The following is a 48,308-nucleotide window of genomic DNA, read 5'->3' as shown; positions in this document are numbered from 1 at the left end:
CGCCACATATTTGTCGTTTTCACTGGCCTGCGGGTCGCTGAGAATGGCGGCCACCTGTTTCTGGTGCGACGGGCGCAGCAGGAAAGCGGCATCGCGGAATGCGTGCTGAGCCAGCAGGGTCAGGGCTTTCGGGTCCACCTTCAGGACGCTTTCGCCCCCGAACTCACTGACAGAGACATGGTCTTTGGTTAACAGATAGTATTCGGTATCGTCTTTTGCTACAGGAAAAGGATTCTGATAGTAGAAGGGTTTAGTTGACATTGTTCTCTCACTCGCTAAATCCGTTGTATTGCATTCCAGCACTCCGCGCTACATCTGCATCTGCGCGGCAACCACAAAGTCACCGGTCAAGTGTACACATTTTTTTAACAAAAACTGAGATTAATACGACTTTTTGTCTGCGCAGTTACCCTGCCCGGCAGAAACTGCTTTAATAGCGGGAAGTTATTCTACCTCAATTGATTAGCACACTCGTTTTCCGTCACTTCGTGGCCTTACAGGGCACAAGTTGTGTGTCGGCGGGGTTATCTGATGCTGTGGTAATCTATTTTTATTACAGGGCCTGATTATGCAAAAACTCATCAATTCAGTGCAAAACTATGCATGGGGAAGTAAAACCGCATTAACCGAATTGTATGGTATCGCCAACCCGGAACAGCAACCGATGGCAGAGTTATGGATGGGAGCGCACCCTAAAAGCAGTTCATTTATTGAAACGCGTCAGGGTGAAAAACTGGCACTGCGCGATGTAATTGCCCAACAACCCGATACTCTCCTGGGCAAAGCTGTCTCACAACGTTTTGGTGAGCTGCCATATTTGTTCAAAGTACTGTGCGCCGCCCAGCCACTTTCGATTCAGGTACACCCGAATAAGCAGGCTTCTGAAGCCGGTTTCGCCCGTGAGAACACGGCAGGTATACCGCTGAGTGCACCGGAACGTAACTACAAAGATCCTAATCACAAACCGGAACTGGTGTTTGCACTGACGCCATTTCTTGCCATGAATGCCTTCCGTGAATTCAGCGACAGCGCAGCACTACTTGCGCCTCTGGCAGATGCACACCCGGCAATCGCGGCATTTTTGTCCAGCCCTGATGCCAGCCATATGCAAACACTGTTTGCCGCACTGTTAAGTATGCCGCAGCAGGAAAAACAGCATGCCCTCGCCCGCCTGAATGCCGTCCTTGAAGGGAAAAGCGGGCAACCCTGGGATACAATTCGCAAAATTGCCACCATCTACCCGGACGACAGTGGGTTATTTTCACCACTCCTGCTCAATGTGGTGGAACTGGCACCGGGCGAAGCAATGTTCTTGTTCGCCGAAACACCTCATGCCTACCTCGACGGTGTGGCTCTGGAGGTTATGGCGAACTCAGACAACGTACTGCGCGCCGGGCTGACACCTAAATACATTGATATTCCGGAGCTGGTAGCCAATGTCAAATTTGCACCCCGTGCAGCCAATTCACTGCTAACCCAGCCCGTTCATGAAGCAGACTCACTGGTATTCCCTATTCCGGTGGATGATTTTGCGTTTTCACTGCATAGCCTGGCAATGCAACCCCAGGTTTTAGATCAAAACAGCGCTGCGATTGTCTTTTGTGTGGAAGGCGAAGCCCGCCTGCAATCGGGTGATGAATCTCTGGTACTGAAACCAGGCGAATCCGCGTTTATTCCCGCCAATGAGCCGAATGTTGAGGTTACTGGCAGCGGGCGACTGGCGCGCGTATATAACAAACTTAACTAAGGTACTGATTTTTTACCTCAGGATTGATAAGCTTCGTAAATTGCTTATCTGGCCGGGCGCTCTGCCCGGCTAACTGCTAATAGGGATGGTTTAATGAAAAAATCGATGGTTGCAGCGGGTGTTATCGTCGCGCTGGGTGTGGTGTGGACAGGTGCATCCTGGTACACAGGAAAAATGATTGAAAGCCATATGGACGATGCCATCGCCCAGGTGAATGCACAACTCAAAAAAGTCGCGCCCCTTGCCGCGCTCACTGTCACCCCACGTGATTACCAACGTGGCGTTTTCTCAAGCCATGTTCAACTTGTCATTAAACCGCAGGCAGGTGAAAAATCTTCTCTTCTGCCTGAAGGGAAGGAAATCGTGCTGGACGAAACTGTGCGCCACGGGCCGTTCCCGGGAAGCATTGTGCCGTCTATGGCTTCGGTAAGCACCACTCTGGCCAATAACGACACCACCAAATCACTGTTTGCATTAACACAAGGCAAGTCTCCACTGGTCGTTGATACTCGCATCGGTTACAGCGGCGATACCGATTCAGGTATCACACTTGAAGCACTCAATTATGATAAAGCGCCGTACAAAGTTGCTTTTGCGGGTGGGAAATTTGATGTCAGTGTTGATAACCAGGGCGATAAAGTCTCCAGCAGTGGTGATTTGGGCAGTCTGAAGATTGACAGTGTCAATGAGTTTGACCAGAAAGTCGGCCTGGCTATCAGTGGTATCAGTGCCAGTGGTGAAACACACATCAGTTCGTTTGCTGAGCGCGTTGGTACGCAATCCCTGGAGGCTAAAGGTCTTACCCTGAGTGTGGAAGGCAAAGAAATGGCGCAACTGGGTGGGTTGAATATTGCCGCCAAATCTGAACCCGCGGCCGATGGTAAACACCTGGGTGGCCAGATTGATTACGCGCTGAATGACCTGAAAGTGCAAAACCAGAACCTGGGTAGCGGGCAACTTTCTGTTGCTGTCAGCAATCTGGACGGTGCTGCACTGCACCAGTTCCGCGAGCAGTATAATCAGCAGGTAGAAGCGTTAATGGCTCAGCCTGATGTAGCTGAGAACTCCGAGCTTTATCAGCAAAAACTGGTTGAAGTTCTGGCGTCTGGCCTGCCTGAATTGCTTAAAGGGGAACCCGCTATTCATATTTCACCATTGAGCTGGAAGAATGCCAAAGGTGAAAGCCGCTTTACGCTGAACCTTAACTTCAATGACCCGGCGAAAAGTGCCGAACCAAAAACACTCGACCAGGCAGCAGACCGCTACATCAAGCATCTGGACAGCAACCTGGTTATCCCGCTGGATATGGCAACTGAACTGATGACCCAGGTGGCTCGTATTGAAGGGTATCAGGATGACGCGGCAGCCAGGCTTGCAGAGCAACAGATCAAAGGTCTGGCTGCTATGGGGCAAATGTTCCGTATCACGACAGTAAAAGACAACAACATCACCACCAGCCTGGATTATGCAAATGGTGAAGTGACGTTGAACGGGCAAAAAATGCCACTGAGCGATTTTGTTGGCATGTTTGGCCTTGGTGGCGACATTATGCCGCCAGTGCCAGAAGACAACGCGGCACCCGCAACACCTGCCGCTCCTGCTCAGCCAGAAGCAGCCCCAGCGCAATAAGGCGGTTTTTTCTCTGTTTGCCAGCCTCAAGTCTGCGCATGAACGAGAGAATGTCACCGAATAAAAACCAGGGAAAATCAATTCATTGACTTTCCCCTGATAACTAAAAAGAAGGAAAACCACGTTTTTCCTTCTTTTTTATCAATCAGTAGCCGCTTTGTCTTTACCATTACCTTAAACCCGCTCCAGGAATGTACTCTGTACCAACACGCGCCATACGTAAGGAATGAGTATGCCTCACTACACCACACCCACACACCGGGTTATTCGCCCCTGGCGAAGTGAAGATATCCCCCGGTTATGGTCACTCACCTGGCATACCATCCACCGGGTTAATTGCCGGGATTACACCCCCGCGCAACTTGACGCCTGGGCACCAGCAGAGCCGGATCCGCACTGGTGGGAGAAACTTATTTTTGACCACAACCCATGGGTGGTGGAGGACACAAAAACGCAAACGCTCCTTGCCTGGGGGGATGTACAACCCTCGGGGTTGATTCACTGCTTCTTTTGCGACTACCGCTACCAACGCCAGGGTATTGGTCGTTTATTGCTGAACCACTTGTTACTGGTGGCGCAACAACAGTCGTTAGCACGAGTGTTTGTTGAAGCCAGTGAAACCGCCCGGCCTTTTTTTCTTGCCCAGGGGTTCCAGGTGGTGCATCCAATTCAGGCCGAATTACGCGGCCAGCAGTTCGCCATCTGGCTGATGGAAAAGTTTCTTTAATTGGTTATTCCCTGCCCGGCCAGCATGCGCAACACACAAGGTGACTTGCGCATACTGCCGGGTCTGGCTTTATAATGTTCTGCACTTTACCTGAAATGAGTGCGACCATGATTGATACCACCCTTCCGTTAACTGATCTGCACCGCCATCTTGACGGCAATATCCGCGCGAACACGATCCTGAGCCTTGGGCGTGAATTCAATATTGCCCTGCCAGCCCAAACACTCGATGCGCTGATCCCTCATGTGCAGGTCACATCAACTGAACCAGACCTGGTCAGTTTTCTGGCAAAGCTGGACTGGGGAGTCAAAGTTCTCGGGTCTCTGGAAGCATGCCGTCGCGTAGCCTGGGAAAATATGGAAGATGCCGCCCTCCAGGGGCTGGATTACGCAGAATTACGCTTTTCGCCGGGTTATATGGCGATGGCGCATAATCTCCCCATCGCGGGTGTTGTTGAAGCCGTTATCGATGGCGTACGCCAGGGGAGCAAAGACTTCGGGGTTGTTGCCAGGCTTACCGGTATTCTGAGCCGGACATTTGGTGAAGAGGCCTGCCAGAAAGAACTGGACGGGTTACTGGCTCATCGGGATGGCATTACTGCTCTGGATTTGGCTGGCGATGAACTGGGTTTCCCTGGAAGCCGTTTTCGTGAACACTTCCGTAAAGCCCGGGACGTGGGCTGGCGCATCACTGTCCATGCAGGGGAAGCGGCCGGGCCGGAGAGTATTTGGCAGGCTATTCAGGAACTGGGGGCTGAACGGATTGGCCACGGTGTTAAGGCTGTTGAAGACCCGGCATTAATGGATTACCTGGCAAAACACCGTATTGGTATTGAGTCCTGTATTACGTCGAATATCCAGACCAGTACCGTCAGCGCCATTGGCGTTCATCCGCTAAAAACATTCCTGAACCACGGCGTGCTGGCAACCATTAACTCAGATGACCCTGCGGTACAGGGGGTTGATATTCGCCACGAATATGAACATGCAGCGCCTGCAGCAGGTCTGTCTGTGGAACAAATTCGCCAGGCTCAGGTAAATGGGCTGGAAATTGCGTTCCTGTCACAAGAAGAAAAACAGGCGCTGCGCCTGAAAGCCAGCACCCGTTAACGCCTGTTACCCCGTTACCTGGGTGACGGGGTTTTCTTCAGCCTTCTCGCATAACGTTGTGCCAGCACAGCGCACACCATAAGCTGGATTTGGTGGAAGATCATTAGTGGCAGCACCATAATCCCGACAGTGCTCACCGGGAATAAAACATTTGCCATCGGGATACCATTCGCCAGGCTTTTCTTCGAACCACAGAAGACAATAGTAATTTCATCTTCAGTGTTAAAACCCAGTAAACGGGCCGCCCAGGTATTGATAACCAGCACGATAGTCAGCAACACAATTGAACAGGCCACTACCCACAACAGTGCCTCTGCATCAATTTGCTGCCAAATACCGCCTACCACCGCTTCACTGAATGCCACGTAGACAACCAACAGAATTGATGACCGGTCAGTAAGATTAATAAGCTTCTTATGCTTATCAACCCAGTGGCCAATAAGTGGGCGAGATAAATGCCCCACAACAAATGGCACCATCAACTGCATGATGATTTTACCAATCGCGTGCAGGGTATCTGTCGCCCCTTCCTGGGTGTTCATCAGCATGCCCACTAATACCGGCGAAAGGAAAATCCCCAGAATACTGGATGCCGATGCACTACATACCGCCGCGGCTACATTCCCACCCGCTACGGACGTGAAGGCAATAGCAGACTGCACTGTGGCTGGTAACGCACACAGGTACAGAAACCCCATGTAAAGCGGTTGGTTAAGAATACCGGGCTCCAGTACAGACATACCCAGCCCGAGAATAGGAAACAGTACGAAAGTGCTGAGAAAGACCACCAGATGTAAGCGCCAGTGCCCTGCTCCGGCAAGAATCGCAGCCCGGGATAACTTGGCTCCGTGCATAAAAAATAGTAACGCGATGGCTGCAGTAGTCAGGTACTCAAAACCTGTTTTTACATAGCCTTCACAAGGTAATACCGATGCGACAACCACCACACAGATCATCACCAGCAAAAATTTGTCAATTTTAAGGCGCTGGAACCAATCCATTCTTTTTCCTTGCAGATAAATAAGCCAGGTACATACCTGGCTGAATCTGATGACAAACCTCATGCCCGCACAGGACAAGAGGATATCACCTAATAAAAAACCAGGAAAATCAATTCATTGATTTTCGCCCGCTAACTAAAAAGAAGGAAAAACCACGCTTTTCCCTTCTTTTTCACCAATCTGAGCCAGGTACATGCCTGGCTACAACCAACAAACTCCACGTTAAAAGCCGATAACAGGTTAACGCTTGTCAAAAACGGGAAGGTGCTGAATATAAATTTTACCCATAAACAGAGTAAAGGCTTGCCGGAGCAAATCAGCAAGCCCCCTGTTGACACACTAACAGACGACTAAACCAGGCAAAGAGCCGTGCGGTGACGGGCGGATTCAATCCCCATCTCAATAAGCTCCATCACTTTGATAGCCTGACTTGCCGGTACCGGATTTTCACCTTTACCATTGAGTGCATCACGCACTGCAGCATAATAAGCAGGGTAGTTCCCGGGTACAGTCAGAACCGGTGTTTCATCTATGGTATCGCCATGAGCAACCGTCAGGACGCCATCACGCATGTCATACCCCCAGTCGTCCTGAGGAGGCCGTTGCCCTGCTTTTAAACGGTCTTCCTGCGGGTCTACACCATATTTCACATAACTACCGCGCGTACCGTGCACAATGTAGCGTGCCGTTTCTGCGGCGGCCAGCATGGTGCTGTGCAATACGACTTTATGTTGCGGCCAGGTAAGTACTGCATGGAAATAGTCAGTGGTTTGTGCTCCCGGGCGCAGTTGAGCAAGATCAACCTGAATGCTGACAGGCATGCCAAACAGCGCCAGCATCTGATCAAGCAAATGCGGCCCCAGATCATACCAGATCCCGGTACCTGCACCGGCCTGTTCACGCCAGCGGTTGCGCACCTGTGGGCGGAAGCGATCCATATGGGATTCAACATACACAACTTCACCCAACGAGCCTTCAGCCAGTAATGATTTAAGCGTCAGGAAATCGCTGTCCCAGCGGCGGTTATGAAAGACGGAGAGCAACAACCCGGTATGTTTTGCCAGTGCATCCAGCTCACGGGCTTCCGATAATGTCACTGTGAAAGGTTTGTCCACCACAACATGTTTGCCAGCCAAAAGCGCCGCTTTTGCCAACGGGAAATGGGTATCATTCGGCGTGGGGATAATTACCAGATCAATATCATCAGCGTTGATAACTGCTTCCGGAGTATCAGCCACAGTTACACCAGGCCAGTCCGCATGAACTTTACTGGCATCGCTGCTGGAGATTACCGCCAGTTCCATACCCGGTGTGCCTGCAACCAGCGGCGCGTGGAACGTTTTTGTCGCATAACCATAGCCTAAAATACCCACCCGAATAATGTCTTTCATTACACTCGTTCCTTAGTTCTTAATAACTGGTATGACGGCTCAGCCGAAAGCCAGGACAACAGCGGGTGAAGCTCCCCACCGTTCCCATAAGCATTGAGTGCAGCCATAGTTAACACAGCTTGCCATCAGATTAAACCATTGGCGCTGATTTGCGCGGATTACCCGCATTTTTTACCGCCAGGCAAAACAGAAACCACCATTATTCTGCTCAACCGGCACACGCCATGGCATCATGTAACGGTAGTTCACCGCCCCAATGTTAAACCGGTAAAGAATGCTCTGAATTTCCGCTAAATTCCCAGGCAGGCACCTTGTGGCAGTTGAAGCAGCCATGCCAGACTGGCCTGCTTCAGCATGCCTGCGGCAAAAACATGCCAGGCTCGCTCAGCACTGCACGGAAGTACGTTCTGTAACGTGTTGAATCTGGTATTCCCAGGTAAAATCCTTATAATTCCGCGCTGATTCGTATTCTTACAAGCTGTTTCTCTGGCTGGCCTGACACGGGGTAATTAATGAATAACGCAACAGCGTTACGAATTGGCGGGTGGTTACTGATACCACTGGCCTGGCTTTTGATGACACTATTGAGCACATCACTGGGTATTGTGATGTATATAATGGCACTCAGTATACCAGAGACACACCTTGCTCTGGCGGCGCAACTCCCACAAACAGTGGTGATGTGGTACCTCTCACTGGCCTTTACCGTAGCTATGTGGCTTTACAGTTTGTGGCTGGTTATCGCGTTTTTTAAACGCCGGAGCAAAGTACCGCGGCATTATATTTTATGGTTACTGGTTTGTGTTCTGCTGGCGGTAAAAGCCTTTGCATTTTCCCCAGTAACCGATGCAGTTGCCGTTCGCCAGTTATTATTACCGTTGCTGGCGGCAGCCATATTTGCGCCTTACTTCAGGAAATCGCAGCGGGTTAAACATACTTTTGTTAATAACTGATTGCAGAGCAGTACCTTACATTTATCACGCCCGGGTGCGCCGGGTGACCAATGGTGTTAGTTTCAGACCTGATTATGACTGATTATTTGTTGCTCTTTATTGGCACAGTGCTGGTTAATAACTATGTGCTGGTAAAATTTCTTGGCCTGTGCCCTTTCATGGGGGTGTCCAAAAAACTGGAGTCCGCCATTGGCATGGGGCTGGCGACAACATTCGTCATGACACTGGCGTCAATCAGTTCGTGGTTAATCGACAATTTAATCCTCATCCCTCTGGATTTAACCTGGCTACGCACCATGAGTTTTATTCTGGTGATTGCCGTTGTGGTTCAGTTCACTGAAATGGTGGTAAGAAAAACCAGCCCGGCTTTGTACCGGTTGCTGGGTATTTTTTTGCCACTTATTACCACTAACTGCGCGGTGCTGGCTGTGCCGTTACTGAGCGTGAACCTGAAGCAAAACTTTTTCCAGGCTGCTCTGTATGGGTTTTCTGCGGCGGTGGGTTTCTCCCTGGTTTTGGTATTATTCGCCGCCGTGCGTGAGCGCCTGGCGGTTGCTGATGTTCCCGCCCCTTTTCGTGGCAATGCCATTGCCTTGATTACGGCTGGGTTAATGTCCCTTGCCTTTATGGGCTTTAGCGGACTGGTGAAGTTTTGATGAGTATGATTTGGATAGCCATCATCCCGCTTGCGTTGCTCGGCCTGTTCTTTGGGCTGATTCTTGGCTACGCCTCGCGCCGCTTTAAAGTGGAAGATGATCCTATTGTCGATAGGATCGATGAAATATTGCCACAAAGCCAGTGCGGCCAGTGTGGCTACCCGGGTTGCCGCCCTTATGCTGAAGCGGTTGGTAAAAATGGTGAACACATAAACCGTTGTGCGCCAGGCGGCGAAGCTGTCATGCTAAAAATTGCTGGTTTGATGGGGGTTGACCCGCAACCAACCGAAGGCGGTGACGCCGCAGAGCCTGAACGGGTGCTGGCTGTTATCGATGAAGATAACTGCATTGGCTGCACCAAGTGCATTCAGGCCTGCCCGGTTGATGCGATTGTGGGAGCCACTCGTGCAATGCACACCGTAATCAGTGACCAGTGTACTGGCTGTAATTTATGTGTCGCCCCTTGCCCGACACAATGCATTACTCTGGTGCCTGTAAACCCGACTCCGTCAACCTGGAAATGGGATCTGCAAACTATCCCCGTGAAGATTATCCCTGTGGAAAACCATGCTTAAGTTTTTTTCAGCGTTTAAAAAAGACAGAATCTGGGACTTTCATGGCGGGATCCACCCTCCAGAGATGAAGCACCAGTCCAGTGGCACCCCTTTGCGGCAGGTACCGCTGGCCACGGATTATATTATCCCCGTCAGGCAACATATTGGCGATGAAGGTGAACTGTGCGTAAAACCCGGCGACTTTGTGTTGCGTGGGCAACCACTGACGCGTGGCTGGGGGAAAATGTTACCAGTACACGCTCCCACCTCCGGGACGATTACCGCAATCGCGCCTCATATTACTGCACACCCTTCCGGTTTGATGGAGCCTTGTGTTTTTCTCGCAGCAGACGGTAAAGACGAATGGTTCCCACGCGAGGGCTGGAGTGATTACCAGCAGCGTGATAAAGCGAGCCTGATAGAGCGAATTCAACAGTTTGGCATTGCCGGTTTGGGCGGCGCAGGTTTTCCTACTGGCGTGAAATTACGTGGTGGGGCTGACCGCATTGAGACGCTGATAATTAATGCGGCTGAATGTGAACCTTATATCACGGCAGATGACCGCTTAATGCAGGAGTGCGCAGCACAAATACTCGAAGGGATAAAAATCCTCGACCATATCCTTAATCCACGCCAGATTTTGATTGGTATTGAGGACAATAAACCTCAGGCAATTTCCATGCTCAAAGCGGTTTTGTGTAATGAACACAAGACGCAATTGCGGGTTATTCCCACAAAATACCCTTCCGGTGGAGCCAAACAGTTAACTCAGATCCTGACAGGCAAGCAGGTTCCACATGGTGGGCGTTCTGCCGATATCGGCGTATTAATGCAAAATGTCGGTACTGCTTATGCCATTAAGCGGGCAATTATTGATGGTGAACCACTCACAGAGCGTGTTGTGACTCTGACCGGGGAAGCGGTTGGCAAACCCGGTAACGTTTGGGCACGAATCGGTACTCCGGTACGCCATTTGCTTAATTTTGCAGACTTCCGCAGTAATGCGCAGCCCATGGTAATTATGGGCGGGCCATTAATGGGGTTTACACTGCCCTCACTCGATGTTCCTGCAGTTAAAATCACTAACTGCCTGCTGGCGCCTTCTGTGCAGGAAATGGAACCAGCACAAGAAGAGCAGCACTGTATTCGTTGCAGCGCCTGCGCCGAAGCATGCCCGGCGGACCTGTTACCCCAGCAGTTATACTGGTTCAGCTTAGGGCAGCAACATGATAAAGCCACGGCTCACCACCTGAATGATTGCATTGAATGCGGTGCCTGTGCCTGGGTATGCCCCAGCCAGATCCCGCTGGTGCAATATTTCCGTCAGGAAAAAGCAGAGATCAAGGCCATTGCCGACGAAACCCGCCGTGCGGCAGAGGCAAAAACCCGTTTTGAGGCGCGTCAGGCTCGCCTTGAGCGCGAAAAACAGGCGCGACAGGCTCGCCACCAACAGGCAGCGGTACAACCAGGCACAACACAAGACAAATCGGCAATTGAAGCTGCTTTGGCGCGAGTCAAAGAAAAACATACTGCCGCGACCAACACCGTTGTGATTCAGGCTGGCGCCCAGCCAGATAACCAGGCCGCAATTGCGGCCCGTGCTGCACGTAAAGCCGAAGCTCGCGCACGCCAACAAGAGAAAGCCGCATTACAAGTCACTGAGCAAGCCGTCACCAGCAGTAATACATACTCAGAAGACCCACGTAAAGCGGCGGTTGCGGCTGCACTGGCACGCGCGAAAGCACGCAAAGCACAGGCGGCGGGGAATACGGCACCGGAAGCAAGCGCCACGCCGGAGCCAGTCAGTGAACCAACTGCGGTGGACCCGCGTAAAGCTGCTGTAGAAGCAGCAATAGCCCGTGCCAAAGCACGCAAAACGCAGGCGGCTGGAGATACAGCGCCGGAAACCACTGCTACTCCGGAGCCAGTCAGTGAACCGGCCGCGGTGGACCCGCGCAAAGCCGCGGTAGAGGCAGCAATAGCCCGAGCCAAAGCACGCAAAGCGCAGGCGGCGGGAGATACAGCGCCGGAAACCACTGCTACTCCGGAGCCAGTCAGTGAACCGGCCGCGGTGGACCCGCGTAAAGCCGCTGTAGAAGCAGCAATAGCCCGTGCCAAAGCAAAACGTGCAGCGCAGTCTGCTGTCAGTGAGGAATAAATGGTTTTTCGTATTGCCAGTTCACCCTATACCCATAACCAACGCCAAACCAGCCGCATTATGCTGCTGGTTACTCTGGCGGCGGTTCCTGCCATTATTGTCCAGACTCTGTGGTTCGGGCCGGGGAGCCTAGTTCAGGTCATCCTCGGGTGCCTGGCGGCACTTGCCGGTGAAAGCGCCATACTCAAGTTGCGCAATAAATCGATGTCCGTACTGGGCGATAACTCGGCACTGCTCACAGGTTTGTTGCTTGGAGTCAGTATCCCTCCTTTGGCCCCCTGGTGGATGGTGATTGTTGGTACCTTATTTGCCGTTATTTTTGCCAAGCAACTGTATGGCGGGCTGGGCCATAATCCCTTTAACCCTGCGATGACCGGTTATGTAGTGTTACTTATTGCGTTTCCGGTATCCATGACATCCTGGTTACCTCCCGAGTCACTGGCAGCAACAGTGCCCGGTGTCAGTGACGTCCTGCATACCATTTTCACCGGTCATACACTGGCAGGTGACACCGTTACCCAGTTAAAAATGGGTATTGACGGCATCAGCCAGGCGACCCCTCTCGACACGTTTAAAACCGGTCTGCGTGCCGGGCATTCCGTTGCTGAGCTTAAACAGGCACCAGTTTATGGCGGCATACTTGCCGGTATTGGCTGGCAATGGGTTAACGTGGCATGGCTGGCAGGTGGTCTCTTCCTGTTAATGAAAGGGACAATACGCTGGCATATTCCGGTGAGTTTCCTGCTGACTTTATTGGTTTGCTCAACATTGGGCTGGTGGCTACTTCCCGAAACCTGTGCATCACCGGCGATTCACCTGTTTTCCGGGGCAACCATGATGGGCGCATTCTTTATCTTTACTGACCCGGTAACTGCATCCACCACACCAAAAGGCAGGCTGATTTTCGGTGCGCTGGCGGGGTTACTGGTTTGGCTGATTCGTTCATTTGGCGGCTACCCTGACGCTGTAGCTTTCGCAACTTTGCTGGCAAATATCACTGTACCACTGATTGATTACTTTACGCGCCCGCAAACTTATGGGCACCGCTAAGGAGACTCGTGATGCTGAACACAATGCGTAAACACGGTGTCACCCTGGCGCTGTTCGCGGCGGGTTTTACCGGCCTGGTTGCCGTAGTGAATACACTGACGCAACCAGTTATTGCTCATCAGGCTGTGTTGCAACAAAAGAAATTGTTCGACCAGGTTATCGCACCGGACAGCTATGATAATGCTATCCAGCAAGATTGCGTGGTTGCGAACAATACACCACTGGGTTCTGGTGCTCACGATATCTATATTGCCCGTAACCAGGGCAAACCGGTTGCTGTGGTTATGCAAACTACAGCACCTGATGGTTATGGCGGGGCTATTCAGTTGCTGGTTGCTACCGATTTCTCTGGCACCGTGTTAGGTACCCGGGTCACTGAGCAGCACGAGACACCGGGCCTTGGCGACAAAATTGATGTGCGGGTATCAAACTGGATACTGGGTTTTGCCGGTAAACAGGTAACCGGCCCCAACGATGCGGCGTGGGCCGTGAAAAAAGACGGTGGGCAATTTGACCAGTTCACTGGTGCGACCATTACTCCACGAGCAGTGGTTAACGCCGTTAAGCGTGCCGCATTGTTTGCCAAAACTCTGCCACCTGAACTGGCAACATTCCCCTCTTGTGGAGCATCTTCATGAGTGATGTAAAAACAATTTTTATCCAGGGGTTATGGAAAAATAACTCGGCTCTGGTGCAATTACTTGGCTTGTGCCCTCTGCTCGCTGTCACGTCCACTGCCACCAACGCGTTGGGGCTTGGTCTGGCAACCACACTGGTACTGGTGCTGACGAACACGGCTGTTTCATTACTGCGCCGCTTTGTACCCAGTGAAATCCGCATTCCGATTTACGTGCTGATCATTGCTTCCGTGGTAACCTCCGTTCAACTGTTAATCAATGCTTTTGCTTTCGGGCTTTACCAGTCTTTGGGGATCTTTATTCCGCTAATTGTCACAAACTGCATTGTCATTGGGCGCGCTGAAGCCTTTGCCTCCAGAAATCCGCCAGGCCTTGCAGCCATTGATGGTCTTGCCATTGGCATGGGAGCAACGTGCGCCATGTTTGTTTTGGGGGCAATGCGTGAAATTTTAGGCAACGGGACATTATTTGATGGTGCAGATATGCTGCTGGGAAGCTGGGCTAAGATTCTGCGTATCCAAATCTACCATACAGACACTCCCTTTTTACTCGCCATGTTGCCGCCAGGCGCCTTTTTTGGTCTGGGGTTAATGCTTGCCGCTAAATATGTGATTGATGAGCGTAGTAAACGCAGAGCTGCAACTCACGCCCGGGAAAACAATGTTCAGGGAGCAGAAAAAGCCTGATGAACAAAGAAAAGCGCATCAATATATTATCGCGCCTCAGAGAGAGTAACCCCCATCCAACAACGGAGTTACACTTCTCATCGCCTTTTGAGTTACTTATTTCTGTTCTGCTTTCCGCACAGGCAACTGATGTCAGCGTCAATAAGGCTACCGCTAAGCTATACCCGGTAGCCAACACACCAGCGTCCATTCTCGCGCTGGGGGTGGAAGGCGTGAAGTCATATATCAAGACAATCGGCCTGTTTAACAGTAAAGCTGAAAATGTGATTAAGACCTGCCGCATTTTGCTCGAAAAACATGGTGGCGAAGTACCTGAAGACCGGGCTGCACTGGAAGCATTACCTGGTGTTGGCAGGAAAACTGCGAATGTAGTGCTTAACACCGCTTTTGGCTGGCCTACCATCGCTGTGGATACACATATCTTCCGGGTGTGTAACCGAACGGGTTTTGCCCCGGGCAAGAATGTTGAGCAGGTAGAGGAAAAACTACTAAAAGTCGTCCCTGCCGAATTTAAAGTTGACTGCCACCACTGGTTAATATTGCACGGGCGTTACACCTGTGTAGCACGTAAACCCCGCTGTGGCTCCTGCCTGATTGAAGATCTTTGTGAGTACAAAGAGAAGACCGAAATCTGACCTGACAACATTGATATTCGTTTGCGCTACGCGCTGGCGCAAACGTTTACCTCCGTCACTAAAAAAACCTCATTCAGCAATATAAATGCTTTTCTTTGAAGATTTTAGCTACATAAAACATGCCATAAAGCAGCTCATGTGGTTAATTGTTTTTTTAAAATCCAAAATTTCTATAGATTTTTCATGTGCAGATTTACACAAGGATAAATGTTAAAATTTATCACACAAACTCTTCCCAACTTATGGTTTAATAAGGAAAAATCACCAGCATCAATCAATACAACCATCTAATATGCAAAATACAGTCATATCAACTGGATATAACCAAAAACTACAACACATAAATCTCTATATAATAAAAAACTCAGATTAGCGAAAGAAAAACCTCATATTTTTTAATCAGGCAAAATTTAAATCTGCATAACAATTCATCTACCCAGGCAATACTCCGCCTAAGGTAAATGTAAAAGAATATGACAAATAACTTGCCAGATGCTTCAGATTAGGGAAAAGTACCTGCCGTTTTCCCCTCCCATAACAAAATCAGAGTCGTCTTAAACGCCATCTGGTTGAATAACGCCCTGTTAGTACGGGATGTAAAATAAGAGGTATATGTGTCGACCGCAAACAATAAACCAGCAGAAAGCATTAGTCTGAATGCTTTCAAACAACCGAAATCGTTTTATCTCATATTCTCAATTGAATTATGGGAACGCTTTGGTTACTACGGCCTGCAAGGAATCATGGCTGTTTACCTGGTTAAACAACTGGGTATGTCTGAAGCGGATTCAATTACGCTCTTCTCTTCCTTCAGTGCACTTGTCTATGGGCTGGTTGCTATTGGCGGTTGGTTAGGCGATAAAGTACTGGGTACCAAACGCGTTATTATGCTGGGTGCGCTCGTTCTGGTCGTTGGCTATGCGTTAGTTGCCTGGTCCGGGCACAATGCCGCCATCGTCTACGCAGGTATGGCAACTATCGCTGTCGGTAATGGTTTGTTTAAAGCTAACCCGTCTGCTTTGCTGTCTACCTGTTACCCGAAAGATGACCCGCGTCTTGATGGCGCATTTACGATGTACTACATGTCCATCAACATTGGTTCATTCTTTTCCATGCTTGCCACTCCATGGCTGGCAGCAAAGTTCGGCTGGAGCATCGCATTTTCACTGAGTGTTGTGGGTATGCTGATTACCGTAGTGAACTTTGCGTTCTGTAAAAAATGGGTAAAAGATTTCGGTTCCAAACCGGATTTCGCACCGGTTGACCTGCGTAAACTGTTTGCCACCCTGGTCGGTGTTCTGGTTCTGGTTGCCCTTGCTACCTGGTTGCTGCATAACCAGCAAATCGCGCGTATTGCATTGGGCGTCATCGCTCTGGGTATCATCGCCATCTTTGCCAAAGAAGCCTCTGCCCTGCAAGGCGCGGCGCGCCGTAAAATGATTGTTGCCTTTCTGCTGATGCTGGAAGCCGTGGTCTTCTTTGTGCTTTACAGCCAGATGCCAACTTCGCTGAACTTTTTTGCTATCCGTAACGTTGAGCACAGTATTTTAGGTATCGCTTTCGAGCCAGAGCAATACCAGGCACTGAACCCGTTCTGGATTATGATTGGCAGCCCAATTCTTGCAGCGATTTACAACAAAATGGGCGACCGCCTGCCAATGCCAGTTAAGTTTGCGATTGGTATGGTTCTGTGCTCCGGCGCATTCCTTATCCTGCCGTTGGGTGCCAGCTTCGCGACCGATGCAGGCATCGTGTCTGTAAACTGGTTAATCGCCAGCTATGCACTGCAAAGTATTGGTGAACTGATGATCTCCGGCCTGGGCCTTGCAATGGTGGCACAATTAGTTCCACAGCGCCTGATGGGTTTCATCATGGGAAGCTGGTTCCTGACCACAGCTGGCGCGGCCATTATTGCCGGTAAAGTCGCCAACCTGATGGCTGTACCAGAGAATGTTACAAACCCGGTAGAATCTCTGCAGGTTTACGGTCATGTCTTCCTGCAAATTGGGATTACCACCGGCATCATTGCCCTGTTGATGCTGCTGACTGCGCCTAAATTAAACCGCATGACGCAGGATGACGATAAAAAAGCCAGCGCACCGCAAACCGCGACTGCCTGATTTTTCTGGGGAAACAGCGTTATCGCCACTGTACTCAGGTACAGTGGCGAGTAGCCACTCATCGGACCTTGTGATTACCGCGTTTATCTGCTCTCTTTCTGCTTTTCTTTCTCTGCCTTGCCAACTACCATCCTTCTAAGCGATTTCTAACTACCAGGCGCTTACACAAGGAGTCTTACCAATGAAATTGTTTTATAAAGCAGGCGCATGCTCACTGTCGCCGCATATTGTTCTGCGTGAAAGCGGGCTTGATTTCACCTTGTCACAGGTGAACCTGCAGGAAAAGTCCACTGAAAGTGGTGAAGATTTCTGGTCTATTAACCCCACCGGGCAGGTTCCGGCACTGCTGTTAGATAACGATACATTACTGACAGAAGGTGCAGTTATTGTGCAATATATTGCGGACCAGGTACCAGACCGCCAGCTTCTCCCACCAGTTGGCACTCTGTCACGCTACCAGGCGCTATCCTGGCTTAACTTTATCGCTACGGAGTTACACAAAGGGTTCACGCCTTTGTTTTCATCCGAAACACCTGATTCATACAAAGCTTCCTGTATCGCCAAACTGTTGAAAAAGATGGGGTTGGTTAACGACGCACTTAGTGATAAACCATGGCTAATGGGGCAGCGCTTTAGCGTAGCTGACGCTTATTTGTTTACTGTGCTCAACTGGGGATATGCGCTGTCACTGGATATGAACCAGTTCGAACATATTAATGCGTTTATGGAAAGGATGCGTGCCCGCCCGGCTGTTATAGCGGCACTGAAAGCTGAAGGGCTCATATAATTGCTCCATCCCTGGAGCTTACAGTACTGCTGGCAGCACCGTATCAATAATTTTCTTGCGGGCAGTCAAAGCTGTTTGCTATGAAACCACTGCTCAGGGCGGGCTATTTCGTCTTGGGCAGCAACAACTTGCAGCTCATACTCACCCATTTGTTTTGTGGTTTGCATGATGGCATACACCGCAGCAGTAACATGTTCCAGCGCATCCTGGACTGTTGCCCCTTGCAGCAATTTCACCAACAGCAAACCGCTGGTTACATCACCTACGCCCACGGGCTGGCGCGCACCAAAATCAACCAGCGGGCGGCTGATATGCCAGGCCGCATCATTGGTTACCAGCAGCATTTCAAAACAGTCCGGGTTATAACCGGCTCGTGCCAAATGTTTCACCAGGACGATTTCCGGCCCTTTGGCAATCAGTTCACGCGCGGTACTGACAGCTTCGGCAACATTACTGACGGAGTGGCCGCTGAGCATTTCCAGCTCCAGCAGGTTCGGCGCAATAATATCTGCCGCAGGCAACGCACTGCGGGCATGAAATTCCGCCACACCAGGCGCTACAATGCAGCCTTTTTCCGGGTGGCCCATAACCGGGTCACAGAAATAACGGGCTGAAGGGTTAGCCTGCTTTACCTGTTCCACAATACGTAAAATGTGTTGCCCCTGCTCTGCCGAGCCAAGGTAGCCGCTCAGGACAGCATCACAACGTGCTAATTCGCCAATGTCCGCAATGCCCTGCACAATATCGGTTAAATGCGACGGCGTCATGATGATGCCAGTCCATTTGCCATATTGCGTATGGTTGGAAAACTGAACGGTATTCAGCGGCCAGACATTGGCGCCAAGACGTCGCATCGGAAATTCAGCCGCACTGTTCCCCGCGTGGCCAAAAACCACGTGTGATTGTATAGCGAGGATATTTTTCATGACTAACCTGGTGATGAGTGTAGTGAGTGTTGTTGAGAAAAAATAAAGGCGTGGTTTTCCACGCCTTGTGATTATTAATTATTTCCAGCAAACGAGGCAGTAGTTTTTCTTACCACGGCGTAACAGGGTGTAACGGCCAAACAGGTAGTCTGCGTCAGTAAAGCTGTACTCCGCATCGCTCTGTTTTTGCCCATTAACAGAAACTGCGTTGGACGCGATGGTTTTACGCGCCTGACCACGAGAAGGTTGCAGTTCACTGTCTACCAGAGCCTGCTGGAGATCCGCCCCTTTATCCAGTTCAACCATCGGCACGCCGTCTTGCGCCAGTTGTGCAAAGTCATTCTCAGTCAGATCTTCCAGGTGGCCATTGAACAGGCTTTCAGTAATACGTTTTGCCGCAGCCAGCCCTTCGTCACCATGTACCAGGCGAGTAACCTGTTCTGCCAGCACGTACTGTGCTCGCGGTGCAGTGCCACTGTTTTTGTCTTCTTCTTCCAGTGCATTGATTTCTTCAAGGCTCATGAAAGTAAAGAACTTCAGGAAGCGGTAAACATCCGCATCGGCGGTATTAATCCAGAACTGGTAGAATTTGTACGGGCTGGTTTTCTTCGGATCAAGCCACACCGCACCACCTTCTGTTTTACCAAATTTAGTGCCGTCTGCTTTAGTAATCAACGGTACCGTCAGGCCAAATACCTGTTTCTGGTGAAGACGGCGGGTTAAATCGATACCCGATGTAATGTTTCCCCACTGATCCGAACCACCAATTTGCAGTTCAACACCGTGTAAATCATTCAGGCAGGCAAAATCATAGCCCTGCAGCAGGTTATAGGAGAATTCAGTAAAGGAGATACCGACATCGTCACGGTTAAGGCGTTGTTTCACCGCTTCTTTGTTAATCATCTGGTTAACAGAAAAGTGCTTGCCGATATCGCGCAGGAAAGTCAGCACGTTCATGCTGCCAAACCAGTCGTAGTTATTTGCAGCAATAGCGGCGTTGTCACCACAGTTAAAATCAAGGAATGGCGCTACCTGGCGGCGAATCTTATCCACCCACTCCTGAACGGTTTCTGTGGTATTGAGCTTACGTTCTGTTGCTTTAAAACTGGGATCGCCAATCAGCCCGGTAGCGCCACCAACCAGTGCAACCGGTTTGTGGCCTGCTTCCTGAAAACGCTTCAGGCACAACAATGGAACCAGATGGCCCAAATGCAAGCTGTCGGCAGTCGGATCAAAGCCGCAATAGAGTGCGATTGGCCCCTGCGCCAGTCGTTCCACCAGCGCGTCTGCATCCGTCACCTGAGCAATAAGCCCACGCTCTTGCAATTGTTTAATCAAGTTGCTGCTTGCCATCAAATTCTCCATGTTTTATACGATTGCACCTTTACCGGCACACAAGTCTGTTGCGCGCACTGGCGCTGAGACATTAAAAGTCAGGGAGGCAATAGAATAAAGCGCTGGCCTGCATTGCGCCAGCGCTAACGTGACTATTTCCGGTGATTAAGGTGCCAGGCGGTCGATTTTCCAGGTATCCGCATCGCGCTGGTATAAAAAACGGTCATGCAGGCGGTGTTCTCCACCCTGCCAGAATTCCATTTGCTCAACACTCACCCGGAATCCCCCCCAGAAACTGGGCAGCGGAATTTCTCCGGCCTGGAACTTCTGTTTTATCTCCAGGAATTTACTTTCCAGGATATTACGCGCACTGATGCGCGAAGACTGCCGGGAAACCCAGGCGCCAATCTGGCTGTCGCGCGGGCGGCTGTGAAAATACTTCATTACATCCACAGTGGACAGGCGCTCAGCTTTACCCGTCACAGCGACCTGGCGGTCAAGCATATGCCAGGGGAACAATAAACTGATACGTGGGTTATGCTCCAGATGAGCGGCCTTACGGCTGCCCAGGTTGGTGTAAAACACCATGCCCCGGGAGTCGAAATGCTTGAGCAGAACAATACGCTGCCAGGGTTGCTGGTTCTCATCCACAGTGGCGACAACCATTGCCGTTGGGTCTGCAAGGCGTGCATCACACGCCTGTCCAAGCCAGCGTTCAAATAAAGTCAGCGGGTCGTCGGTCAGGTCTTTACGGCGTAACCCGCCTCGGGTGTATTCACGGCGCAGACTGGCAATCTGCTGTAAGGATTCGTTGTCAGACATAGCAGGTATTCAGAAATCAACAGGTTGGTCTATTCTGCGCCCCACATCGTTAAATCTCAATCCTTGTTGCTCACTAACTGGCAGTTGTGTAACACCACTGTATCCCGGCGGTATACTGTTGCTTTATCACCCTTAGACCAGAAGACGTATATGCCATCTGTATACCGGGCTCCTGAAGCAGACAAGCCTTGTTGCAGGTGCAATAGTTTATTGTCCAGCACAAAACTGGCAGACTGCCTTTGCTGGTTGATATCAACGGCGAGAGGTTTTTCATCACACTGGTAGTTAAGGGTATCGGTGTGAATTTCATCGATAAGGTGTTGGTAAGTGGTACAGCCGCTCAATAAGAGCGGGAGAATAAGCAGGCTTTTTTTCATAATGCAGTCCATCCGCAAACAAGCGGAGCCACAATCACTCCGTTTGTTTGAGTCTAGCCTGTTTAGCAAGCCATCCCTGTCAGTTAACTCTGATTTATCCTGTTATTAGCCGGATAAATCGCACCAAGGATAGTTTCCTCCCGCGCGCCAGTCACCGAAGGCATATTGCCTGGTAACCCGGCAATAGTGCGGGCGGCAAGCCAGGCAAATGCCAGTGCTTCCATATCATCGCCACTGATCCCGGCGTTGTCTGTTGTTCCCACTTCCGTACCTGGCAATAACGCAGCCAGCCGGGCCATCAGCAGCGGGTTGCGGCTGCCACCACCACAGACTAACAGCCGCTCACAACCACCACTCAACTGAATTTGCTCAGCCACAGTCGCGGCCGTAAGCTCCAGTAAGGTCGCCTGGATATCTTCGGCAGGTAACACAGGGAAAGCCGCCAGATGCCGTTCCAGCCAGCCGAGGTTAAAGTATTCACGGCCAGTGCTTTTAGGTGACGGCAACCCAAAGTACGGGTCACTTTGCATTTGTTGTAGCAACGGTACTACGACCTGGCCTTTGCGAGCCCACACGGCGTCTTTATCGAAAGGTTTGCCTTTGTTACGCCAAATCCACGCATCCATTAACATGTTTCCCGGGCCTGTATCGTAGCCCCGGACAGGTAAACCTGGCGTCAGGATAGTCATATTGGCAATGCCGCCAACATTCAACACAACACGGCGCTCAACCGGGTGGGATAACAATGCGGCATGAAAAGCAGGCACCAGCGGAGCCCCTTGCCCACCAACAGCGATATCCCGGCGGCGGAAGTCGCCAACGACAGTCACACCAGTGCGCGCCGCAATAATATTATTATCGCCTATCTGCAAAGTATGAGGGGTATCACCCAACGGCTCGTGCCACACTGTTTGGCCGTGGCAGCCTATTGCCACGATGTCTTTCGCCTGCACACCTTCGTTATGCATTAAAGCGAGAATGGCCTCAGCGAACAGTTGCCCAAGACGGGAATCGAGTTGCCCCAGTGCCGAAAGTGTTAATGCCTGCCCCTGGCAGATATCCAGCACCGCCTGTTTTATTTCCAGAGGGATAGGCCAGGTGATACTGGCTTGTTGTGCCACCATATGGCTGTCTATCGCCACCAGCACCACATCCACACCATCCAGACTGGTCCCGGACATTACGCCGATGTATCGCCCCGATCTCATATACCGTCCTTTGTCATTATTTTACATTAACAATTGCACCACATATCCCCGGGTATTGCCATGAAAGCGTAATATTTTCTAACAACTCGCTACAGCCGTTCTCCACCTCTCTGACGTATGTTGACGTCCGGTTCAAACATGGACTTTTATTATTTTGAGCATGTTTCCTGGCGACGGCATTAAATTCGTCCCTTTATTACCGTATAATTTATCCAGGATGATGCCCTGTCCGGGCATTACCAGGAAAAAGGAGAGTCATAGATGATTTCACGTGTGCTGGTTATTTCTTTCGTCGGGCTTACGCTGGCGGGCTGTGTTAACAATGATACCTTGTCAGGGGATGTATACAGCGCGTCTGAAGCTAAGCAAGTACAAAGCGTGACCTATGGTACCCTGGTGTCCGTTCGTCCGGTTCAGATTCAGGGCGGTGACGACAGCAACGTTATTGGCGCAATTGGCGGTGCTGTGTTAGGCGGATTTTTGGGTAATACAGTTGGCGGCGGTACTGGTCGTTCTCTGGCTACAGCCGCAGGTGCCGTTGCCGGTGGTGTAGCAGGCCAGAGCGTTCAGGGCGCCATGAACAAAACTCAGGGGGTAGAACTGGTTATTCGTAAAGATGACGGGAATACCATCCAGGTTGTTCAGAAACAGGGTGATACCCGTTTCTCTGCGGGTCAGCGTGTGAAAATGGCCACTAATGGCCGCCAAATCACCGTTTCGCCAAACTAATACGTTAAGTGGTGGTCTGTTCAGGCCACTTCAGACTGATGATCTGTATCATTTATCACACTCACTTTTGAGTATGATACAGATCATCGCATAAATGTGGGGAGCACGAACTCAGTGGTGGCCCGTGCCACGGCAGAAAAGCATTTCCCTTCTTTCACGCAGAAACACTTTTGTGAACGAGCAGGTGCTCAAACTGGCCACAGCACTCGAGCAAAGTCACTATTGCGGCTTATGGCCTGTATCATCATCATTCTGAGCTATTTTTAATTTTTCTTTGTTCTTCTGGCTATTACCCCGTTTAAATCATTTATTCTTTTGCTTGTAAATCAAGAATATTTCGTTCCAGCCGACCAATAAGACTAATCAGGGTATCAATTTCCTGCTGGCTGACTCCGCCTAAAATTTCGCCGCGAGTACGGCTAATCACCTGTTCCATTTGTTCGATAATCGGTTGTGCTTTATCTGTGAGCTTAATACGTTTGGCACGGCGGTCATTAGCACAAGTATGGCGTGAGATAAGGCCTTTTTGCTCAAGCTGGTCGAGAGTACGAACCAGTGAAGGCTGTTCAATCCCGATAGCCTTGGCCAACTGTATTTGTGATTGTTCCGGCGGAAGCTGGTGAATATTATGCAAAGTAACCCAATGCGTTTGCGTTAATTCCAGTGGTTTCAGGCGCAGATCAATCAGAGCACGCCATACGCGCACCAAACGAGCAAGGTCAGATCCGAGTGGTGATTCCAATTTCATCTCCTTATAATTAGCTTGCTAAGTTATTATACTTGTTACAGACTAGTTTGCAGACGTTCAGATTTCAATACAAACCCTTAGTTTTAGTGAAGTTAAACAAGTATCGTTACTTTATTCTACATAGTTGTGGAATGAATGGCAGTCATCAGCATGGTTTAAAGGGATATTCCTGTGAATTTTTTTGCCTTCTCGTCTGGCCTGGTTTCCCGGGACCTGGTTGCCGGGTCGTCGGTCTACTTTCCTCCGTTATTTAAAGCAGTACTTATCGGTTTTTTTATTTGGCTAATTTTACACCGAATACTCCGGGACTGGATGTACTCAGGTGACATCTGGCACCCCACGCTTATGGACCTTTCCCTTTTTGCCCTGTGTGTCAGCAGCGGTATGTTAATGCTGGCATTGGGATAACATCGCATGAACCTGAAGACGCTTAAGTATTTTTCTGGCCTGCTGATTTTTGCTTGTGCAGTAGTTGCCGGATGGATGGTCTGGAATTACTACATGCAATCACCCTGGACCCGCGATGGTAAAGTCAGGGCTGAAAAAATCGGTATTACTCCCCAGGTTTCGGGGCGAATTGTTGCCCTTAATGTTAAGGATAACCAGTATGTCCGTGCGGGTAGCGTCCTGTTCCGGCTCGACGACACCCCCTGGCAAATTGCCAAACTTGATGCGACAGCCAAACTTGCCAGCGCCCAGGCTGGACTGGCAAAAGCAACACGGGAAGCCGCTCGCCGCCATAACCTCCCGGCAAACCTGCTGGCGGGTGAAGAGATGGATAACGCCAACATCAGTGTGAAGACAGCACAGGCCGGGGTTAATGCGGCGCAAGCCGCACTGGATAAGGCCAACTGGGAAATTAGCCAGGCGATTGTCAGTGCCCCGCAGGATGGCTGGGTCACTAACTTATCCACCCGTGTTGGGGATTATGCCACGGCAGGTAATGCTGTATTTGCTCTGGTTGAAAGCCACTCTTTCTATGTTGTTGGGTATTTTGAAGAAACCAAACTTCGCCACATACAACCCGGAGACCCGGCAAAAATCCTGCTGTACAGCGATGACACCCCGTTACAAGGCAGAGTTGCAAGTATTGGCAGGGCGATATATGACCAAAGTGTGGAAGCTGACTCAGGCTTGATTGCCGATATCAAACCCAACGTGCCGTGGGTGCGCCTGGCGCAACGTGTCCCGGTAAGAATCACTCTGGACACCATTCCTCAGGGCGTAACACTGGTGTCCGGTACTACCTGTACTGTCGCTATCGAGCCAGAAAGAAAATGATACTGAACAGTCTGCGGCTAACATCCCTGCCCTGGTTTAACGCCCGGCCTGGGCAATGGCGTTATGCTTTACGCAATGCCATCGCCATGTGCCTGGCGCTTGCCATCGCCTATGCGTTGCAACTGGATGAACCCTACTGGGCCATGACATCGGCAGCCGTTGTCAGTTTTCCCACTCAGGGTGGCGTTATCAGCAAAAGTCTCGGGCGAATTGCAGGCAGTATTCTGGGCGCATTTGCCGCACTGTTTATTGCCGGGCACACACTTGATGACCCCTGGTTGTTTACCTGGGCGATGGCCAGTTGGCTGGCTGTGTGCACGCTGATGGCCAGTCAGTTTCAATACAATGTCGCATACAGTTTCTCGCTGGCGGGCTATACCGCGGCTATTATCGCATTTCCATTACTCAACACGGTATCAACCACCGAGCTTTGGGATGTTGCGCAATCGCGGGTGTGTGAAGTGATTGTCGGTATTTTATGCGGTGGGTTAATGATGATGGTGTTGCCGGGTACCGCCGACGGGACAACCCTGCTCAATACACTTACCAACCTGCACCAACGGTTACTTGAGCACGCTAAATTACTTTGGCGCCAGGAAACAACGGATGAGATCCGTACTGCTCACGAACGTATGATAAGCCAGATCCTGACCACGAACCTGCTACGGGTTCAGGCATTCTGGAGCCATTACCGTTTTCGCCACCAAAACCCACGCATTAACTACCTGCTGCACCAGTACTTGCGGGCAATCAGTGTCACTTCGGGTATTCGCCGTTTATTAATTAACTGGCCCAACGCGCCAGCACATCTCTGGCCGGCAATTGAACAGTTACTGGCGCAGTTAGGCAATCCACAAGCAGATGCACTGCATATCGCCCGAAGTCTTGCCAGCCTGAAACCACCAGAACACGCAGATTACCACTACCGAGCGTTCTGGTTTCGGCTGTCGCATTATTGCCAGTTACTGCAAAACTGCCGCCGGGAGCTTTTGCAACTCACATTGCCGGAAGGCCGCCCGGTTAAAGCTGTACCGCGAACGCCTGCGCTTGCCCGCCATACCGACTGGCTTGAATCCGTTTGGGCCGCACTGCGCACTTTTTGCGTGATTAGCGTGACCAGTGCCTGGAGTATTGGCAGCCAGTGGGATGAAGGCGGCGCAGCCCTGACACTGGCAGCCATTTGTTGTGTTCTTTATGCCACCACACCCACAGCATTATTTTCCTTAACTCTGTTATTGCGCACCCTCTTGTTGCTGTCTTTGTTCAGCTTTGCTGTGAAATTCGGTCTTATGGTACAGATAACTCAGCTGTGGCAATTTCTGCTGTTTCTGTTCCCTTTATTACTGACCATGCAATTGATAAAGCAACAGCACCCCAAATTTGCCGGGCTCTGGGGGCAGCTCATTGTTTTTATGGGATCATTTATTGCCGTCACTAACCCGCCGGTTTATGACTTTGCAGACTTCCTGAACCAAAATCTGGCTAAAATATTGGGTGTTGGTCTGGCGTGGGTCGCCTTTTCTGTATTAAGGCCGGGGTCGGATAACCTGAAAAGCCGTCGCCATATTCGTGCATTACGCCGGGCTTTTATTGACCAGTTAAGTCGCAGGCCTGCGCGTACACAGTCAATGTTCGAATCTTTGGTGTATCACCTGGTGAGTCAGTTGAATAGTAGTAAAGACGAAGCAAGCCGGCGCTGGTTGCTGCGCTGGGGTGTGGTACTACTGAATTGTTCACACGTTGTATGGCAATTGCGCTCCTGGGGCGCACCTGGCGACCCACTTACCCAGGTACGTGACGTTGCTCTTCACTTAGTGCAGGGCGTTATGACTGAGCGGGGGGTTCACCACCGTAGCCTGGACAATGCTCTCACCACGTTGAAAACGCTGACTACAACACTTGAGCGCCATCACCGGGAGGATGCCCGTAACCTGGCTTCCCATATCTGGATGTTATATTGCTCGCTGTCTCAGTTACAACTGGCACCCGTTCTCCCTGCTATTGAGCAAAATACACAATGCTGAACCGCAACCTTACATAATTCATGGTTGATAATGATTATCATTACTGTTAACTTATTTTCCACGGCATGGCGAGTAACGACCTCAATCGTGCCGTACGACATTGCTCACATTGCTTCCAGTATTGTTTGCCCGTCCTCTGGACGGGCTTTTTTTTAGCTACGGGAAAAATGGTTTCTTCAGGGAACATCGTAACCCAGTGCGGCTTTACGGATACTGAACCACTGTGTGCGGGTTAATTTTACGTCCAGCGCCCCAACAGCATCACGCACCCGGTTAATTTTACCAGAGCCAATAATAGGCAGTGGCATGCTCGGGAGTGCAAGAATCCAGGCATATACAACCTGTTCAAGGCTCTGAGCGCCGGTTTGCCCGGCAACTTTCCCCAGCATATCCCGCAGTGCAGCAAATTCAGGAGAAGAAAACAAACGCCCGCCTCCCAGGCACGACCATGCCATAGGGCGGACACGCAATTGCTGCATCTGATCCAGTGTGCCATCAAGTAACAGAGGTTGGTGTACGGGAGAGATTTCCACCTGGTTAGTGACCAGGGAGAAAGGCAACCTTGACTGAAGCAGGGAATACTGGGCCGGTGTAAAATTCGATACGCCAAAATGGCGCACTTTGCCACTCTGGTGCAGTTCAAGGAAAGCCTGTGCGACCTCGTCTGCATCCATCAGTGGGTCCGGGCGGTGTATCAGGAGTAAATCAAGGTAATCTGTGGCGAAGTGGCGCAGCGAGTTTTCGGCACTGCTGATAATATGCTGTTTATCTGTTATGTAGTGCCCAATCGTATTGCCAGGTCGAGCCAGCGTGGCAATACCGCATTTAGTGACGATTTCCAGTTTTTCGCGCAGCGCAGGTGCCAGTTTCAACGCTTCGCCAAAAGCAGATTCACACTGGTAATCACCATAGATATCGGCATGGTCAACCGTGGTAATACCCAATTCCAGATGTTGCTCAATAAATGTAACCAGCGACTGAGGTGACATCCCCCAGTCCATTAACCGCCAGTACCCCATGACAAAACGTGAAAACTCTGGCCCCTGAGGCGCGATGGCTAAACGCTGCATAGTTCGTTCCTGTTTTAACAAATAATTCAGGCGAGTATAGCCCGCCTCGCCGGTTAAAACAGTGACGGTTGTTGGTCTGTATCATCAGATACTGGCTTACCTGCCCGCAATTTGCGCAGCATACGCTGGCGGCACAGCCTGATAACATCCTGTTTTTGCGCATCTGACATTTTTTGCCAGTTAAAACGTTCCTCGCGGCTGCGCATGCAGCCACGACAATAACCTTTATCATCGCTCTGGCAAATTCCCCGGCACGGGCTTGGCACCGGAAAAAACTCTAACTGCTCAGCCACAATTCAACCTCATCAACCCCATTCAGTTATTGAAGACGTTATCTGCCAGTGGTGCAAGTTTCGCAGGCCATGAGGCCGGTCACAGTGCATAAAAAAGCAGCAGTTCATTCATATCATATTATCCGGTCACTGATGTGCTTTATTTATCCTGATTAGTCATTAATCAAAGGATTAAGGTTTTACTAATCTTTGCCGGATAAAGTGAGATACTGTTCACTTCCCTGACAATGAATACAATAATGTTTAAAAAGTTACAGTGTAACGATTCGCAGTTTACACTTTTCAGCGCGCTCATTTTCACTTTGATTAACAGCCTGTTTATTGCTCGTTGTTGGGGAATTATTCACCCGAACAATTTGCATACCATACTGTTTGCCCTGAGTATTCCTCTGGTACTGTTTGCGGCATGGACCATTATTTTCAGTCTCTTCGCCCTGCCCTGGCTGAGAAAGCCCCTGCTTGTATTGTTGCTCGTTGGCAGCGCCGCAAGTAACTATTTTATGTTCACCTATGGTGCGGTTATTGACCGCAACATGATGCTCAACATTTTTGATACCAATACACAAGAAGCCACGGCACTGCTAACACCGCAACTGTTTGTATGGCTGGGACTTACCGGGGTTGCTCCTGCGGCTTTATTGTGTGCCATTAAAGTGCGCAAGGAACGTTGGTGGGGCGTGCTGTTATTGCGTGGGTTGATGGTCATCAGCGCCATTATGGTTATTCTTTTGTCTGCCAGCACGTTGTACAAAGATTATGCATCACTGTTTCGTAACAACAAAGAAGTGGTCAAAATGGTGACCCCACCCAATTATGTCACTGGTTTCATTCAATTCACGCACAAGCAATTGGCAGGTAATACCAGCCAACTTATCAGGCAGGGTGAAGATGCCACCAAAGGCGCGTTAATTCGCAGCCAGAGCAAAAAAACAGTGGTGATTCTGGTTCTGGGCGAGGCATCCCGGGCACAAAACTATTCGCTGGGCGGGTACTCGCGTGATACCAACCCGGAACTGAGCAAGCGAGATGTTATTTGGTTCAACCATGCTACATCATGCGGAACGGAAACAGCCGTTTCGGTGCCCTGCATGTTCTCCGGAATGACCCGCAGCCAGTATGATGCAGACCTGGCACACCACAAAGAAGGTCTGATGGACGTTCTGGCTCATGGTGGAATTAATGTACTGTGGCGGGAAAACGACGGTGGTTGTAAAGGTGCCTGCACTCGCATCCCTCATACAGACATGACTAAATGGAACCTGAATGATGTCTGCCACGATGGTATTTGCCTGGATGATGCCAACTTGTATCGCCTGCCAAATATTCTGGATGGTATTCAGCATGATACTGTTATTGTTTTGCATTTAATGGGCAGCCACGGCCCGGCGTATTATGAACGCTACCCACAGAAAATGCGCCGCTTCACGCCAACTTGTGATACCAACCAGATTCAGGATTGCAGCCGTGACGCGCTCATCAATACTTATGACAATTCAATTTTATATACAGATGATATTGTCAGCCGCACAATAGATATGCTGAAACAGCACACTGACATGAATACCGCGCTGGTGTATTTATCCGACCACGGTGAGTCTCTGGGCGAAAATGGGATCTATTTGCATGGTACTCCCTGGCTTATCGCGCCAGACCAGCAAACCCATATCCCGCTGTTATTTTGGTTGTCGGATAATTACTCTCAGGGTTTCCATATCAATCGCCCCTGCCTGCAACAAAAAGGCAAAAATGATGAGGTTTCTCAGGACAACCTTTTCTCCACGCTGCTTGGTATGATGGATATTCGCACCCACGTCTACCAGCCAGGTCTGGACTTGCTGGCCACCTGCCGCCAGTAAGGACCGTAGTAAAGAAACCGCACGCAAGGATAAGCCCAGTCTCTTGCGTGCGACCAGTCGTTCTATTAATTTTTTCTTCTCAACAAGACGACCGGTCTATTAAAGAGGTTTTATGTCTGCAGATAAATTATTCACTCCACTGAAAGTGGGCGCCGTTACCTTATCTAACCGCGTATTAATGGCGCCACTTACTCGCCTGCGTAGCATTGAACCAGGACAGGTGCCAACCGCACTGATGGCCGAATACTACCGCCAGCGCGCATCTTCGGGTTTGATTATTTCTGAAGCGACTAACATTTCCCCACAAGCCCGGGGTTATGAAGGTGCGCCCGGCATTCACAGCGCAGCACAGATTGCCGCCTGGCACAAAATCACTGACAGTGTTCACCAGGAACACGGCCATATTGCTGTTCAACTGTGGCATACAGGCCGTATTTCCCATTCTTCCCTGCAACCTGAAGGTAAAGCCCCGGTCGCGCCTTCTGCTATTCGGGCAGAAACACGCACTACGCTCAGGGATGAAAACGGGCATGCAGTAAGAGTGGACACCACAGAACCACGAGCACTGACAACAGAGGAAATCCCGGGGATAGTGGCGGACTTTCGCCAGGCGGTAGTCAATGCCAAAACAGCCGGGTTCGATCTTATCGAGTTGCACAGCGCACATGGTTATTTGCTGCATCAGTTCCTGTCTCCGGCATCGAACCAGCGCACAGACCAGTATGGTGGCAGTATCGAAAACCGCTCCCGCCTGGCTCTTGAAGTGGTCGATGCGGCCTGTGAAGCCTGGTCAGCCGACCGTATTGGTATCCGGATTTCACCTCTTGGCCCGTTTAATGGGCTGGATAATGGTGAAGACCAGGAAGAAGCTGCGCTGTATTTTATTGAAGAGCTGAATAAACGCGGCCTGGCTTACCTGCACATTTCCGAACCGGACTGGGCAGGTGGCAAACCATACAGCGATGCCTTCCGTCAGGCGGTACGTGACCGTTTCAGTGGTGTTATCATTGGTGCCGGAGCTTACACGCCTGAGAAAGCACAGGCGCTTATTGAACGCGGTTTGATTGATGCCGTCGCCTTTGGGCGTAGCTATATCTCAAACCCTGACCTGGTGGCTCGCCTCCAGCATAACGCCCCACTCAATACCCCGCGCCCGGAAACTTTTTATGGCGGGGATGCTCAGGGTTACACCGATTACCCCACTCTCTGATTCATTGCATTGATAGCGGCGCAGGTTCGCCGCTATACTTGGTTCCCCTGTGTACCAACTGATGAAACACTAACGGAAGAGGAAAATTATGCGCTTACTCCACACTATGCTCCGCGTCGGGGATCTCCAGCGCTCTATTGCGTTTTATACTGAAGTTCTGGGTATGAAACTCCTGCGTACCAGTGAAAATCCAGAATACAAATACTCCCTGGCATTTGTTGGCTATGGTCAGGAAAGCGATGAAGCAGTGATTGAGCTGACCTGGAACTGGGGCGTTGACAGTTATGAAATGGGTACGGCTTTTGGTCATATCGCCATTAGCGTAGATGATGCCGCACAGGCATGTGAGCGCATTCGCCAAAACGGCGGTAAAGTCACCCGTGAAGCAGGTCCGGTAAAAGGCGGTACAACGGTTATCGCTTTTGTTGAAGATCCGGATGGTTATAAAATCGAGCTGATTGAAGCCAAAGACGCAGGCAAAGGCCTGGGTAACGCATAATCACTCTCTGGCGGGCTTTTTATGCCCGCCTGCTGCATCCCCTCCTGAAATTTGCCATAATGCGCGCAGCTTTTACCGCAATAATGAGACGCTGATGTCGGAAAATGTTCAACTAAACGGTCTGAATGACCGCTTTCGTGGTTTTTATCCTGTTGTGATTGATGTCGAAACGGCTGGTTTTAACGCCCAGACGGACGCACTGCTGGAAATTGCCGCTGTCACGTTAAAAATGGATGAAGAAGGCTGGCTTTCAACTGACCAGACGCTGCATTTCCATGTCGAGCCGTTTGAAGGTGCCATTCTTAACCCGGAAGCACTGGCTTTTACGGGGATCGACCCTCACAACCCATTGCGCGGCGCGGTTACAGAGTACGAAGCGCTGCACGCCATTTTTAAAATGGTGCGTAAGGGAATCAAGGATCACGGGTGCTCGCGGGCTATTATCGTGGCGCACAATGCTAATTTTGATCACAGTTTTTTAATGGCGGCGGCGGAGCGTAGCTCACTCAAACGCAACCCGTTTCACCCATTTGGTACTTTTGATACCGCCGCACTCAGCGGTCTGGCGCTGGGCCAGACAGTGCTGGCTAAAGCCTGCCAGACTGCAGGTATCGCGTTTGATAACGCTCAGGCGCATTCCGCCTTATATGATACTGAACAGACTGCACTACTGTTTTGTGAAATTGTTAACCGCTGGAAACGCCTTGGTGGCTGGCCTGTGGCACTGCCGCAGGATACCGCAGAGAGCGAGCAGGTATAACGTTCTACGGGCCCAGGCTACATTTTTTCAGGCTACGGGCAATAAAAAGGCGCCGTATTGGCGCCTTTTTATTTGCGGGTAATAAATTACTCGCTCTGGCTGTCTTCGCGGTGGCGTTCTGCAGCTTCTTTAATCAGCGACTGCAACTCACCACGCTGGTACATTTCAATCACGATATCACAACCGCCAACCAGTTCACCTTCTACCCACAATTGCGGGAAAGTCGGCCAGTTAGCATATTTCGGTAACTCGGCACGGATATCCGGGTTTTGCAAAATATCGACATAAGCAAAGCGCTCACCACAAGCAGATAACGCCTGTACCGCCTGTGCAGAAAAACCGCAACTCGGTAATTTAGGGGAGCCTTTCATATAAAGCAGGATTGGGTTTTCAGCTATCTGGCGCTGAATCTTTTCAATTGTAGAGCTCATTATCTTACTTCCTCAAAGCGGCAGAAAGGCATTGCTGGTCACAGTAAACAGGCCACAAGACTCTGGCCTGCGGTTTCACCTGGCCGGCAATACCGAAACCGTTAAACATGCCTTAAGGATAACAGTTTTCTCAAACAGAGAATACCCTGCGCCAGGTCAAACACTGGTCAGATAAACGTCATATTGGTTATTTTTTTCGCGTATGAACACAAAACCGTAAGGCAATATAAAAAGATTATTAACATTATCGTTTTATCTATATTAGAATCCTTTGGTTTAATCATTTTCTGGCAGGCAATGCGGCCTGCTTTTTCAGGGGACTCAGACGAGTGGCGCGGATAAGCAAACTCTCTATTTCGTTCTGTGCACTGCTAATAACCTTGCCCTGGACGCCTTTAACTCAGGCGTCGGAACATACCCGCCATTCAGCTTTGCAGAAGGCGCAACACAGCAACGTTATTCCCAAACACAGCAGCAAAAAAACCAGTACCCACAGCACCAAATCCACCAGCCGCAAAACCCACAGTGTTTCGGCTTCTGCAAAAAAAACAGTTACAAAAACCACTAAACACACTACGCGCACCGCTAAAAATCATACCAGAGCCACTGTTCATCAAGGCAAGTCTTCTCACCTGGTGCGCAATGAAGTTCAAATGGAAACGGTGTGGACAGAGCAATGTTCACGGGCACGCAAAGGCCATAAAAAACATTGTGTGAAGGTAAAAACAACACGTCCGTTAGCAACTGCCGCACATAAAAAAGTGTTACGCGCTAAAACTGCGGCAATATCCACCTTAATGAATCAGATTGGCAAACCCTACCATTGGGGGGGAAGTTCCCCACGCACCGGGTTTGACTGCAGCGGTTTGGTCTATTACGCCTACAAAGATTTAGTTAAATTCCATATTCCGCGTACTGCCAATGAAATGTATCACCTGAGAGACGCCGCCCCTGTTGACCGCGGGGAACTACAAAGTGGTGATTTAGTGTTCTTCCGTACTGAAGGCCGGGGTACTGCAGACCACGTAGGTGTGTACATTGGTGGTGGGAAATTTATTCAGTCTCCGCGTAGCGGGCAGGACATCCAGATAACCTCCCTGAGTGAAGATTACTGGCAGCGCCACTATGTAGGTGCACGCCGGGTAATGACACCAAAAACCCTGCGATAAAACCTTGCCTGCCCTTGTTTTGGCAGGCAATGCTTTCTTTTTATTCTAGTTTTATATTGGTAATATAAAACCTTATAAAATGTGTTATTTTTGTTAAGTACACAATAACAAGGAGTGAAGCAATGTCATTTGAATTACCTGCATTACCGTATGCAAAAGATGCGCTTGAACCGCACATTTCTGTGGAAACACTGGAATACCATTACGGTAAACATCATCAAACTTACGTGACCAACCTGAACAACCTGGTTAAAGGTACCCCTTTTGAGGGCAAATCCCTTGAAGAGATCATCTGCTCTTCTGAAGGTGGTGTGTTCAATAACGCAGCACAGGTTTGGAACCACACATTCTACTGGAACTGCCTGGCACCTAACGCCGGTGGCGAACCGACTGGTGCAATCGCTGATGCCATCAATGCTGCTTTCGGTAGCTTTGCTGACTTTAAAGCGAAATTTAACGATGCCGCAGCTAAGAACTTTGGTTCTGGCTGGACCTGGCTGGTTAAACAAGCAGATGGCAGCCTGGCTATCGTTTCCACTTCTAATGCCGGCACTCCGCTGACTGCAGGCGCGACACCATTACTGACTGTTGATGTGTGGGAACACGCCTATTACATTGACTACCGTAATTCTCGCCCTAACTACCTGGAGCACTTCTGGGCTCTGGTAAACTGGGAGTTTGTTGCGAAGAACCTCGCTGCGTAATCGTACTAACAGTAAAAAGCGAAGCCTGTGCTTCGCTTTTTTTGGGGCGGGGAAAAGAATGACTTCAGTCAGTTGTTTCACAAACACGGTTATCCGCCTGGCGGTTAATCAATACCAGTAGCAACCCTGTTGCGGCAACTATAGCCCCCATAACGGGTACAGTACTGTAACCCAGGCCCGCAGTTATTACCCCACCACCAGCTGCTGCCCCCAGCGCATTCCCCAGGTTAAAAGCACCAATATTAACTGATGAGGCAAGACCCGGCGCTTCACTGGCAACACGCATTACTCGCATCTGTAAAGGCGGAACGACGCCAAAGGTTGCCGCCCCCCAAACGATCATCATCAATGCGGCTCCGGCATGGCTTTTACCCACCAGCGGCACCAGTGCCATACTGGCAATCAGCAGCACCAGGAAACCAACCAGCGTGCCAGTAACCGATTTATCCGCTAACCGCCCGCCCCAGTAGTTCCCAATAGAAAAACCAACACCGACCAGCACCAGCATGGCAGTGACAAACCCAGGTGTTGCGCCTGTAATGGTTTCCAGTACCGGGGCAATATAGGTGTACAGCGTGAACATCGCACCGGCACCCAATACCGTTGTAAGCAGTGCCGCCAGTACCTGCGGCCGGGCAAGAACCTTCAACTCCTTCGCCACATCCGGCCTGTGGCCTTTGATACTTGCCGGAATAGTCATAAACAAACTGAACATAGCTACCAGCCCCAGCGCACCGATCCCCAGGAAAGCCATACGCCAGCCAATATACTGCCCAAGCCAGGTTGCCGCGGGCACCCCACCAATATTGGCAATTGTCAGCCCCATAAACATTGTTGCAACAGCGCTGGCCTGCTTATTCGCGGGGACGACACTGGCAGCCACCACAGCCCCAAGTCCAAAAAATGCTCCATGGTTCAGGCTGGTTATCACACGGGCAAACATCAACATGCCATAATCCGGAGCCACAGCAGAAAGCACATTACCCAAAGTAAAAATACTCATCAGAAAAACCAGGGCGTTTCGCCGTGAATAACGAGATAACAACAAGGTCATCAGTGGAGCCCCAACCATTACCCCAACGGCATAGGCGCTAATCAGCATGCCGGCAGCGGGAATCGACACATGAACCCCTTCAGCAATAACCGGCAACAGCCCCATAGGTGAAAACTCAGTGGTACCAATCCCAAAGGCCCCTATCGCCAGGGCAAGTAATGGCAAATTGACTTTCATCACTACCTCAATTTTTAGCCTGCGCAAAAAAGCGCGGGCAAAGACAAAAAAGATGAAAACATGATGTCAGTCACACTTCACTTTGAAAAGTGGCAATAGTGATAATAGAGTTTTGCTAAATGGTAAAGAATCAGTGTGGCAGTAAAGAAAATAGCAGGAAGGGAGAAAGGACAACAGCCAGGCGACAGTGTATTAGCAGGCCCTTAGACAGGCACCAAAACTAACAACGCCATCACCTGAGCGATGCTAACTGCGTGAAGCAGTACAGGCCTTAATGCAGGATGGCAATCAGCGCCGTTGCAACAATCAGACCTAAGGTAATAACAGTCGTAGTCAGTGAATATCTCAATTCAGTTGGCATGATTAATTCCTTATTCCCTGTAAAAAGTGGGTGTAGATCATTTTTACACAGTTTGGCCGTAAAATCCTTAAAGATTTAGTTTGATATGTGCTTTAGCACTTCCACTTTTACTCAATATAAGACAAAATCGCACGCTGACTTATTACGTACCGGCCACTATCCCCTCCTTTTCGTTTAATGTCGCAATCCCGGCATGCTGGCAACCCAATTCGTTGCTTACAGGGGTAAGCCCAGGCAAACGTTTAACCAATTAGTTTTCAGGAGTTTAGGATATGGTCTGGAGTGACATCGAATGGCAACTATAAAAGACGTCGCGAAACGCGCAAACGTTTCCACTACAACCGTATCACACGTTATTAACAAAACGCGTTTTGTTGCGGAAGACACCCGTAATGCGGTGTGGGCAGCAATCAAAGAGCTGCATTATTCACCCAGCGCGGTAGCCCGCAGCCTGAAGGTGAACCACACAAAATCAATTGGCCTGCTTTCTACCAGCAGTGAAGCTCCCTATTTCGCTGAGATTATTGAAGCGGTGGAGAACAGCTGTTTCGCCAAAGGCTACACTCTGATTCTCGGCAATGCGCACAATAACTTTGAAAAGCAGCGTGCCTACCTGTCCATGATGGCGCAAAAGCGTGTCGATGGCCTGTTAGTTATGTGTTCAGAATACCCCCAGGAACTGCTTTCTATGCTGGAAGAGTACCGCCACATTCCGATGGTGGTTATGGACTGGGGTGAAGCACGGGCAGATTTTACCGACTCGGTCATTGATAACGCCTTCGAAGGCGGTTACATGGCTGGCCGGTATTTGGTCGAACGCGGGCACCGGGAAATTGGCGTGATATCAGGCCAACTGGAACGTAACACAGGTTCAGGGCGGCTTTCCGGCTTCATGAAAGCAATGAACGAAGCCGGTATCAATGTCCCTGAGTCATGGATTGTTCACGGCGATTTCGAACCTGAATCCGGCTACAACGCCATGCAGCAAATTCTTACCTGCCCGCAGCGGCCTACAGCTGTGTTTTGTGGCGGAGATATTATGGCGATGGGTGCTATTTGCGCGGCAGACGAAATGGGGCTGCGTGTGCCACAGGATATCTCGATTATTGGGTACGATAACGTGCGCAACGCGCGTTACTTTACCCCGGCACTGACCACCGTTCACCAGCCCAAAGATTCTCTCGGCGAAACGGCATTTAATATGCTGCTCGACAGAATTATCAATAAGCGCGAGGAGTCTCAGACAATTGAGGTTCATCCCCGCCTGATTGAACGCCGTTCAGTGGCCGATGGCCCGTTCAGAGATTATCGCCGTTAATCACCTTGCGGGAGCTGGCCTGGCTCCCGCAACCACTCACTGTTCAGTGTGCTGCTGTCGCCCAGGTAATCCAGTACCCACTGTAAAGCCGGTGAGGCATCACTTTGCCGCCATGTCAGGCAACAAGCCGAGTCCGGGTAAGGGTTTTCAAGTTGCACGCTGACCCATTCCCCGCGGTCAATAAACGGCTGCGCCATATGTGCCGGAACCATGCCGATACCGATGCTGTCACTCAGGCAGGCGAAACCACACTGCCAGTCTGGTACCACTATCCGGCGCTGATTACTGAGTTGCCAGGTTATCCTTTTCGGTAGTTCACGCGATGTATCTTCCAGAACCAGAGACGGCCACTGGCGAAGTATGTCATCACCAATTGCACCGTTTATCTGCGCAAGCGGATGCGATGCCGCAACCACACAGCACCATGCCAGGCTACCCATATCACGAAAGCCGTAACGCCCACCAACAGGCACAGCCTGGGTCGCGCCAATTGCCAGTTCTACCCGGCCATCAGCCAGTGCATCCCACACACCATTGAACACTTCCGGCCGCACATGCAATTCCACATCCTGGAAATGGTGATAAAAATCTTGTACCAACTGACGGGTTCTTGCCGGGCGAACGATGGTGTCAACCGCAATCGCCAGTGAACCACGCCAGCCATTCGCTATTTGCTGGCACTGCAGGCGCGTTTCATGCATTTTTTTGATAACACTGCGGCCCTCCTGCAAAAAACAGCGCCCGGCGGGGGTCAGTTCTACATCTTTATGGCGGCGTTCAAACAGCTCGACCGACAGCCAGGATTCCAGTTGCCGCACCGTATAACTGATTGCCGAAGGGACACGGTGCAACTCCTGTGCCGCACCAGTAAAACTGCCATTACGAGCCACGGCATCCACCACTTCAAGCGCATATTCTGACCACATAACCTGCCTGCAAAATTTTTGAAAGGAACATCCAAATTTTAGCGTTTCACAACGGCGGATGCACTTTTTACACTCACGCCACGAATTTTGTTATATCAGGATTGACCATGAGCGCCTCTCGCCTCTTTATTACCTGGCTTGCCGGACTTAGCATGCTGGGCTTTTTAGCAACCGATATGTACCTGCCTGCATTTAGTGCCATTCAGGTTTCACTGGGGGCTCCCCCGTCGGCCATCAGCGCCAGTTTGAGTGTGTTTCTCGCCGGTTTTGCTCTGGCTCAATTAATTTGGGGCCCGCTTTCTGACCATTTTGGCCGCCGCCCTGTTCTGTTAAGCGGGCTGGTGATTTTTGCACTGAGTTGTGCCGGGATTTTTTTCGTCACTTCGCCAACCGCATTTCTGGTATTGCGGTTTATTCAGGCGGTTGGGGTGTGTTGCGCAACAGTAAGTTGGCAGGCGCTGGTTACTGACCGTTTCTCCGGGCAGCAGGCGAATCGTGTTTTTGCCACTATCATGCCTCTGGTTGCGCTTTCCCCGGCACTGGCTCCTCTTGCCGGTAGCTGGGTACTGCGCCATTTTGACTGGCAGGCGATATTCGCCTGCCTGCTGCTCATCACACTTTTGCTGATTTTACCCCTCTGGCATTACACCAGTGCACAACGCCCACAACGTACAGCGCATTCTCAACCCACCCTTTATTCCTCTTTGCTGCGCCATAAAGGGTATTGTGGGAATGTCATTATTTATGCAGCCTGCTCAGCCAGCTTTTTCGCCTGGCTCACGGGTTCCCCCTTTATTCTTCACCAAATGGGTTATGAGCCTGAAGCAATTGGACTGAGTTACGTACCACAAACTCTGGCTTTTTTGCTGGGCGGTTTTGGTTGCCGTAGTGCACTGAAAAAGTGGCAAGGGCAGCAAATGCTACCCTGGTTGTTGGGGATATTTGCTGTGAGTGTGTCCGCTGTTTTTGGTGTCTCGCTGACCACATCCCCTTCTTTGACCAGCCTGCTGGCACCCTTCTGCCTGATGGCGCTGGCAAATGGTGCAATTTACCCTATTGTCGTTGCACAGGCTCTGCAGCCGTTTTCCCAGGCTGCCGGGCGGGCCGCTGCATTACAAAACGCCCTTCAGTTAGGCTTGTGTTTCCTGGCAAGCCTGCTGGTTTCCATGATGGTATCCACACCCCTGATAGCCACCACCAGCATTATGTTAAGCACACTGGTTCTGGTTTGGGTAGGTTACCAGTTACAGGCAATCGCCATTGCCAAAAACCCTCATCCCGCCGGGTCCTCACGTTAGCGATAATGTCATTTTTTTGTAATTAGCTTGCTAACAATTTTCTATTGAATCACATTTTTACGCGGCATATACTGATATGAGGCTCGGGATACCGGGCCTGCAATCATTTTTCGGGGGCTCTGACTCCCGCTTTCAGATGGCCTGTCGTCAGGCGACCACCTGCTTTTATACCGTGTCCGGTTCCGGGCTTATGTTTTTGCTGTGAGACAATTCACAATGTCAAATTAGCGACTACGCTTTTTTAGTGTCTGCTCACAGTCAGGTGATGGAGAAACTATGAGTTCATCGTGTATAGAAGAAGCCGCGATAAAAGATAATGAATGGTTCCGCATTGTCAGTGAGTTGCTGTCACGTGCGGGTGTCGCGATAAATGGTAATAGTCCTGCGGACATCCAGGTCAAAAATCCTGATTTCTTTAAACGCATACTGCAGCAAGGTTCTTTGGGGCTGGGTGAAAGTTATATGGACGGCTGGTGGGATTGCGACCGTCTTGATCTGTTTTTCACCAAAGTCCTCAGAAATGGTCTGGAAAACCAGGTACCCCATCATTTTAAAGATACTTTGCGTGTTCTGTCCGCTCGTCTGTTTAATCTGCAAAACCGTAAACGTGCCTGGATTGTTGGTAAAGAGCATTACGACCTGGGTAATGACCTCTTCACCCGAATGCTCGATCCTTTTATGCAGTATTCCTGTGGCTACTGGAAAAAAGCCACTGACCTGGAAACTGCACAGCAGGATAAACTGAGAATGATCTGTGAAAAACTGCAGCTCAAGCCGGGAATGACCTTGCTGGATATAGGTTGTGGCTGGGGTGGGCTTGCAGCATTTGCAGCGAAAAATTACGGTGTGTCGGTGTACGGTGTAACAATTTCTGCTGAGCAGCAAAAACTGGCACAGGCGCGTTGTGAAGGGCTGGATGTCACAATATTGCTGCAAGACTACCGTGACCTGACGATGCAATTTGATCGTATTGTTTCTGTAGGTATGTTTGAGCATGTCGGGCCTAAAAATTATGCCACCTACTTTGCTGTAGCTAACCGGTGTCTTAAGCCTGAAGGGATCTTCCTGCTGCATACTATTGGATCCAACAGAACAGACAACAATGTCGACCCATGGATAGATAAATACATTTTCCCCAATGGTTGTCTGCCTTCAGTGAAGCATATCGCTCAGGCCAGTGAACCTTATTTTGTTATGGAAGACTGGCATAATTTTGGTTCAGATTACGATAAAACACTGATGGCCTGGTACCAGCGCTTCCAGGAATACTGGCCCGAAATAGCCGATAACTATTCGGATCGGTTTAAACGGATGTTCACCTATTACCTGAACGCCTGTGCAGGTGCGTTTCGTGCACGAGATATTCAATTGTGGCAGGTTGTCTTCAGCCGCGGCATTGAAAATGGCCTGCGTGTTCCGCGCTGAATAAATGCCCGATATGTTAAAAAACCACCAGCAGGTGGTTTTTTAATTTGAACGCGGAGTATTCGCTTATACCCGGCTCAACCAACGCGTTAAAACGTGAGCCGGGATACCTGACTCAGTCCTGCTTTTCGGCCAAAACCTGGCTCAGGCTGGCAGCACTTGCGTCCCGGCTTGCCAATACGCGCTCCACAGTATCAACAATCGCCTGCGTTTGCGGGTCGATTTCAATATTAACCCGTTGCCCCAGTTTACGCGTACCCAGCGTAGTACGGTGCAATGTTTCCGGAATTAAATGTACGCAAAAACGGGTGGCAGTAACTTCGCCTACTGTCAGGCTGATGCCATCGATACCGATGTAACCTTTATGCAGGATGTACTTCATCAGGGAGGCATCCTGAATTTTAAACCAAATCTGGCGGTTATTTTCAGAGGTGATAATTTTCGCCACCTCAGCAGTAGTCATAATATGGCCAGACATTAAGTGGCCACCAATTTCATCGCTGAATTTTGCCGCACGCTCAACATTGACCAGCGAGCCTGGTGTAACGTCACCAAGATTGGTGATACGCAGTGTCTCTTTCATTAAATCAAAACTGACGCGATTGGCGTCTATTCCTGTTACTGTCAGGCAACAACCGTTATGTGCGACTGAAGCCCCTTCTTCCAGGCCCGGTAGCATTGAGTCTGGCAGTTCCACAACATGTGTACGAAAGTTTTCTTTTTCATCGATAGCCACTACGGTGGCTGTTCCCTGCACAATACCCGTAAACATATTCTCTCCCGCAGCGGTTTCACCCCGCCTGAATTTTACAAAATAAGAAGCACAATAACAGGTGGCCCTGGTGCATGCCAGCTAACCATTAACGGCACTATTTTTTTTCACTGGCGTAATAGTAAACTCCCGCTACAATAGTCTGGCGATTTCCTCAGTCTTATCCCCCTGCTGCCAGGTGAGGCGGCATTTAATTCTTTCCTGGAACAAAAAGATATAGGTGTACTCGTGCAGAAGTATCTAACAGAAGCGCGTCAGTTATTAGCACTGGCTATTCCGGTTATTCTTGCGCAAATCGCCCAAACAGCAATGGGCTTTGTGGATACCGTAATGGCCGGGGGTTACAGTGCCACGGATATGGCAGCCGTTGCGATAGGGACTTCAATCTGGTTCCCCGCAATTCTGTTTGGTCATGGTCTGTTACTGGCGCTGACGCCGGTCGTTGCGCAACTTAATGGTTCTGGTCGCCGTGAAAAAGTGGCGCTCCAGGTTCGCCAGGGGTTCTGGTTGGCTGGCATTGTTTCCGTGTTGATAATGGCCGTGTTGTGGAACGCAGGCTATATCATCCATGCCATGAAAGATATCGACCCGGCAATGGCGGATAAATCCGTGGGTTATTTGCGCGCATTGCTCTGGGGCGCCCCTGGCTATCTCTTCTTCCAGGTCGTGCGTAACCAGTGTGAAGGGCTGGCAAAAACTAAACCCGGGATGGTGATGGGGTTTATTGGTCTGCTGGTCAACATACCGGTTAACTATTTGTTCATTTATGGTCATTTCGGTTTCCCTGAACTGGGCGGTGTGGGTTGTGGTATCGCCACCGCGATGGTGTTCTGGGTCATGTTCGGTTGCATGTTGTGGTGGTCGCATCGCGCACGCAGCCTGCGCGATATTTATGCGGTAGAGATTTCCGGCGGCCCGGACTGGAAGCTAATATGGCGTCTGGTGCAACTCGGTCTGCCTATCGCACTGGCATTGTTCTTCGAAGTGACACTCTTTGCCGTGGTAGCTTTGCTGGTTGCACCGCTGGGTATTGTTGATGTTGCAGGCCACCAGATTGCCCTGAACTTTAGTTCACTGATGTTTGTATTACCCATGTCTCTTGGGGCTGCTGTCACGATTCGGGTCGGTTTTCGTCTTGGGGAAGGATCCACGCCCGCGGCTAAAATTTCCGCATTGTCCGGGCTGCTGCTTGGCGTTTGTATGGCAGCTGTTACCGCGGTGTTTACCGTCACTTTCCGGTATCACATTGCCACGCTGTATAATGAAAACCCCGCAGTTGTGGCGCTGGCAGCACACCTTATGTTGCTGGCAGCGGTATACCAGATTTCAGACTCAATACAGGTTATTGGTAGCGGGATACTACGCGGTTACAAAGATACCCGCTCCATCTTCTACATTACTTTTATTGCCTACTGGGTTATTGGCCTGCCTTCGGGCTACCTGTTGGCACTCACGGATGTTATCGTTGCACCGATGGGGCCCGCAGGCTTCTGGACCGGGTTCATCCTTGGGTTAACTTCCGCCGCCATATTAATGATGATACGGATGCGCTTCCTGCAAAAACAACCTGCTGAACGCATCCTGCGCCGGGCAGCTCACTAATCAAACAGCCGCCATATACTGGTGGCTGTTTTTGCATCGTTCTGCACACTTGTCCAGCAATTGCGTGAATGGCAAAAGAAAATTGTTATTTTTCTCTTGTCACCAAACGGCACTGCCGTTAATATGCGTCCCGCTGTAAGGCACTGTGATGCGTTCATAGCTCAGTTGGTTAGAGCACCACCTTGACATGGTGGGGGTCGTTGGTTCGAGTCCAATTGAACGCACCATTCTTACTTTTGTGCGTCCGTAGCTCAGTTGGTTAGAGCACCACCTTGACATGGTGGGGGTCGGTGGTTCGAGTCCACTCGGACGCACCATTCAAGTGTTTCTCTTCGCCAGTTCCGTATTATCTCCCGTTTGAATTTACCCTTTCAGTCACACATGTTCTCTGTGTGCTTCGTGCTTTTGCCGGCAGGGAACAAGGCATTTTTTGTTAAAAGAAGTAAGAAATACCCATTTCAGGCAAGTAAATGTATAAAACAGCTATTTTGAATACTTTTTCTGCCAGCCATCTATTAAGTAACGCTTCAGCCCTTTTGTTGTGCACCTTTCAGCTCACGCGCCCTTTTCTTCTCATAGCGCATAAAACAAAACTAACCTGATGATAACAAATCATTGTGACTGTGCCTGAATTCCTTATGAAACGCCGTTTTTATTTTCATTCTTCTGTGATTTAGGATTATAATAGCGCCTATCATTGGTTTTGAATGGTTTCAGCAAATTGGACAGTTTCTTTCTGCAAAATTGCCCTTACTCGCCTCCACAGCCTGAAACTCAAGCACACTTAATTCTGCACGCTTTTCTTTCGTCACCTATTCTTAAATTTCGGGTGGTGTCGCAACACTGTAATTCTGATTTCCGCTCTTGCCGCTATCAACCGGCGGCTGGAGAACAATTCCTCAACCTTCTCAACTTACAGATAAGATTGTCATGAAAAAGACCAAAATCGTTTGTACTATCGGCCCAAAAACCGAATCTGAAGAAATGCTGACTAAAATGCTCGAAGCGGGCATGAATGTGATGCGTTTAAACTTCTCTCACGGAGATTACGAAGAACACGGTCAGCGCATCAAAAACATGCGTAATGTCGTGGCAAAAACGGGTAAGCACGCAGCGATTCTGCTGGATACCAAAGGTCCTGAAATCCGCACCATGAAACTGGAAGGCGGTAATGATGTTTCTCTGAAAGCCGGCCAGACATTCACCTTTACTACTGACAAGACTGTGGTTGGTAACAGCGAAATTGTTGCTGTGACCTATGAAGGCTTTACGGCTGACCTGTCTGTTGGTAATACCGTCCTGGTTGATGATGGCCTGATTGGTATGGAAGTAACCGCCATCGATGGCAACCGTGTGGTGTGTAATGTACTGAACAACGGCGACCTGGGTGAAAACAAAGGGGTTAACCTGCCAGGTGTTTCCATCGCGCTGCCAGCACTTGCTGAAAAAGACAAACAAGACCTGATCTTTGGTTGCGAACAAGGCGTTGACTTTGTTGCAGCATCTTTTATTCGTAAACGTTCCGACGTTGAAGAAATTCGTGCCCACCTGAAAGCCCATGGTGGTGACAACATTCAGATCATCTCCAAAATTGAAAACCAGGAAGGCCTGAACAATTTTGACGACATCCTTGAAGCGTCTGACGGCATCATGGTTGCCCGTGGCGACCTGGGTGTAGAGATCCCAGTAGAAGAAGTTATTTTCGCTCAGAAAATGATGATCGAAAAATGTATCCGCGCACGCAAAGTGGTTATCACTGCAACGCAAATGCTGGATTCTATGATCAAGAACCCGCGTCCTACCCGTGCTGAAGCTGGTGACGTGGCTAACGCCATCCTCGATGGTACTGATGCCGTTATGCTGTCTGGCGAATCAGCCAAAGGTAAATACCCGCTGGAAGCCGTTTCTATCATGGCAACCATTTGCGAACGCACTGACCGTGTGATGAGCAGCCGCCTTGATGATAACCACGACAGCCGTAAACTGCGCATCACCGAAGCAGTCTGCCGTGGCGCGGTAGAAACTGCTGAGAAACTGGATGCACCTGTGATTGTTGTAGCAACTCAGGGTGGCAAATCTGCAAAATCTGTTCGCAAATACTTCCCGAATGCAACCATTCTGGCGCTGACAACTAACCCGCAAACTGCTCGCCAGCTGGTACTCAGCAAAGGTGTTATTGCACAGCAGGTCACTGAAATTGCCTCTACTGACGATTTCTACCGTCAGGGTAAAGAAGCTGCACTCGCCAGCGGTTTAGCACGCAAAGGCGATGTTGTGGTCATGGTTTCTGGTGCTTTAGTACCAAGTGGCACCACCAACACTGCATCTGTACACGTACTTTAAATTTATTTTACGTAGTTTATGCTTTGCTAAAGGCGCCTCTGGCGCCTTTTTTTATTTTCCCATTACACTTTTTAAAAAAATACCAATAGGCCTTCACTATTTAAATTCCGTTAATGGAAGTTTAATCCGATGAAAAGAACAGAATTAATCGCGATTTTTTAACTGGAAGTGTACATTCGATGCTTCTTTGAGCGAACGATCAAAAATAGGTGTATTCCCATCAAAAAAATATTCTCATACTAAAAAAGTTTGTGTAATACTTGTAGCGCTACATGGAGATTAACTCAATCTAGAGGGTATTTATAATGAATCGTACTAAACTGGTACTGGGCGCGGTAATCCTGGGTTCTACTCTGCTGGCTGGTTGCTCCAGCAATGCTAAAATCGATCAGCTGTCTTCTGACGTTCAGACTCTGAACGCTAAAGTTGACCAACTGAGCAACGACGTGAACGCAATGCGTTCCGACGTTCAGGCTGCTAAAGATGACGCAGCTCGCGCTAACCAGCGTCTGGACAACATGGCTCACTCTTACCGTAAGTAAGAGTCCATGTGATGAAAATGCCGCACTTTGTGCGGCATTTTTATTTGTAAATCAGTCTGCCTTCTTATGTCTTCTTCTTCCCGCTGTTTCCCATGTGTCCTCTGTGTGACTTCCCTTTAAGTTTCCCGGCTCCATACCACCAGCTGTAAGCGCAATAATTTCTGCCATTGCCCCACGGCACCTGAACCTGAGTTCCCCCAGGCAAAAGTACTGACAAACGCTTCCGGCCCCACTTTTTTAACAGGCCGGTCAGTTTCACTGTCAATATTTACAGCAGTTATTTTTACATAAAACTTTTGTATTAATACGCCAGGTATTGTTGTTACCTGAAGCCGGAGTTATTTAAAAAAGTTTTAGCGCCAGGTGTTGTGCCAAATTTTTAGGAATAAAAAATCAGACAACAGGACAGTCTGTTTAAATTAAGACTGTTCTGTATTTTAATTTTTATTAAGGCAGGTAAACACGACTCATACCCGGCTACTTTAACTGCCCGGCTTTTATTCTGACCGCACGAATCATGGCTTCCAGCCCTTGTGTCCGGGATGGAGTGAGCTGGCGTGCCATATCGAGCCGCTCAAACCAGGGGCGGACATCAAATACCGCCACCTGTTCTGGCGTCATCCCCTGGTAAAGGGAAAAAACGATAGCCAGTAGCCCTTTAACCAGAGCAGCGTCACTGTCACCACTGAAGCGCACTAAATTGCCCCCGGTAACCTCCAGAACCAGCCATACCTGGCTCTGGCAGCCTGAAATCAGGTTGTCTTTGCTGTGCATCTCAGGAGCCAGGGCATCAAGCCGCTGGCCCAGTTCAATCATGTACAGGTACTTCTCTTCACGGTTGGCGCACCGGGAAAAATTTTTAACCAGTTTGTCTTTGTCCGGTAATACAGCCACTCAATGCCTCCATTAGCGCTTCTTGCTCAGCCCAGCAATTGCTGAATACGGTGAAGGGATGTAACCAGCGTATCCACTTCTTCACGTGTGTTATACAGCGCAAACGATGCCCGGCACATTGCCGGTACCTGGTAATGGGACATCAGCGGCATGGCACAGTGGTGGCCGGTACGCACGGCAATACCGTAGCTATCCAGAAAACTGCCGACATCGTAAGCATGGTGCGCCCCCAGATTGAAGGCAATGACCCCTTCCCGGTCAGCCGGGCCATAGATGTGCAGACCGGGCACTGTTTGCAGCATTTCCATGGCAT

48 protein-coding genes, 2 tRNA genes and 1 pseudogene (1 of these 51 only partly in view) are annotated in these 48,308 nt (G+C 50.0%); 32 read left to right on the top strand and 19 right to left on the bottom strand.

Features of this window, described 5'->3' with window-relative positions:
• Positions 1–261, bottom strand: a pseudogene (locus DT73_RS11940) (fumarate hydratase); the annotation flags it as partial.
• A 307-nt stretch (positions 262–568) separates the two neighbouring features.
• Here DT73_RS11940 and manA point away from each other — a divergent pair.
• The 4 genes from manA (at position 569) to add (ending at position 5,212) form a co-directional block, all read left to right on the top strand.
• Positions 569–1,747, top strand: a complete 1,179-nt coding sequence (gene manA, locus DT73_RS11935) for a mannose-6-phosphate isomerase (RefSeq protein ID WP_036108693.1) — start codon at positions 569–571, stop codon at positions 1,745–1,747.
• Between the two features lie 93 nt (positions 1,748–1,840).
• Complete coding sequence (locus DT73_RS11930) at positions 1,841–3,376, top strand: YdgA family protein (protein WP_036108692.1); 1,536 nt, start codon at positions 1,841–1,843, stop codon at positions 3,374–3,376.
• A 232-nt stretch (positions 3,377–3,608) separates the two neighbouring features.
• The gene (locus tag DT73_RS11925; protein WP_036108691.1) at positions 3,609–4,103 is read left to right on the top strand and encodes a GNAT family N-acetyltransferase; all 495 of its coding nucleotides are present in this window, start codon (positions 3,609–3,611) and stop codon (positions 4,101–4,103) included.
• Between the two features lie 107 nt (positions 4,104–4,210).
• Positions 4,211–5,212 carry an adenosine deaminase gene (add, locus tag DT73_RS11920; protein WP_036108834.1) on the top strand — a complete coding sequence of 334 codons (1,002 nt, stop codon included), beginning with the start codon at positions 4,211–4,213 and terminating at the stop codon, positions 5,210–5,212.
• A 14-nt stretch (positions 5,213–5,226) separates the two neighbouring features.
• Here add and DT73_RS11915 read toward each other — a convergent pair whose 3' ends face one another.
• From DT73_RS11915 to DT73_RS26450, 3 genes are all read right to left on the bottom strand, one after another.
• The gene (locus DT73_RS11915; RefSeq protein ID WP_036108689.1) at positions 5,227–6,213 is read right to left on the bottom strand and encodes a bile acid:sodium symporter family protein; all 987 of its coding nucleotides are present in this window, start codon (positions 6,211–6,213) and stop codon (positions 5,227–5,229) included.
• 350 nt (positions 6,214–6,563) lie between these two features.
• On the bottom strand, positions 6,564–7,604 hold the full coding sequence (locus DT73_RS11910) for an oxidoreductase (RefSeq protein ID WP_036108687.1): 1,041 nt from the start codon (positions 7,602–7,604) through the stop codon (positions 6,564–6,566).
• A 171-nt stretch (positions 7,605–7,775) separates the two neighbouring features.
• Entirely contained in the window at positions 7,776–7,937 is a 162-nt protein-coding gene (locus tag DT73_RS26450) for a hypothetical protein (protein ID WP_160173966.1), read from the bottom strand.
• 179 nt (positions 7,938–8,116) lie between these two features.
• Here DT73_RS26450 and DT73_RS11905 point away from each other — a divergent pair, with 179 nt between their 5' ends.
• The 10 genes from DT73_RS11905 (at position 8,117) to gstA (ending at position 17,841) form a co-directional block, all read left to right on the top strand.
• The gene (locus DT73_RS11905) at positions 8,117–8,557 is read left to right on the top strand and encodes a DUF2569 domain-containing protein (RefSeq protein WP_036108684.1); all 441 of its coding nucleotides are present in this window, start codon (positions 8,117–8,119) and stop codon (positions 8,555–8,557) included.
• Between the two features lie 74 nt (positions 8,558–8,631).
• A complete protein-coding gene (gene rsxA, locus DT73_RS11900; RefSeq protein WP_036108832.1) occupies positions 8,632–9,213 on the top strand; it encodes an electron transport complex subunit RsxA in 582 nt (193 codons plus the stop codon).
• Positions 9,213–9,788: an electron transport complex subunit RsxB gene (rsxB, locus tag DT73_RS11895; protein WP_036108682.1), complete on the top strand. Its 576-nt coding sequence runs from the start codon at positions 9,213–9,215 to the stop codon at positions 9,786–9,788. Before rsxA ends, rsxB begins: the two co-directional genes overlap by 1 nt.
• The gene (gene rsxC / locus DT73_RS11890) at positions 9,781–11,925 is read left to right on the top strand and encodes an electron transport complex subunit RsxC (protein ID WP_036108681.1); all 2,145 of its coding nucleotides are present in this window, start codon (positions 9,781–9,783) and stop codon (positions 11,923–11,925) included. Before rsxB ends, rsxC begins: the two co-directional genes overlap by 8 nt.
• The gene (gene rsxD, locus DT73_RS11885) at positions 11,926–12,975 is read left to right on the top strand and encodes an electron transport complex subunit RsxD (protein WP_036108678.1); all 1,050 of its coding nucleotides are present in this window, start codon (positions 11,926–11,928) and stop codon (positions 12,973–12,975) included.
• An 11-nt stretch (positions 12,976–12,986) separates the two neighbouring features.
• Complete coding sequence (gene rsxG / locus DT73_RS11880; protein WP_036108676.1) at positions 12,987–13,613, top strand: electron transport complex subunit RsxG; 627 nt, start codon at positions 12,987–12,989, stop codon at positions 13,611–13,613.
• Positions 13,610–14,299, top strand: a complete 690-nt coding sequence (locus tag DT73_RS11875; protein ID WP_036108675.1) for an electron transport complex subunit E — start codon at positions 13,610–13,612, stop codon at positions 14,297–14,299. The genes rsxG and DT73_RS11875 overlap by 4 nt, the downstream gene beginning before the upstream one ends.
• Positions 14,299–14,934, top strand: coding sequence for an endonuclease III (gene nth, locus DT73_RS11870; RefSeq protein WP_036108674.1), 636 nt, complete (start codon positions 14,299–14,301; stop codon positions 14,932–14,934). The genes DT73_RS11875 and nth overlap by 1 nt, the downstream gene beginning before the upstream one ends.
• Positions 14,935–15,548: 614 nt before the next feature.
• Positions 15,549–17,054, top strand: coding sequence for a dipeptide/tripeptide permease DtpA (gene dtpA / locus DT73_RS11865; RefSeq protein ID WP_036108673.1), 1,506 nt, complete (start codon positions 15,549–15,551; stop codon positions 17,052–17,054).
• A gap of 181 nt (positions 17,055–17,235) precedes the next feature.
• A complete protein-coding gene (gene gstA / locus DT73_RS11860) occupies positions 17,236–17,841 on the top strand; it encodes a glutathione transferase GstA (RefSeq protein WP_036108672.1) in 606 nt (201 codons plus the stop codon).
• 65 nt (positions 17,842–17,906) lie between these two features.
• On the opposite strand, the gene pdxY is transcribed toward gstA, so the two are convergent.
• The 5 genes from pdxY to anmK all read right to left on the bottom strand — a co-directional run bounded on the left by pdxY (position 17,907) and on the right by anmK (position 22,509).
• On the bottom strand, positions 17,907–18,767 hold the full coding sequence (gene pdxY, locus DT73_RS11855; RefSeq protein ID WP_036108671.1) for a pyridoxal kinase PdxY: 861 nt from the start codon (positions 18,765–18,767) through the stop codon (positions 17,907–17,909).
• Positions 18,768–18,845: 78 nt separating this feature from the next.
• Complete coding sequence (gene tyrS, locus DT73_RS11850; protein ID WP_036108669.1) at positions 18,846–20,120, bottom strand: tyrosine--tRNA ligase; 1,275 nt, start codon at positions 20,118–20,120, stop codon at positions 18,846–18,848.
• Between the two features lie 147 nt (positions 20,121–20,267).
• Positions 20,268–20,924, bottom strand: coding sequence for a pyridoxamine 5'-phosphate oxidase (gene pdxH / locus DT73_RS11845; RefSeq protein ID WP_036108667.1), 657 nt, complete (start codon positions 20,922–20,924; stop codon positions 20,268–20,270).
• Positions 20,925–20,980: 56 nt separating this feature from the next.
• Positions 20,981–21,301, bottom strand: a complete 321-nt coding sequence (gene mliC, locus DT73_RS11840) for a C-type lysozyme inhibitor (protein ID WP_036108665.1) — start codon at positions 21,299–21,301, stop codon at positions 20,981–20,983.
• 83 nt (positions 21,302–21,384) lie between these two features.
• Positions 21,385–22,509, bottom strand: coding sequence for an anhydro-N-acetylmuramic acid kinase (gene anmK, locus DT73_RS11835; protein ID WP_036108664.1), 1,125 nt, complete (start codon positions 22,507–22,509; stop codon positions 21,385–21,387).
• A gap of 261 nt (positions 22,510–22,770) precedes the next feature.
• Here anmK and slyB point away from each other — a divergent pair, with 261 nt between their 5' ends.
• Complete coding sequence (gene slyB / locus DT73_RS11830) at positions 22,771–23,238, top strand: outer membrane lipoprotein SlyB (protein WP_036108663.1); 468 nt, start codon at positions 22,771–22,773, stop codon at positions 23,236–23,238.
• A 307-nt stretch (positions 23,239–23,545) separates the two neighbouring features.
• On the opposite strand, the gene slyA is transcribed toward slyB, so the two are convergent.
• Positions 23,546–23,986, bottom strand: coding sequence for a transcriptional regulator SlyA (slyA, locus tag DT73_RS11825; RefSeq protein WP_036108661.1), 441 nt, complete (start codon positions 23,984–23,986; stop codon positions 23,546–23,548).
• 171 nt (positions 23,987–24,157) lie between these two features.
• Here slyA and DT73_RS11820 point away from each other — a divergent pair, with 171 nt between their 5' ends.
• Genes DT73_RS11820 through DT73_RS11810 form a run of 3 tightly spaced genes read left to right on the top strand, consistent with a single transcriptional unit; the run spans position 24,158 to position 27,291 of the window.
• Positions 24,158–24,394 (top strand): DUF1656 domain-containing protein, encoded by a 237-nt coding sequence (locus tag DT73_RS11820; protein ID WP_036108659.1) that lies wholly within the window; start codon positions 24,158–24,160, stop codon positions 24,392–24,394.
• Between the two features lie 6 nt (positions 24,395–24,400).
• On the top strand, positions 24,401–25,267 hold the full coding sequence (locus DT73_RS11815; RefSeq protein ID WP_036108657.1) for an HlyD family secretion protein: 867 nt from the start codon (positions 24,401–24,403) through the stop codon (positions 25,265–25,267).
• Positions 25,264–27,291 (top strand): FUSC family protein, encoded by a 2,028-nt coding sequence (locus DT73_RS11810; protein WP_036108655.1) that lies wholly within the window; start codon positions 25,264–25,266, stop codon positions 27,289–27,291. The genes DT73_RS11815 and DT73_RS11810 overlap by 4 nt, the downstream gene beginning before the upstream one ends.
• 176 nt (positions 27,292–27,467) lie before the next feature.
• Here DT73_RS11810 and DT73_RS11805 read toward each other — a convergent pair whose 3' ends face one another.
• Positions 27,468–28,361: an aldo/keto reductase family oxidoreductase gene (locus tag DT73_RS11805; RefSeq protein ID WP_036108653.1), complete on the bottom strand. Its 894-nt coding sequence runs from the start codon at positions 28,359–28,361 to the stop codon at positions 27,468–27,470.
• 53 nt (positions 28,362–28,414) lie between these two features.
• On the bottom strand, positions 28,415–28,654 hold the full coding sequence (locus tag DT73_RS11800) for a DUF1289 domain-containing protein (RefSeq protein WP_036108651.1): 240 nt from the start codon (positions 28,652–28,654) through the stop codon (positions 28,415–28,417).
• A gap of 239 nt (positions 28,655–28,893) precedes the next feature.
• On the opposite strand from DT73_RS11800, the gene eptA reads away from it, so the two are divergent.
• The 4 genes from eptA (at position 28,894) to rnt (ending at position 32,979) form a co-directional block, all read left to right on the top strand.
• On the top strand, positions 28,894–30,510 hold the full coding sequence (eptA, locus tag DT73_RS11795; RefSeq protein WP_235234483.1) for a phosphoethanolamine transferase EptA: 1,617 nt from the start codon (positions 28,894–28,896) through the stop codon (positions 30,508–30,510).
• A gap of 112 nt (positions 30,511–30,622) precedes the next feature.
• Positions 30,623–31,720: an alkene reductase gene (locus DT73_RS11790; RefSeq protein WP_036108647.1), complete on the top strand. Its 1,098-nt coding sequence runs from the start codon at positions 30,623–30,625 to the stop codon at positions 31,718–31,720.
• Positions 31,721–31,808: 88 nt separating this feature from the next.
• Positions 31,809–32,219, top strand: coding sequence for a lactoylglutathione lyase (gene gloA, locus DT73_RS11785; RefSeq protein ID WP_036108645.1), 411 nt, complete (start codon positions 31,809–31,811; stop codon positions 32,217–32,219).
• A 94-nt stretch (positions 32,220–32,313) separates the two neighbouring features.
• On the top strand, positions 32,314–32,979 hold the full coding sequence (gene rnt, locus DT73_RS11780; protein WP_036108643.1) for a ribonuclease T: 666 nt from the start codon (positions 32,314–32,316) through the stop codon (positions 32,977–32,979).
• Between the two features lie 86 nt (positions 32,980–33,065).
• Here rnt and DT73_RS11775 read toward each other — a convergent pair whose 3' ends face one another.
• On the bottom strand, positions 33,066–33,410 hold the full coding sequence (locus DT73_RS11775; RefSeq protein ID WP_036108641.1) for a Grx4 family monothiol glutaredoxin: 345 nt from the start codon (positions 33,408–33,410) through the stop codon (positions 33,066–33,068).
• Positions 33,411–33,739: 329 nt separating this feature from the next.
• Here DT73_RS11775 and DT73_RS11770 point away from each other — a divergent pair, with 329 nt between their 5' ends.
• The gene (locus DT73_RS11770) at positions 33,740–34,579 is read left to right on the top strand and encodes a C40 family peptidase (RefSeq protein WP_036108639.1); all 840 of its coding nucleotides are present in this window, start codon (positions 33,740–33,742) and stop codon (positions 34,577–34,579) included.
• A 122-nt stretch (positions 34,580–34,701) separates the two neighbouring features.
• Positions 34,702–35,283: a superoxide dismutase [Fe] gene (gene sodB / locus DT73_RS11765; protein ID WP_036108636.1), complete on the top strand. Its 582-nt coding sequence runs from the start codon at positions 34,702–34,704 to the stop codon at positions 35,281–35,283.
• 64 nt (positions 35,284–35,347) lie between these two features.
• On the opposite strand, the gene DT73_RS11760 is transcribed toward sodB, so the two are convergent.
• Both DT73_RS11760 and DT73_RS27075 read right to left on the bottom strand, forming a co-directional pair.
• Positions 35,348–36,514 carry an MFS transporter gene (locus DT73_RS11760; protein ID WP_036108634.1) on the bottom strand — a complete coding sequence of 389 codons (1,167 nt, stop codon included), beginning with the start codon at positions 36,512–36,514 and terminating at the stop codon, positions 35,348–35,350.
• Between the two features lie 271 nt (positions 36,515–36,785).
• Positions 36,786–36,875, bottom strand: coding sequence for a YnhF family membrane protein (locus DT73_RS27075; protein ID WP_036108633.1), 90 nt, complete (start codon positions 36,873–36,875; stop codon positions 36,786–36,788).
• 292 nt (positions 36,876–37,167) lie between these two features.
• Here DT73_RS27075 and purR point away from each other — a divergent pair, with 292 nt between their 5' ends.
• Positions 37,168–38,193, top strand: coding sequence for an HTH-type transcriptional repressor PurR (gene purR / locus DT73_RS11750; protein ID WP_036108630.1), 1,026 nt, complete (start codon positions 37,168–37,170; stop codon positions 38,191–38,193).
• Here purR and punR read toward each other — a convergent pair.
• Positions 38,190–39,119 carry a DNA-binding transcriptional activator PunR gene (punR, locus tag DT73_RS11745; protein ID WP_036108628.1) on the bottom strand — a complete coding sequence of 310 codons (930 nt, stop codon included), beginning with the start codon at positions 39,117–39,119 and terminating at the stop codon, positions 38,190–38,192. The genes purR and punR overlap by 4 nt on opposite strands.
• A gap of 107 nt (positions 39,120–39,226) precedes the next feature.
• On the opposite strand from punR, the gene punC reads away from it, so the two are divergent.
• Positions 39,227–40,417 carry a purine nucleoside transporter PunC gene (gene punC / locus DT73_RS11740; RefSeq protein ID WP_036108626.1) on the top strand — a complete coding sequence of 397 codons (1,191 nt, stop codon included), beginning with the start codon at positions 39,227–39,229 and terminating at the stop codon, positions 40,415–40,417.
• 276 nt (positions 40,418–40,693) lie between these two features.
• Positions 40,694–41,842, top strand: coding sequence for a cyclopropane fatty acyl phospholipid synthase (cfa, locus tag DT73_RS11735; RefSeq protein ID WP_036108625.1), 1,149 nt, complete (start codon positions 40,694–40,696; stop codon positions 41,840–41,842).
• Between the two features lie 115 nt (positions 41,843–41,957).
• On the opposite strand, the gene DT73_RS11730 is transcribed toward cfa, so the two are convergent.
• The gene (locus DT73_RS11730; RefSeq protein WP_036108622.1) at positions 41,958–42,614 is read right to left on the bottom strand and encodes a riboflavin synthase; all 657 of its coding nucleotides are present in this window, start codon (positions 42,612–42,614) and stop codon (positions 41,958–41,960) included.
• A gap of 228 nt (positions 42,615–42,842) precedes the next feature.
• Between DT73_RS11730 and mdtK the strand changes: the two genes are divergently transcribed.
• From mdtK to lpp, 5 genes are all read left to right on the top strand, one after another.
• Positions 42,843–44,216, top strand: a complete 1,374-nt coding sequence (gene mdtK / locus DT73_RS11725; RefSeq protein ID WP_036108620.1) for an MdtK family multidrug efflux MATE transporter — start codon at positions 42,843–42,845, stop codon at positions 44,214–44,216.
• A gap of 150 nt (positions 44,217–44,366) precedes the next feature.
• Positions 44,367–44,443: transfer RNA gene (locus DT73_RS11720), tRNA-Val, on the top strand.
• 13 nt (positions 44,444–44,456) lie between these two features.
• Positions 44,457–44,533 (top strand) — tRNA-Val (locus tag DT73_RS11715).
• 613 nt (positions 44,534–45,146) lie between these two features.
• Complete coding sequence (pykF, locus tag DT73_RS11710) at positions 45,147–46,559, top strand: pyruvate kinase PykF (protein WP_036108618.1); 1,413 nt, start codon at positions 45,147–45,149, stop codon at positions 46,557–46,559.
• A 305-nt stretch (positions 46,560–46,864) separates the two neighbouring features.
• On the top strand, positions 46,865–47,101 hold the full coding sequence (gene lpp / locus DT73_RS11705) for a murein lipoprotein Lpp (RefSeq protein WP_036108615.1): 237 nt from the start codon (positions 46,865–46,867) through the stop codon (positions 47,099–47,101).
• A gap of 477 nt (positions 47,102–47,578) precedes the next feature.
• Here the strand turns inward: lpp and sufE are convergent, their stop codons facing one another.
• Both sufE and sufS read right to left on the bottom strand, forming a co-directional pair.
• Positions 47,579–47,995 carry a cysteine desulfuration protein SufE gene (gene sufE, locus DT73_RS11700; protein ID WP_036108613.1) on the bottom strand — a complete coding sequence of 139 codons (417 nt, stop codon included), beginning with the start codon at positions 47,993–47,995 and terminating at the stop codon, positions 47,579–47,581.
• A 26-nt stretch (positions 47,996–48,021) separates the two neighbouring features.
• A protein-coding gene (sufS, locus tag DT73_RS11695) for a cysteine desulfurase SufS (RefSeq protein ID WP_036108604.1) crosses the window boundary here: on the bottom strand, positions 48,022–48,308 show its end. Its footprint extends 934 nt past the window's final position; only the last 287 of its 1,221 coding nucleotides appear in the window; the start codon falls outside the window, past its right edge — the gene reads right to left on this strand; its stop codon occupies positions 48,022–48,024.

Source organism: Mangrovibacter sp. MFB070, from assembly GCF_000705335.1.
In the GTDB taxonomy this organism is placed as follows: domain Bacteria; phylum Pseudomonadota; class Gammaproteobacteria; order Enterobacterales; family Enterobacteriaceae; genus Mangrovibacter; species Mangrovibacter plantisponsor.
Note: the sequence above shows the minus strand (reverse complement) of the source record. Positions and strands in the feature narration are given on the sequence as shown.

Bases quoted from the DNA above. Each gene is read 5' to 3' on its own strand.
- manA (WP_036108693.1), top strand. From the start codon at position 569: ATGCAAAAACTCATCAATTCAGTGCAAAACTATGCATGGGGAAGTAAA.
- DT73_RS11930 (WP_036108692.1), top strand. From the start codon at position 1,841: ATGAAAAAATCGATGGTTGCAGCGGGTGTTATCGTCGCGCTGGGTGTG.
- DT73_RS11925 (WP_036108691.1), top strand. From the start codon at position 3,609: ATGCCTCACTACACCACACCCACACACCGGGTTATTCGCCCCTGGCGA.
- add (WP_036108834.1), top strand. From the start codon at position 4,211: ATGATTGATACCACCCTTCCGTTAACTGATCTGCACCGCCATCTTGAC.
- DT73_RS11915 (WP_036108689.1), bottom strand. From the start codon at position 6,213: ATGGATTGGTTCCAGCGCCTTAAAATTGACAAATTTTTGCTGGTGATG.
- DT73_RS11910 (WP_036108687.1), bottom strand. From the start codon at position 7,604: ATGAAAGACATTATTCGGGTGGGTATTTTAGGCTATGGTTATGCGACA.
- DT73_RS26450 (WP_160173966.1), bottom strand. From the start codon at position 7,937: ATGGCTGCTTCAACTGCCACAAGGTGCCTGCCTGGGAATTTAGCGGAA.
- DT73_RS11905 (WP_036108684.1), top strand. From the start codon at position 8,117: ATGAATAACGCAACAGCGTTACGAATTGGCGGGTGGTTACTGATACCA.
- rsxA (WP_036108832.1), top strand. From the start codon at position 8,632: ATGACTGATTATTTGTTGCTCTTTATTGGCACAGTGCTGGTTAATAAC.
- rsxB (WP_036108682.1), top strand. From the start codon at position 9,213: ATGAGTATGATTTGGATAGCCATCATCCCGCTTGCGTTGCTCGGCCTG.
- rsxC (WP_036108681.1), top strand. From the start codon at position 9,781: ATGCTTAAGTTTTTTTCAGCGTTTAAAAAAGACAGAATCTGGGACTTT.
- rsxD (WP_036108678.1), top strand. From the start codon at position 11,926: ATGGTTTTTCGTATTGCCAGTTCACCCTATACCCATAACCAACGCCAA.
- rsxG (WP_036108676.1), top strand. From the start codon at position 12,987: ATGCTGAACACAATGCGTAAACACGGTGTCACCCTGGCGCTGTTCGCG.
- DT73_RS11875 (WP_036108675.1), top strand. From the start codon at position 13,610: ATGAGTGATGTAAAAACAATTTTTATCCAGGGGTTATGGAAAAATAAC.
- nth (WP_036108674.1), top strand. From the start codon at position 14,299: ATGAACAAAGAAAAGCGCATCAATATATTATCGCGCCTCAGAGAGAGT.
- gstA (WP_036108672.1), top strand. From the start codon at position 17,236: ATGAAATTGTTTTATAAAGCAGGCGCATGCTCACTGTCGCCGCATATT.
- pdxY (WP_036108671.1), bottom strand. From the start codon at position 18,767: ATGAAAAATATCCTCGCTATACAATCACACGTGGTTTTTGGCCACGCG.
- tyrS (WP_036108669.1), bottom strand. From the start codon at position 20,120: ATGGCAAGCAGCAACTTGATTAAACAATTGCAAGAGCGTGGGCTTATT.
- pdxH (WP_036108667.1), bottom strand. From the start codon at position 20,924: ATGTCTGACAACGAATCCTTACAGCAGATTGCCAGTCTGCGCCGTGAA.
- mliC (WP_036108665.1), bottom strand. From the start codon at position 21,301: ATGAAAAAAAGCCTGCTTATTCTCCCGCTCTTATTGAGCGGCTGTACC.
- anmK (WP_036108664.1), bottom strand. From the start codon at position 22,509: ATGAGATCGGGGCGATACATCGGCGTAATGTCCGGGACCAGTCTGGAT.
- slyB (WP_036108663.1), top strand. From the start codon at position 22,771: ATGATTTCACGTGTGCTGGTTATTTCTTTCGTCGGGCTTACGCTGGCG.
- slyA (WP_036108661.1), bottom strand. From the start codon at position 23,986: ATGAAATTGGAATCACCACTCGGATCTGACCTTGCTCGTTTGGTGCGC.
- DT73_RS11815 (WP_036108657.1), top strand. From the start codon at position 24,401: ATGAACCTGAAGACGCTTAAGTATTTTTCTGGCCTGCTGATTTTTGCT.
- DT73_RS11810 (WP_036108655.1), top strand. From the start codon at position 25,264: ATGATACTGAACAGTCTGCGGCTAACATCCCTGCCCTGGTTTAACGCC.
- DT73_RS11805 (WP_036108653.1), bottom strand. From the start codon at position 28,361: ATGCAGCGTTTAGCCATCGCGCCTCAGGGGCCAGAGTTTTCACGTTTT.
- eptA (WP_235234483.1), top strand. From the start codon at position 28,894: ATGTTTAAAAAGTTACAGTGTAACGATTCGCAGTTTACACTTTTCAGC.
- DT73_RS11790 (WP_036108647.1), top strand. From the start codon at position 30,623: ATGTCTGCAGATAAATTATTCACTCCACTGAAAGTGGGCGCCGTTACC.
- gloA (WP_036108645.1), top strand. From the start codon at position 31,809: ATGCGCTTACTCCACACTATGCTCCGCGTCGGGGATCTCCAGCGCTCT.
- rnt (WP_036108643.1), top strand. From the start codon at position 32,314: ATGTCGGAAAATGTTCAACTAAACGGTCTGAATGACCGCTTTCGTGGT.
- DT73_RS11775 (WP_036108641.1), bottom strand. From the start codon at position 33,410: ATGAGCTCTACAATTGAAAAGATTCAGCGCCAGATAGCTGAAAACCCA.
- sodB (WP_036108636.1), top strand. From the start codon at position 34,702: ATGTCATTTGAATTACCTGCATTACCGTATGCAAAAGATGCGCTTGAA.
- DT73_RS11760 (WP_036108634.1), bottom strand. From the start codon at position 36,514: ATGAAAGTCAATTTGCCATTACTTGCCCTGGCGATAGGGGCCTTTGGG.
- DT73_RS27075 (WP_036108633.1), bottom strand. From the start codon at position 36,875: ATGCCAACTGAATTGAGATATTCACTGACTACGACTGTTATTACCTTA.
- purR (WP_036108630.1), top strand. From the start codon at position 37,168: ATGGCAACTATAAAAGACGTCGCGAAACGCGCAAACGTTTCCACTACA.
- punR (WP_036108628.1), bottom strand. From the start codon at position 39,119: ATGTGGTCAGAATATGCGCTTGAAGTGGTGGATGCCGTGGCTCGTAAT.
- punC (WP_036108626.1), top strand. From the start codon at position 39,227: ATGAGCGCCTCTCGCCTCTTTATTACCTGGCTTGCCGGACTTAGCATG.
- cfa (WP_036108625.1), top strand. From the start codon at position 40,694: ATGAGTTCATCGTGTATAGAAGAAGCCGCGATAAAAGATAATGAATGG.
- DT73_RS11730 (WP_036108622.1), bottom strand. From the start codon at position 42,614: ATGTTTACGGGTATTGTGCAGGGAACAGCCACCGTAGTGGCTATCGAT.
- pykF (WP_036108618.1), top strand. From the start codon at position 45,147: ATGAAAAAGACCAAAATCGTTTGTACTATCGGCCCAAAAACCGAATCT.
- lpp (WP_036108615.1), top strand. From the start codon at position 46,865: ATGAATCGTACTAAACTGGTACTGGGCGCGGTAATCCTGGGTTCTACT.